60 protein-coding genes (1 of these 60 cut by a window edge) are annotated in these 56813 nt (G+C 45.6%); 38 read left to right on the forward strand and 22 right to left on the reverse strand.

The annotated features are described in order from the left end of the window. Window positions 1-658 (reverse strand): ABC transporter substrate binding protein (locus tag A1OO_RS14825; protein WP_017003469.1); only part of this gene is annotated, 658 nt, incomplete at its 3' end. Between the two features lie 752 nt (window positions 659-1410). On the opposite strand from A1OO_RS14825, the gene nhaD reads away from it, so the two are divergent. From nhaD to A1OO_RS14840, 3 genes are all read left to right on the forward strand, one after another. Next, window positions 1411-2835 carry a sodium:proton antiporter NhaD gene (gene nhaD / locus A1OO_RS14830; protein WP_016958678.1) on the forward strand — a complete coding sequence of 475 codons (1425 nt, stop codon included), beginning with the start codon at window positions 1411-1413 and terminating at the stop codon, window positions 2833-2835. A gap of 114 nt (window positions 2836-2949) precedes the next feature. Further along, complete coding sequence (locus A1OO_RS14835) at window positions 2950-3408, forward strand: dCMP deaminase family protein (RefSeq protein WP_016958679.1); 459 nt, start codon at window positions 2950-2952, stop codon at window positions 3406-3408. Between the two features lie 64 nt (window positions 3409-3472). Beyond that, a complete protein-coding gene (locus A1OO_RS14840) occupies window positions 3473-3751 on the forward strand; it encodes a peptidylprolyl isomerase (RefSeq protein ID WP_016958680.1) in 279 nt (92 codons plus the stop codon). 108 nt (window positions 3752-3859) lie between these two features. On the opposite strand, the gene A1OO_RS14845 is transcribed toward A1OO_RS14840, so the two are convergent. Then, the gene (locus A1OO_RS14845; RefSeq protein ID WP_016958681.1) at window positions 3860-4294 is read right to left on the reverse strand and encodes a DUF3069 domain-containing protein; all 435 of its coding nucleotides are present in this window, start codon (window positions 4292-4294) and stop codon (window positions 3860-3862) included. Between the two features lie 115 nt (window positions 4295-4409). Then, window positions 4410-4826, reverse strand: coding sequence for a bactofilin family protein (locus A1OO_RS14850; RefSeq protein ID WP_017003471.1), 417 nt, complete (start codon window positions 4824-4826; stop codon window positions 4410-4412). A 338-nt stretch (window positions 4827-5164) separates the two neighbouring features. Here A1OO_RS14850 and A1OO_RS14855 point away from each other — a divergent pair, with 338 nt between their 5' ends. Genes A1OO_RS14855 through A1OO_RS14865 form a run of 3 tightly spaced genes read left to right on the forward strand, consistent with a single transcriptional unit; the run spans window position 5165 to window position 6706 of the window. Continuing rightward, window positions 5165-5791 carry a YceH family protein gene (locus A1OO_RS14855; protein ID WP_017003472.1) on the forward strand — a complete coding sequence of 209 codons (627 nt, stop codon included), beginning with the start codon at window positions 5165-5167 and terminating at the stop codon, window positions 5789-5791. Window positions 5792-5820: 29 nt separating this feature from the next. Continuing rightward, window positions 5821-6144 (forward strand): GIY-YIG nuclease family protein, encoded by a 324-nt coding sequence (locus A1OO_RS14860; RefSeq protein ID WP_016958684.1) that lies wholly within the window; start codon window positions 5821-5823, stop codon window positions 6142-6144. A gap of 13 nt (window positions 6145-6157) precedes the next feature. After that, window positions 6158-6706, forward strand: coding sequence for a YaeQ family protein (locus A1OO_RS14865; RefSeq protein ID WP_016958685.1), 549 nt, complete (start codon window positions 6158-6160; stop codon window positions 6704-6706). Window positions 6707-6783: 77 nt separating this feature from the next. Here the strand turns inward: A1OO_RS14865 and A1OO_RS14870 are convergent, their stop codons facing one another. Together A1OO_RS14870 and thiD are read right to left on the reverse strand one after the other, a co-directional pair. After that, window positions 6784-9030: a putative bifunctional diguanylate cyclase/phosphodiesterase gene (locus A1OO_RS14870; protein ID WP_017003473.1), complete on the reverse strand. Its 2247-nt coding sequence runs from the start codon at window positions 9028-9030 to the stop codon at window positions 6784-6786. 157 nt (window positions 9031-9187) lie between these two features. Next, entirely contained in the window at window positions 9188-10039 is an 852-nt protein-coding gene (gene thiD, locus A1OO_RS14875) for a bifunctional hydroxymethylpyrimidine kinase/phosphomethylpyrimidine kinase (RefSeq protein WP_017003474.1), read from the reverse strand. A gap of 209 nt (window positions 10040-10248) precedes the next feature. Between thiD and A1OO_RS14880 the strand changes: the two genes are divergently transcribed. The 13 genes from A1OO_RS14880 to A1OO_RS14940 all read left to right on the forward strand — a co-directional run bounded on the left by A1OO_RS14880 (window position 10249) and on the right by A1OO_RS14940 (window position 22586). Continuing rightward, window positions 10249-11784, forward strand: a complete 1536-nt coding sequence (locus tag A1OO_RS14880) for an EAL domain-containing protein (protein ID WP_017003475.1) — start codon at window positions 10249-10251, stop codon at window positions 11782-11784. A 274-nt stretch (window positions 11785-12058) separates the two neighbouring features. After that, complete coding sequence (sbmA, locus tag A1OO_RS14885) at window positions 12059-13063, forward strand: peptide antibiotic transporter SbmA (protein WP_016958689.1); 1005 nt, start codon at window positions 12059-12061, stop codon at window positions 13061-13063. A 158-nt stretch (window positions 13064-13221) separates the two neighbouring features. After that, window positions 13222-14181, forward strand: coding sequence for a YbgA family protein (locus A1OO_RS14890; protein ID WP_016958690.1), 960 nt, complete (start codon window positions 13222-13224; stop codon window positions 14179-14181). Next, window positions 14171-15016 (forward strand): MerR family transcriptional regulator, encoded by an 846-nt coding sequence (locus A1OO_RS14895; RefSeq protein WP_016958691.1) that lies wholly within the window; start codon window positions 14171-14173, stop codon window positions 15014-15016. Before A1OO_RS14890 ends, A1OO_RS14895 begins: the two co-directional genes overlap by 11 nt. Continuing rightward, window positions 15013-16464 carry a deoxyribodipyrimidine photo-lyase gene (phrB, locus tag A1OO_RS14900; protein ID WP_017003476.1) on the forward strand — a complete coding sequence of 484 codons (1452 nt, stop codon included), beginning with the start codon at window positions 15013-15015 and terminating at the stop codon, window positions 16462-16464. Before A1OO_RS14895 ends, phrB begins: the two co-directional genes overlap by 4 nt. Further along, entirely contained in the window at window positions 16461-16910 is a 450-nt protein-coding gene (locus tag A1OO_RS14905; RefSeq protein ID WP_017003477.1) for a nuclear transport factor 2 family protein, read from the forward strand. The genes phrB and A1OO_RS14905 overlap by 4 nt, the downstream gene beginning before the upstream one ends. After that, complete coding sequence (locus A1OO_RS14910) at window positions 16907-17638, forward strand: SDR family NAD(P)-dependent oxidoreductase (RefSeq protein ID WP_017003478.1); 732 nt, start codon at window positions 16907-16909, stop codon at window positions 17636-17638. The genes A1OO_RS14905 and A1OO_RS14910 overlap by 4 nt, the downstream gene beginning before the upstream one ends. Further along, window positions 17635-18921 carry an NAD(P)/FAD-dependent oxidoreductase gene (locus A1OO_RS14915; RefSeq protein ID WP_017003479.1) on the forward strand — a complete coding sequence of 429 codons (1287 nt, stop codon included), beginning with the start codon at window positions 17635-17637 and terminating at the stop codon, window positions 18919-18921. Before A1OO_RS14910 ends, A1OO_RS14915 begins: the two co-directional genes overlap by 4 nt. Then, entirely contained in the window at window positions 18918-19655 is a 738-nt protein-coding gene (locus A1OO_RS14920) for a DUF1365 domain-containing protein (RefSeq protein WP_017003480.1), read from the forward strand. Before A1OO_RS14915 ends, A1OO_RS14920 begins: the two co-directional genes overlap by 4 nt. Window positions 19656-19657: 2 nt before the next feature. Continuing rightward, window positions 19658-20896, forward strand: a complete 1239-nt coding sequence (locus A1OO_RS14925) for an SAM-dependent methyltransferase (protein WP_017003481.1) — start codon at window positions 19658-19660, stop codon at window positions 20894-20896. A gap of 36 nt (window positions 20897-20932) precedes the next feature. Next, on the forward strand, window positions 20933-21451 hold the full coding sequence (locus A1OO_RS14930) for a DUF2878 domain-containing protein (RefSeq protein ID WP_017003482.1): 519 nt from the start codon (window positions 20933-20935) through the stop codon (window positions 21449-21451). Then, window positions 21415-22059 (forward strand): hypothetical protein, encoded by a 645-nt coding sequence (locus A1OO_RS14935; protein WP_016958699.1) that lies wholly within the window; start codon window positions 21415-21417, stop codon window positions 22057-22059. Before A1OO_RS14930 ends, A1OO_RS14935 begins: the two co-directional genes overlap by 37 nt. A 2-nt stretch (window positions 22060-22061) precedes the next feature. Then, complete coding sequence (locus A1OO_RS14940; RefSeq protein WP_016958700.1) at window positions 22062-22586, forward strand: DUF3833 domain-containing protein; 525 nt, start codon at window positions 22062-22064, stop codon at window positions 22584-22586. Here the strand turns inward: A1OO_RS14940 and A1OO_RS14945 are convergent. Beyond that, the gene (locus A1OO_RS14945; protein WP_016958701.1) at window positions 22583-24217 is read right to left on the reverse strand and encodes a DUF2813 domain-containing protein; all 1635 of its coding nucleotides are present in this window, start codon (window positions 24215-24217) and stop codon (window positions 22583-22585) included. The two genes, A1OO_RS14940 and A1OO_RS14945, sit on opposite strands and share 4 nt — an antisense overlap. Before the next feature lie 268 nt (window positions 24218-24485). Between A1OO_RS14945 and A1OO_RS14950 the strand changes: the two genes are divergently transcribed. Together A1OO_RS14950 and A1OO_RS14955 are read left to right on the forward strand one after the other, a co-directional pair. Beyond that, on the forward strand, window positions 24486-25391 hold the full coding sequence (locus tag A1OO_RS14950; protein ID WP_017003483.1) for a LysR family transcriptional regulator: 906 nt from the start codon (window positions 24486-24488) through the stop codon (window positions 25389-25391). Window positions 25392-25421: 30 nt separating this feature from the next. Next, a complete protein-coding gene (locus A1OO_RS14955; RefSeq protein ID WP_016958703.1) occupies window positions 25422-25736 on the forward strand; it encodes a Dabb family protein in 315 nt (104 codons plus the stop codon). 100 nt (window positions 25737-25836) lie between these two features. On the opposite strand, the gene A1OO_RS14960 is transcribed toward A1OO_RS14955, so the two are convergent. After that, complete coding sequence (locus A1OO_RS14960) at window positions 25837-28518, reverse strand: bifunctional acetate--CoA ligase family protein/GNAT family N-acetyltransferase (protein ID WP_016958704.1); 2682 nt, start codon at window positions 28516-28518, stop codon at window positions 25837-25839. A gap of 258 nt (window positions 28519-28776) precedes the next feature. On the opposite strand from A1OO_RS14960, the gene A1OO_RS14965 reads away from it, so the two are divergent. Then, the gene (locus A1OO_RS14965; protein WP_016958706.1) at window positions 28777-29346 is read left to right on the forward strand and encodes an SPOR domain-containing protein; all 570 of its coding nucleotides are present in this window, start codon (window positions 28777-28779) and stop codon (window positions 29344-29346) included. 266 nt (window positions 29347-29612) lie between these two features. After that, window positions 29613-30614: a D-alanine--D-alanine ligase gene (locus tag A1OO_RS14970; protein WP_017003484.1), complete on the forward strand. Its 1002-nt coding sequence runs from the start codon at window positions 29613-29615 to the stop codon at window positions 30612-30614. Here the strand turns inward: A1OO_RS14970 and A1OO_RS14975 are convergent. Continuing rightward, window positions 30611-31573 carry a tyrosine-type recombinase/integrase gene (locus tag A1OO_RS14975; RefSeq protein WP_017003485.1) on the reverse strand — a complete coding sequence of 321 codons (963 nt, stop codon included), beginning with the start codon at window positions 31571-31573 and terminating at the stop codon, window positions 30611-30613. The genes A1OO_RS14970 and A1OO_RS14975 overlap by 4 nt on opposite strands. Before the next feature lie 224 nt (window positions 31574-31797). Here A1OO_RS14975 and A1OO_RS14980 point away from each other — a divergent pair, with 224 nt between their 5' ends. From A1OO_RS14980 to yciH, 3 genes are all read left to right on the forward strand, one after another. Then, window positions 31798-32151: a DUF3319 domain-containing protein gene (locus tag A1OO_RS14980; protein WP_016958709.1), complete on the forward strand. Its 354-nt coding sequence runs from the start codon at window positions 31798-31800 to the stop codon at window positions 32149-32151. A 139-nt stretch (window positions 32152-32290) separates the two neighbouring features. Continuing rightward, complete coding sequence (locus A1OO_RS14985) at window positions 32291-32629, forward strand: DUF3319 domain-containing protein (protein ID WP_026023882.1); 339 nt, start codon at window positions 32291-32293, stop codon at window positions 32627-32629. 77 nt (window positions 32630-32706) lie between these two features. Then, window positions 32707-33033, forward strand: coding sequence for a stress response translation initiation inhibitor YciH (gene yciH / locus A1OO_RS14990; protein WP_016958711.1), 327 nt, complete (start codon window positions 32707-32709; stop codon window positions 33031-33033). Between the two features lie 123 nt (window positions 33034-33156). On the opposite strand, the gene A1OO_RS14995 is transcribed toward yciH, so the two are convergent. Beyond that, the gene (locus A1OO_RS14995; RefSeq protein ID WP_016958712.1) at window positions 33157-34668 is read right to left on the reverse strand and encodes an alanine/glycine:cation symporter family protein; all 1512 of its coding nucleotides are present in this window, start codon (window positions 34666-34668) and stop codon (window positions 33157-33159) included. A 679-nt stretch (window positions 34669-35347) separates the two neighbouring features. Between A1OO_RS14995 and A1OO_RS15000 the strand changes: the two genes are divergently transcribed. After that, window positions 35348-35875 (forward strand): hypothetical protein, encoded by a 528-nt coding sequence (locus A1OO_RS15000; RefSeq protein ID WP_016958713.1) that lies wholly within the window; start codon window positions 35348-35350, stop codon window positions 35873-35875. Between the two features lie 59 nt (window positions 35876-35934). Here A1OO_RS15000 and A1OO_RS15005 read toward each other — a convergent pair whose 3' ends face one another. Further along, window positions 35935-37746: a PLP-dependent transferase gene (locus A1OO_RS15005; protein ID WP_016958714.1), complete on the reverse strand. Its 1812-nt coding sequence runs from the start codon at window positions 37744-37746 to the stop codon at window positions 35935-35937. A gap of 176 nt (window positions 37747-37922) precedes the next feature. Between A1OO_RS15005 and A1OO_RS15010 the strand changes: the two genes are divergently transcribed. From A1OO_RS15010 to A1OO_RS15020, 3 genes are all read left to right on the forward strand, one after another. Then, window positions 37923-38387, forward strand: coding sequence for an Lrp/AsnC family transcriptional regulator (locus A1OO_RS15010; RefSeq protein WP_016958715.1), 465 nt, complete (start codon window positions 37923-37925; stop codon window positions 38385-38387). 102 nt (window positions 38388-38489) lie between these two features. Further along, window positions 38490-38912, forward strand: coding sequence for a type II RES/Xre toxin-antitoxin system antitoxin (parS, locus tag A1OO_RS15015; RefSeq protein WP_016958716.1), 423 nt, complete (start codon window positions 38490-38492; stop codon window positions 38910-38912). Further along, the gene (locus A1OO_RS15020; RefSeq protein ID WP_017003487.1) at window positions 38912-39373 is read left to right on the forward strand and encodes an RES family NAD+ phosphorylase; all 462 of its coding nucleotides are present in this window, start codon (window positions 38912-38914) and stop codon (window positions 39371-39373) included. The genes parS and A1OO_RS15020 overlap by 1 nt, the downstream gene beginning before the upstream one ends. Window positions 39374-39580: 207 nt before the next feature. Here the strand turns inward: A1OO_RS15020 and A1OO_RS15025 are convergent, their stop codons facing one another. Together A1OO_RS15025 and A1OO_RS15030 are read right to left on the reverse strand one after the other, a co-directional pair. Beyond that, window positions 39581-39925 carry a YajD family HNH nuclease gene (locus tag A1OO_RS15025; protein ID WP_016958718.1) on the reverse strand — a complete coding sequence of 115 codons (345 nt, stop codon included), beginning with the start codon at window positions 39923-39925 and terminating at the stop codon, window positions 39581-39583. 652 nt (window positions 39926-40577) lie between these two features. After that, a complete protein-coding gene (locus A1OO_RS15030) occupies window positions 40578-40793 on the reverse strand; it encodes a DUF6500 family protein (protein ID WP_016958719.1) in 216 nt (71 codons plus the stop codon). A 155-nt stretch (window positions 40794-40948) separates the two neighbouring features. On the opposite strand from A1OO_RS15030, the gene A1OO_RS15035 reads away from it, so the two are divergent. Next, entirely contained in the window at window positions 40949-41347 is a 399-nt protein-coding gene (locus A1OO_RS15035) for an ACT domain-containing protein (protein ID WP_016958720.1), read from the forward strand. A gap of 43 nt (window positions 41348-41390) precedes the next feature. Here A1OO_RS15035 and A1OO_RS15040 read toward each other — a convergent pair whose 3' ends face one another. Then, window positions 41391-41729 (reverse strand): hypothetical protein, encoded by a 339-nt coding sequence (locus A1OO_RS15040; RefSeq protein WP_017003488.1) that lies wholly within the window; start codon window positions 41727-41729, stop codon window positions 41391-41393. A 268-nt stretch (window positions 41730-41997) separates the two neighbouring features. Beyond that, the gene (locus A1OO_RS15045; protein WP_241819138.1) at window positions 41998-42486 is read right to left on the reverse strand and encodes a hypothetical protein; all 489 of its coding nucleotides are present in this window, start codon (window positions 42484-42486) and stop codon (window positions 41998-42000) included. Between the two features lie 299 nt (window positions 42487-42785). On the opposite strand from A1OO_RS15045, the gene A1OO_RS15050 reads away from it, so the two are divergent. Then, a complete protein-coding gene (locus A1OO_RS15050; protein WP_016958723.1) occupies window positions 42786-43067 on the forward strand; it encodes a hypothetical protein in 282 nt (93 codons plus the stop codon). Window positions 43068-43197: 130 nt separating this feature from the next. Here A1OO_RS15050 and A1OO_RS15055 read toward each other — a convergent pair whose 3' ends face one another. Then, window positions 43198-43404, reverse strand: a complete 207-nt coding sequence (locus A1OO_RS15055) for a hypothetical protein (RefSeq protein WP_016958724.1) — start codon at window positions 43402-43404, stop codon at window positions 43198-43200. Between the two features lie 314 nt (window positions 43405-43718). Between A1OO_RS15055 and A1OO_RS15060 the strand changes: the two genes are divergently transcribed. Together A1OO_RS15060 and A1OO_RS15065 are read left to right on the forward strand one after the other, a co-directional pair. Beyond that, entirely contained in the window at window positions 43719-45857 is a 2139-nt protein-coding gene (locus tag A1OO_RS15060; RefSeq protein WP_017003489.1) for an LruC domain-containing protein, read from the forward strand. Between the two features lie 5 nt (window positions 45858-45862). Next, the gene (locus A1OO_RS15065) at window positions 45863-46417 is read left to right on the forward strand and encodes a hypothetical protein (protein WP_017003490.1); all 555 of its coding nucleotides are present in this window, start codon (window positions 45863-45865) and stop codon (window positions 46415-46417) included. Between the two features lie 295 nt (window positions 46418-46712). On the opposite strand, the gene A1OO_RS15070 is transcribed toward A1OO_RS15065, so the two are convergent. The 7 genes from A1OO_RS15070 to hutW all read right to left on the reverse strand — a co-directional run bounded on the left by A1OO_RS15070 (window position 46713) and on the right by hutW (window position 54252). Continuing rightward, window positions 46713-46934 carry a hypothetical protein gene (locus tag A1OO_RS15070; protein WP_016958727.1) on the reverse strand — a complete coding sequence of 74 codons (222 nt, stop codon included), beginning with the start codon at window positions 46932-46934 and terminating at the stop codon, window positions 46713-46715. Between the two features lie 188 nt (window positions 46935-47122). Next, the gene (locus tag A1OO_RS23895) at window positions 47123-47338 is read right to left on the reverse strand and encodes a GDCCVxC domain-containing (seleno)protein (protein WP_016958728.1); all 216 of its coding nucleotides are present in this window, start codon (window positions 47336-47338) and stop codon (window positions 47123-47125) included. A 157-nt stretch (window positions 47339-47495) separates the two neighbouring features. Continuing rightward, on the reverse strand, window positions 47496-49295 hold the full coding sequence (locus A1OO_RS15080) for an ABC transporter ATP-binding protein (protein WP_017003500.1): 1800 nt from the start codon (window positions 49293-49295) through the stop codon (window positions 47496-47498). Between the two features lie 116 nt (window positions 49296-49411). Beyond that, on the reverse strand, window positions 49412-51589 hold the full coding sequence (locus tag A1OO_RS15085; RefSeq protein ID WP_017003505.1) for a TonB-dependent hemoglobin/transferrin/lactoferrin family receptor: 2178 nt from the start codon (window positions 51587-51589) through the stop codon (window positions 49412-49414). 154 nt (window positions 51590-51743) lie between these two features. Next, window positions 51744-52274, reverse strand: a complete 531-nt coding sequence (gene hutZ / locus A1OO_RS15090; protein WP_016958732.1) for a heme utilization protein HutZ — start codon at window positions 52272-52274, stop codon at window positions 51744-51746. Further along, window positions 52271-52795, reverse strand: a complete 525-nt coding sequence (gene hutX, locus A1OO_RS15095) for a heme utilization cystosolic carrier protein HutX (protein WP_016958733.1) — start codon at window positions 52793-52795, stop codon at window positions 52271-52273. The genes hutZ and hutX overlap by 4 nt, the downstream gene beginning before the upstream one ends. A gap of 14 nt (window positions 52796-52809) precedes the next feature. Then, window positions 52810-54252: a heme anaerobic degradation radical SAM methyltransferase ChuW/HutW gene (hutW, locus tag A1OO_RS15100; RefSeq protein ID WP_016958734.1), complete on the reverse strand. Its 1443-nt coding sequence runs from the start codon at window positions 54250-54252 to the stop codon at window positions 52810-52812. A gap of 166 nt (window positions 54253-54418) precedes the next feature. Here hutW and A1OO_RS15105 point away from each other — a divergent pair, with 166 nt between their 5' ends. The 4 genes in view from A1OO_RS15105 to A1OO_RS15120 are tightly spaced (at most 2 nt apart) and all read left to right on the forward strand, a layout consistent with a single transcriptional unit that may run on beyond the window. Then, the gene (locus A1OO_RS15105) at window positions 54419-55210 is read left to right on the forward strand and encodes an energy transducer TonB (protein ID WP_016958735.1); all 792 of its coding nucleotides are present in this window, start codon (window positions 54419-54421) and stop codon (window positions 55208-55210) included. A 2-nt stretch (window positions 55211-55212) separates the two neighbouring features. Further along, window positions 55213-55947, forward strand: coding sequence for a MotA/TolQ/ExbB proton channel family protein (locus A1OO_RS15110; protein WP_017003506.1), 735 nt, complete (start codon window positions 55213-55215; stop codon window positions 55945-55947). Beyond that, window positions 55944-56360 (forward strand): ExbD/TolR family protein, encoded by a 417-nt coding sequence (locus tag A1OO_RS15115; RefSeq protein ID WP_017003507.1) that lies wholly within the window; start codon window positions 55944-55946, stop codon window positions 56358-56360. The genes A1OO_RS15110 and A1OO_RS15115 overlap by 4 nt, the downstream gene beginning before the upstream one ends. Continuing rightward, window positions 56357-56813, forward strand: the 5' portion of a protein-coding gene (locus A1OO_RS15120) for a heme/hemin ABC transporter substrate-binding protein (protein WP_017003508.1). It continues 404 nt past the right edge of the window; 457 of the gene's 861 nt are visible here — the first part of the coding sequence; its start codon is at window positions 56357-56359; its stop codon lies off the right edge, out of view. Before A1OO_RS15115 ends, A1OO_RS15120 begins: the two co-directional genes overlap by 4 nt.

Below are 56813 nucleotides of genomic sequence, written 5' to 3' on the forward strand. Positions count from 1 at the left end.
TTGGTGCATAAATAACGTCAGACTTAGAGGCAACAATTTGTGCCGCAGATTGCACGTCAGCACTTCTTAGCGCGGTACCTTCAACAACTTTCAGGCCTTGTTGGTCTGCGGCTTCGCGGAGTAATTCAACCAGTGCGACGGCATTAGATTCGCCCGGGTTATATACCACACCAATGGTTGTCATGTTTGGAAGCAGTTCTTTAGCCAAAGCCACGTGTTGAGCAACGGGAGAAAGATCAGATAAACCAGTGACATTGGCACTTGGTTTCGCCATATCTTTAATCAGTCTTGCGCCAACAGGGTCGGTAACGGCAGTGAATACGACAGGAATAGATTTTGTGGCTGCAACCAATGCTTGAGCTGAAGGTGTGGCAATACCGACGAGAACATCAGGGCTTTCACCTACATATTGGCGAGCGATTTGTACCGCAATAGCAGGGTTGCCTTGAGCGGTTTGGTAAGAAAACTCGAGGTTTTCACCGTCAACATAGCCTTTCGCTTTTAGACCATCTAACAGTCCTTGGCGCGTTGCATCAAGAGCAGGGTGTTCCACGATTTGTGAAACGGCGACTTTCGCTGTTTCTGCCGAGACCACAAAAGGTGCAGTAAACAGTGTAGTGGCACAGCAAGCCGATAAAAGTAGTTTGGAAATGTTCATCTCGTTCTCCCTGATAAGTGACAATTGGCAGCACACCAATCTAGCTGTCACGTGTTAATCCATTGTTATATCCAAAATCCCGCGTTAAATCAGTCACTAAAGTTGCAGTCTAAGAGTGATGGTCAATAAAACGTAGTGCTTATATGCGCATATTTACTGTTAAACCTATGAATAAAATAGAGAAATATACAAAAGCTAAACTATACCCAATAATTTAAAATGTCGAACAATTAACCTTAATTAAACTGATAATGTAGATATATAACTGGTTTTTGGTTGCAGGGTGGTGAATAGCTTGTCACATTGGAGTTTATGTGGAGGAGTGGGCTTTTTATGAAAAAGTTTGATCTTTGCAGGTTAACAGCGCAATTTTTACACTGTAAACCGAGTCAACGTATTCGCCCATTTCACAAATTAATTTTAGGCTGATATCACCTTTTGACTTTGAAATGAAAGATCCTGCTCTCATTTACCAACACGCTTTGCAGCATTGGTGGAAATATAAGCATGTTTGTGGGGCAAGCCTAAAAGCAACACATTTACTCTGCAATTATCTCTTTCTGCATATACTATTTCTCGCGATAGCCAGTCTCTGCGCCTAACTCAACACTTGTTAGGTGACATTACTACAAATCAATAATATTGAGATTTGGCCAATTGGGGTAATGCGTTTACGAAAATGAGATACGAGATCGTGCGTGTGTCATTGCCCCCTGCATTGGAATAATTCTAGTTTGCTCGGAGGCACAAGGATGAAGCTTTTACTCGCGTTAGCATTGCTATTTTCTAGCAATGTGTTCGCATCTGGCAGTGATGCCAACTATCTCGATTTAACAGACTCATACGTGGGTTATATCTCCCTTCTTATATTTGCAGCTGCTTACACTTTAGTGATGTTGGAAGAACAGCTGCACTTGAGAAAATCAAAACCTGTTTTGCTAGCCGCCGGTTTGATCTGGCTCCTGATCGGCTTTACTTATAGCCATTCTGGGGATATCGAGGTTGCTAAAGCCGCGATCGAACACAACCTATTGGAATACGCAGAGCTGATGCTTTTTCTGCTGGTTGCGATGACCTACATATCGGCCATGGAAGAGAGGCGCTTATTTGATGGCTTAAAAGCTTGGATCCTTGGAAAAGGATATGACCTGCGGCAGTTATTCTGGATTACCGGCATTCTCTCATTCTTTATTTCTCCTATTGCCGATAACCTCACCACTGCGCTTCTCATGTGTACTGTGGTGATGAAAATAGGGGCAGACAACCCGCGCTTTATAAATATTGCGTGTATCAACATTGTTGTTGCTGCCAATGCAGGTGGGGCATTTAGTCCATTTGGCGACATTACAACGCTAATGGTCTGGCAGGCGGGCATTGTGAACTTTACTGAGTTCGGTAGCTTGTTTATTCCATCAGTGGTCAACTATGTGATCCCTGCATTTATCATGTCGTTGTTCATTCCTAAAGAACAACCCAATGTGGTTCAAGAGTTTGTCGACGTTAAGCGAGGTGCTAAGCGTATTGTCGTTTTGTTCTTACTCACGATTGTCACTGCTGTTGGTTTCCATGGCCTTGTTCATTTCCCACCTGTCATCGGCATGATGATGGGTTTAGCTTACTTACAATTCTTTGGATTCTACCTCCGCAAAACCTTGCCTCGTTCTTTGGCAAGAAAGCGAGCAGAAGCGCAAGCTAAACATGATGAAGCAGCACTTAAACGCTTGGGCTCCGTGGTGCCGTTTGATGTGTTTCGAAGAGTGTCCCATGCGGAGTGGGATACGTTATTGTTTTTCTACGGCGTTGTGATGTGTGTAGGCGGCTTGAGTCTGATTGGCTATTTGAGCCTTGTTTCCAATGTTATGTATTTGGAATGGGACCCCATTTGGGCCAATACCATTGTGGGCTTACTTTCCGCTGTTGTAGACAACATTCCCGTGATGTTTGCGGTGCTAACGATGCAACCTGATATGTCACTTGGCAATTGGTTGTTGGTGACGTTGACGGCGGGTGTTGGTGGTAGCTTGCTATCACTAGGTTCAGCTGCCGGTGTGGCTTTGATGGGGCAGGCGAGAGGCATGTATACCTTCTTCGGTCACCTTAAGTGGGCGCCCGTTATTCTGTTAGGTTACGTCGCTTCTATCCTGACGCACCTAGTGATAAACAGCGCTGCTTTTTAGAAAATAGTGAAATAATCAAAGAGCGACCGAATAAGGTCGCTTTTTTGTGTTGAGCTATTGGCAGCAGTTTTGCAAAATAGACCCATTACGAATGGGTAACATATTGGAAATACAATGATCTCGAAATGGGCAGTACGTTTTTATCAAATGGCGGAACTTGTCGGTTCATGGAGTAAAGACCCATCAACACAAGTCGGCGCTGTCATTACCAAAGGTAATCGCATCGTATCAGTGGGCTTTAATGGCTATCCACATGGTATATCGGACAGTGCTGACACCGATGACCGCGAAATGAAACTGCTGAAAACGCTGCATGCAGAAGAGAATGCCATCTTGTTTGCTAAACGTGATTTGTTTGAGTGCGAAATTTGGGTCACGCACTTTCCTTGTCCAAATTGTGCGGCGAAAATTATTCAAACGGGCATGACCAAGGTATTTTGCCCAGAGCAGAGTGAAGATTTTCTGTCTCGATGGGGTGAGAAAATCAAAGTTAGCGCCGAGATGTTCGAACAAGCGGGGGTTGAGGTGAATTGGTTGCCGCTTGCAGAGCTTCCACCTAAACGTGACGTGTGACAGCGAGCGTGATATGGGTATAATCAGCGCCCATATCGAAATAGCAGTAGAATAGGGGTGCGTTATGGCCAGCACTGCACATGCACTTCACATTTTGGTGAAGCATAAAGAACAAGCTGATGACATCATGGCTCAGCTCAAGAAAGGCGCAAAATTTCAAACACTTGCGAAGAAATACTCTACGTGTCCGTCGGGTAAGAAAGGTGGTGATTTGGGTGAGTTTCGACGTGGGCAGATGGTGCCACAGTTTGATAAAATCTGCTTTACCGGAGAAGTATTGACCCCACACCTCGTGAAAACCAAGTTTGGTTGGCACGTTGTGAAGGTACTTTTTCGTACATAGTTTTCAGTGTCAGAATGGTCAATGCGACCAGGACTGACATTTGGGCAAAAAAAGAGGTGACAATGTCACCTCTTTTTTATATCTACAGTTTTAACGCTATATAACGAATTACTTGGTGAAAATCTCACGGAATTCACGCTTCATTACTGGCTTCAAACGTGCTTGTTTTAGCTGTTTTGCCAAATCTTTCACACAGTTATGAAGCAGTTTGTCGAGCAAGCCTGCTTTGTAATCTTGTGTTTGCTCGTCAGTCATGTCGTCAAATTTCATGTCCTGAGCTTCAGTCATGAAATCGATACCTGCATAGCTTTGGCTTAGGCTAACCAGCGCATGGAATTGCTCGAAGTTATCAAGAATGTTCTGCGCACTTGCTGGCATTGTATTCCAAGTTTCGCGAACAACGTCTTCTGATGCTTCATGAACAGACGCTAGCATGTTGAATAGCTCAACTGGAACTTTTTCGTATTTGATAACTTGTTGAAGCTCTGCAGATAGATCTTCCAGGTTCACAGTTTCTAGAGTTGGGGTAGCTTGTTCAGACATCTCTTTAATTCCTGATAATGCACAAAGCTGCGCATCCTATCTCGCTTGAAGGTGAAGTCAACAGAAGATAGCCAAATCGACTATCGAGTGTCGACGATTAAAGCAATATAACGTGTTAGGCAGAAGCTTGCGTCTTTTTAGACTCAGACTTCGTCGTGTTATCTTCATTCACCACTGTCAGTGATGGCTCATCTTTTAGCTTGTTTTCGCCCATCAAACAGCCACCTTTTTCGATGGTGAGCTGCTCACTTTCGATTTGGCCTTTCATTTTGCCGTTGCCGAGAATATTAACTTCACGCGCAACGCATGAGCCTTCGACGAAACCATTAATAGTGACGTGTTCGGCGTAAATGTCACCTTTAAAATGACCTGTTGAAGAGATGACAACATTGCGGGCACGGATGATAGTACCTTCACCCTGACCATCGAACTGAATGTCACCGTCCAAATCAAACTCGCCAAAAACTCGGCATTGTTTCGCAACCAGTGACATCGACGGCATAGACGCAGCGCTTTTACCAAACAGCCCCATTTTCATCTCCTTAAATCGCTTCCACACCAATGTGAGAGAAGTGACTACTACAAAATTAGAATATTGGTCGGATCTTATATGAATTTCTATTAATGACGTGACAAAAATTTTCGTGATTGAGGCGAAATCACATCGTTGCGACAAACTTGCAGGAGAGTGTTCGGTAATAATGATGATTTTTCCAACGATTACTCGGGTATCCATGCTCAAAAAGGTAAATTGGTGAAATATCTACCAGTCGTCAGTGCCTTTTGCGCGTTTATCGACATAAGTGATTGATGACCTGTCGGTTGATTGCTATAACCTCGAGTTATAAGGATTTATTCAGAGGCATTACCATGGCGATTGAACTTACTCCCTACGAAGCGCGTGTTATCGGCTGCTTGCTTGAAAAAGAAGTGACGACACCTGAACTTTACCCACTCACACTGAACAGCTTGACCACTGCGGCAAATCAGAAAAGTAATCGTGACCCAGTCTACTCACTGACTGATGCAGAAGTGATGGATACGGTTGAGCAACTGAAAGCGAAACGCATGGTCAGTGACGTGGAAGGTTTTGGTAGCCGAGTGACCAAATATCAACACCGATTCTGCAACACAGAGTTTGGTACCTTGCAGTTTACGGTACAGCAGAAGGGCATTATTTGTGTACTTTTGCTCCGTGGACCACAAACGCCAGGTGAACTTCGTACTCGTACTAACCGCCTGTGTGAATTCTCTGAGATGAAAGACGTGGAATCAGCGCTGGTAACCTTGATTGAAAAAGGGTACGTTGCGCAGCTTCCGCGTGAACCGGGTAAACGAGAAAGCCGATATACTCACCTTTTTAGTTCTGATACACCAGAAACGACAGCGTTTGTTGCTTCCACGGAAGTGGCAGATACTTCACTGACTACACGTGTTGAAGCGTTGGAGCGAGAAGTGGCGGAATTGAAAGCACTGGTCAATGAACTGCTTCAATAAGACGCCGAATAGCGAATTCGTTTAACCCGATGGAATCAATACCTGCCGAGCAAACGCCCGACGATTTTCCTTCTTGGTCTGTTTACCTCATCCGAACACGAGACAACGCGCTCTACTGTGGTGTGACAACCGATGTAGAGCGGCGATTTGGCGAGCACCAAAAAAACGGCACGAAAACTGCTAAATATTTGAGAGGAAAACAACCTCTCACGCTTGCTTGGTCTTATGAAGTAGGGAATAAGCAAAAGGCTATGTCGCTTGAGTGGAAAATAAAGCGGCTGACCAAGCGAGACAAAGAGCGCCTTTGCACAGAAAGTGACCTTATCACGGTCTTATTTAACGACAGCATTTAATCTAGGAAATACCATGGCACTTAAAGCAACGGTGTATAAAGCGTCAATTAACGTAGCAGATATGTCGAGAGGCGTGTACCTCGACCACGCTGTTACGTTGGCGCAGCACCCATCCGAAACGAATAAGCGCATGATGCTTCGTCTTCTTGCGTGGACGTTATATGCGGATGAACGTTTGCAATTTACAAAAGGCCTGAGTGACGAATCAGAACCTGAGCTATGGATCAAAAATTATAGCGACGAGATTGAGCTTTGGGTTGAACTCGGTTTGCCGGATGAAAAGCGCCTGAAGAAAGCCTGTTCGCTGGCGAAAGACGTCGTGTTGTTCACCTACGATGATCACGCAGCGAGAGTGTGGAAAACGCAACTGTTAAACAAGTTACATCCCTTCAAGAATTTGACCGTGATTAATATCATGGATGAAGTGTTGGATGCGGCGGGGGCAAGTTTGTCTCGCAGCATGTCGATTCAGGCAACGATTGAAGATGATCAGGTATGGTTTTCAATTGGCGATACGGTGGTATCAATCCAACCTGAAATTTGGAAAACTGCAACCAACTAGCCAAAATGCTTTGCATTTTGCAGCTAAAAAAATAGTCATCAAGTCGTTCTGGCTGAAATGCGATGAAGCTGAAAAGATTAAGAAGCCGGGTAGAGACGCCCGGCTCTTTGTTTCTTGAGCACCACCATTAAATCGTCTGCACTCATTGGTTCATAGTAAAAGTGACCTTGGGCGAAATTACAGCCGATATTTCTGAGCAATTCCTGTTGATCGATCGTTTCAACACCTTCCGCAACCACTTTCAATTGTAATAAGTTCGCCATGCTAACCACGGCCTGACATATGACTAAATCATCTTTTGACTGGGGCAGGTCTTTAATGAAACCGCGGTCAATCTTGACGGTGTTGACAGGGAAGTGTTTGAGGTATGCCAACGAAGAGTACCCCGTGCCAAAATCATCAATGGCGAGACTAATGCCAGAGGCGGTCAGTCGATTAAGAATATGCTGGTTACGTTCAAGGTTTTCGATAAACACTTGTTCAGTGAGTTCGATTTGTACTCGAGATGCGGGTATGTCATAGCGGTTCACAGAACGTATCACATAGTCAGCTAAATACCCGTCTTGAAATTCATGACCAGACACATTGATGGCAATACATTTGGGCGCACAGCGCTCATCAAGCATTCTGGAAAACTCTTTCAACGCTGTATCAACAACCCAATGACCCAGGCGTTGCATCAAGCCTGTTTCTTCAGCGGTTTGAATAATGACATCCGTACTGATGGCGACGCCATTTTGAGACTCCCAACGAACTAAAGCTTCTACGCCGACAATCTGACGTGTCCGCAAATCAACTTGAGGTTGAAAATGCAGTTTTAGTTCATCATTATTGATCGCTTGTCGTATAGCTCGCTCAAGCTCTTTTTTACGATTCAGTTGCTCTTGCATGGTCTGGTTGTAAGCCACTACCTTACGGCTTCCTAAAGCTTTCGCTTTGTTCGCGGCAGTGTCGGCGTGGCGAAGCATGTCATCGGCGAGAAGTTCATTGTTGTAACGATAAGCGATACCTATTGCACAAGTTGTCAGAATGTCGTTGTCTTCGATGTAGAATTCTTCTTCCAAGCACATTCGCAGCTGATTGGCTTGCATTTCCGCTTCCAATTGCGACATACCCGCGCAGGCAACCATAAACTGGTCGTTCCTAATTCTGGCCAAAATTGCGTGGGGCGGCAGCACGGATTTGAACCGTTTCGCCGCTTCAAACAACAACTGGTCAGCCACCAGGTGTCCATACATATCATTGATTTCTTGAAATTTATCGAGTGACACACACATCAATACCATGTCGTGATCTGAACGAAGGTTTCTATTTAAATATTGTTCCATGGCGAATCGATTAGGCAGATGCGTTTGTGGGTCGTGATTAGCGGTAAACTTGAGTTGCGCTTCAGCCTCTCGACGCTGTGTTATTTCTTCTTTAAGCATCGAGACCATGCTGGACTCAGCGCGTCTTCCGATAATATTGACTTCGAGTAGGTATAGAGACATGGCAACCAATGCTGTGACCACAATTCCCGCAATGAAAATCAATATAGGCAGCGAAAAATAGGTGTGCTCTGCCTCTTTGCTTTGCCAAACAGTCAATTGCCATTGACCATTAAGCGCATTGAGTGCAACCGTATTCACCATCGCTCCAGCAGCAGTGGGAAGCTCTCCGATAAATGGTCTGGCTCCATCACTCAACACTAAGTTTTGTCCAGGGCGCAGAAATTCCGCCGCAATGGCTTCAACCATCATCTTGATGTTGTAACTGGCACCGAGATGACCGGCTATTTCACCATCAAACACAACGGGATGAAGCATTTCAATTGCCAATCTACCATTTGGGGCAGGATGAACCGTGGAGGTTGATAGTCTTGACAGCACAGGCATTGCGTTGAGTTTTACTGAACTCGAGGCTTCCCAATTAGCGTTTGTCGGGTAGGGGGTAAAATTGGTTGGCGTTGTCCATTGGACGGTACTTTCTGCGTCAAGCCAGTACACGCCAGCGAAAAAAGGAAATGTTGAGCGAATCCCTGCCGTGGTTCGTTTCCAAACTCGGTCATCAATTTTGCCTTTATTCTGCAAGGTATTTGCAAGCCAAACCAAAAAATAGGCTTCTTTTTGTAGGTTGACTTCGATGGCACGTTGAACTCGATTTATCTCAACGTTAAGCATGTGATTTTTAAGCTCGTGCTGACGTGATTGCGCGCTGTGGTAAAGCGTAAAGGTGAAAATGAGTATCAACGAACAAACAAGCGCAATAGCCGCTAAGGATGACAAGCGAGGAGAGTAGGGTGACTGCTCAGATGTTTGCTCGGTGTGGTACATGGCTGGCTGCAAAAGTCATAACCTTAATTAAGAGTCTATGGTCTCAAAAATAAGTCTATGTCATAACAGTCAAATCGCAACGTAGAGAGCTGAAAAGTCCCTGATTTTAAAGATGCTTAGTGCTATCTGTGATGAAAAAGCGATTGCAAGGCTAAGCGTGATAATTGAATCAATTTGCATATTGTTCAGGAGAGGTCGCAATCGGGAAATGTTGCAATGCTCCATGACCTTGGCCAAGTTCGAGATGACTTGCATTGATAATGGCGAGGGTCAAATAGCGTTTACTGTGTTCTACAGCCTCAGCCATTGACATGCCCTTAGCAAGGCTAGTCGCAATAGCCGAAGACAGGGTACAGCCCGTGCCATGGGTATTGCGTGATTGAATACGTGGTGCTGAAAAGCATTGAATGTAGTGTTGCCCGACCAATTGGTCGGTCGACAATGCTGGGTCGACGCCGTGTCCCCCCTTGATAAGGAGCCATTGGCAGCCTAACTGTTGTCTAGCGAGTTCGTATACATTTTCATTGTGCGATGTCTGTGTGAAATCGTTGAGTTCGATATTGCCTGTTAACGCCATAAACTCTGGGATATTAGGCGTGAGCAGTGTCGCAAGTGGGTATAAATGGGCTTTGCAGTAAGCTATTGCCTCTTCGCAAAGTAATTCTCGTCCACTGGTTGATAGCATGACTGGATCGACAACAACGTTCTTGGCGGCATAAATGGTGAGCTTGTCGACAACAACTTTTGCGATATCGACGTTTGCTAGCATTCCAATTTTAACGGCTGCAACATTAAAATCCGCAAAAATTGCGTCAATCTGAGCGGCAACGCTCGCGGGAGAAAGGGGACAAACATCGTAAACACCTTGTGTGTTTTGTGCAGTCACTGCCGTAATAACTGTGCATGCATAGCCGCCATTTGCCGAAATGGTTTTTAGGTCAGCTTGAATACCTGCACCTGCGGAACTGTCTGAACCTGCGATAGAAAGAACAACAGGCGGTGTAAAGTGTTTATGAGCCATAGTCGCTATACATCTTATTTATTATGCATCTTGATAGAAAAGGCAGAAATATCTGCGTTCGACTTTATCACATGTTGCTAGGTGATATATCCGGGCAAAAATTGCAGACATGAAGAAAAATCACTCATTAGTCTCGATTATTTACATATTTATACGTTCCAATTGTCCTATTCTTAGTGTCAACGTGCAGGGATTAAACGGTAGCCTCAGTGGAATGGCTTGAAAAACACAGTAAAGCGCTAATTATAATATTTGTATCGATACTTTTTGCCTACTTTTCTCAGGTTGCCGTTTCAAACTGGCTTGTGCAGAAAAAAATACAGGAAGATGTTTCGGTTCTTTCGCAGCTATACACTGAGCTTTATCGACAAAGCTTCGAACAAATGCGCGTGTTATCTGAGCAATTGCTTTTTCATTGTGACGATGATGATATCGAGCTGATGAGCCAGGCAGGAACAGGTAATATTTTTATTGAATATGTTGATCTGCACCTCAGTGACGGCAGTTCATGTTCAATTTATAACAAAGAAAAAGCGGGGCGCGCGTTAATGGGGTACGCCCCAGAAAATGAAATCGTTTTTTCGGAAGTTTCCCTGATTTTAAGCGAAAGCCAATTTGAAGAAATGCGCCTTCACAGTCAAAAAGGCGTGCTGAGATTCGTTTTTGAGCAGCCGAGAAACTTTCTGTCAAACTGCGACAAATGCCTTTACATGGTCACCAATGTTAATGGCCGAGACATCACACTATACCAACGCAATGAGCTACCTTACCGTGAAATATTTGATGGGGATCTCGGTAATAATATTGGCGTTAAACTGTTTATTAATGAAGACGGCGTTGAGTATCTCGTTGGTGATTTAGTTAATTTATTCTCCATACTGGTCATATTGTTTGGTGCCTTGATCGCAGTGGGAGTGGAACTGAATCAATCTGATAGAAAAGGGTTAACTGGATTGCTCAATGAAGCGATTGAATCCAATGCCCTGATACCGTTTTATCAGCCGATTGTGCGTCCTGTTGATGGCGGCTATCGTATCGTTGGCGCCGAAGTATTGGTTCGTTGGTTATCGAACACCGGCGAATATATCCCTCCTGATACGTTTATCCCTCTCGCCGAGCAGAATGGCTCAATTGATAAAATCACCGATCAGCTGGTGGACAATGTTTTGCATCATATTAAAACATTGGTATTACCAAAGTATTTTTTCGTCAGCGTTAATGTGTCACCTAGCTATCTCGAAAAAAATGATACGGCGACGAAGTTACTCGACAAAATGGAAGAGCATGGGCTCGATCCTCATTTATTGTCGCTTGAAATCACGGAACGAACTAAATTTGGTGATCTCAATAAAGCTGCGATTTGCATCGAAACGCTTACAGAAAAAGGCATTTCGATAAAGTTGGATGATTGTGGTACGGGGTATGGCGCGTTCTCTTACTTACATATCTTAAACATCGACACCATTAAAATTGACCGAATGTTTGTTGATGGTATTGGTTTGGAGGATTTCAAAAATACCATTTTGGATTCGATATTAGCTTTTTCACGCGAGTCGGGATTGCATGTGGTTGCAGAAGGAATTGAGACCAAAGTGCAAGCCGACTATTTGATACATGCGGGTGTCGAAATGCTTCAAGGTTCTTATTTTGGTGATCCTGTTCCCTTTGACGTATTTAAGAAGAGCCTGGGAGAAGATTCATTAGATGATGATTTCCCTCTCACCATTGAACCTACGCAACCCTAGTCGCTATCCCAGATAGTTGTCCAATCTGTCTAATACCTGTCGCAAATCACGCTCAAATTCATTTGCTTTTGATGAATTGGTCAATAAGATCAATTTGTTATCTTTGAGTGAAAGGCTATTTATCTGACTAGACTTGAAATAACCTAGTGCAAAACGGGTCTATCTCACTAATGGACTATGCACGCGGAAAAGCGGCGGGTATACATACAAATAAACTCTTTTTGGATAAAGCACTCAAAGAGCTGTACGCACAAAATGTAGAGGATGTGTTTTCATGTTTAAATCTTTTTTTCTTGATAGACGTTGGTTTCGGTGGTCTATCTTGGGTACTGCTTTGATCCTATACGTGACTTGGTACAAAGTTCAGATAGATGTGCAAGTCAATGAATGGTTTGGTTCATTTTATAACCTTGTGCAGGAGGCGCTGACCACCCCAAACGCTGTTGAGTTTGAGGAATTTCTAGCGGGCTGTATCGAATTTTTCAATATTGTGTCGATCTATATTGTTATTGCCGTTGCGCTTGAATTCTTTGTTCGTCACTACGTGTTCCGCTGGCGTACAGCGATGAACGACTATTACATGCGTCATTGGAGCAAAATCCACCACATTGAAGGTGCTTCTCAGCGTGTTCAGGAAGACACCATGCGTTTTGCTCGTATCGTAGAAGGGTTGGGCGTGAGCTTCATGCGCTCAATCATGACATTGATAGCATTTTTGCCCATCCTTTGGACCTTAAGTGAGAGCGTCACTGAGTTACCTTGGATAGGAAAGGTGGATCATTCACTGGTCTATTTGGCTATCCTGTCTGCAATTTTTGGCACTGTTTTGTTGGCTGTGGTTGGAATCAAGCTTCCGGGTTTGGAATTCAAAAACCAAAAAGTAGAAGCAGCGTATCGAAAAGAATTGGTGCTTGGTGAAGATCATGAATCTCGCGCTGAACCTGAAACAGTAAAAGAACTCTTTGTTAACGTCCGTCGAAATTACTTCAATCTCTATCGTCACTACCTTTATTTTGATGTCGCCAAGTGGTCGTACATTCAGTATACCGTGATCATGCCGTATATCTTTATGGGGCCAACGATTGTCTCTGGCGCAATCACCTTAGGGGTGTTGCAACAGATCCTGCGCGCATTTGGTAAGGTGGAAGAATCGTTTCAATTCTTGGTGCACTCGTGGAGTACCATTGTCGAACTGATGTCCATTTACAAGCGACTTAAAGCGTTTGAAGTACAGATAGAATCGGCCATTACCGCAGAAAAAGCAGCGGTGACCGATTAGTAAATTACTGAATTATCAATAAGTACGAGGCGCACCATCATTTTTTGTGATGGTGCGCCTTTTTGTTACCTATACACCAAAATAAATTCGTACAACTGTGATCCATTATTACAGTTAACTTGTACAAATAATAAAACATGTACAACAGGGAGAAAGATATGAGCATAAAATTGGGTGTCAGTGCGTGTGTCATTGGAGACAATGTCCGTTTCGATAGCGGTCACAAACGTAATCAATTCATTTGTGAACAATTATCGCCGTTCATTGAGTTTGTCCCTGTTTGTCCAGAAGTCGGTATTGGCCTACCTGTCCCTCGTCCCACTATCCGACTTTTGGATCGTGGTGACGAGATTGGTATACGTTTGGTTGAGACGAAAAATGCGGACGTTGACCACACCGAGAAAATGGAAGCGTTCAGTCGCAAGAAGGCTGACCATCTCGCGACGATGGATCTGTGTGGGTATGTGGTATGCGCAAAGTCACCAACCTGTGGCATGGAACGCGTAAAGGTTTATCGCGAGAACGGCTACGTGTCGGCAGAAAAAATTGGTGTCGGCCTGTACACCAAACAACTGATGAAGCGCATGCCATGGTTGCCTATTGAAGAAGATGGTCGACTTCATGACCCAGTATTGCGTGAAAATTTCGTCTTCCGAATTTTCGCATTGAGAGATTTATACGATTCGATGGCAGAGGGGATTACTCGCCGTGCCATTGTTGAGTTTCATTCCCGTTACAAACTTGTACTGATGGCGCATAGCCCGCTAGATTACAAATCCTTGGGTAAATTTGTCGCCACTATTGCTGATCATGATATCGATGAATTCTATATCGAATATCGCACGTTGTTTATGCAAGCCATTGCCAATCGCGCTAGCCGAAAAAATAACACCAATGTACTAATGCATTTGCAAGGTTATTTCAAACGTGATTTGGACAAAAAGGAAAAAGAAGAACTGTCAGGGCTTATCCATTCTTATCGCCAAGGCATCATGCCTTTATTGGCACCATTAACGCTGATAAATCACCATCTACAGCAGCACCCAGATGACTATCTCCAACATCAGAGTTACCTAAACCCTTACCCAGAAAGTTTGAGATTGCGTTATGGGCTCTGACAAAACGCCATTAGCGATTGGTGAGGTGTCTGAGCGCACTGGCGTCAATACCGTCACGCTACGAGCATGGCAACGCCGATATGGGCTTTTAAAGCCACAACGAACGCCGAAAGGGCACCGATTATACAGTGAGCACGATGTTGAACGTATAAAAGAGATACTTTCATGGCTGCATAAAGGTGTTGCGGTTAGCCAAGTGAAACAGTTGTTAGGCAAACATGATGTGGTGAGTGCAGAGAGTGCACAAAACTTGCCGGAAGTCGCGATGCTGAAAGATGCTGTCATGCGGTTTGACGCAAGATTCGTCAATAATTGCCTGTCAGAACTGACTAAGAACTACCCCATATCGACGTTGAAAACGACAGTGCTTGATCCGTTAAGTGATTGGTTTAGCGAACAGAATACAGACGTAATGAAAATGTGCGATAGCTTCTGGTGTACTTCGCTGGCGTATGTGTTGGTTCATTGTTTGCATAACAATCAAAAAGCATCAACGAAGAAACCCTGCTGGATGGTTGCCGTACAAGGAAATAAAGCGCACCGAGTTTATCTTCATGCACTGTTGCTTCAATCCAAAGGTTACAGCGTCACTGTTGTGGAGGGGGCGGGTATAGGTTTAGCTGCTCTTCATAAAACGTTAATAGAACAACACACAGAGAAAATGGTTATCTATTCCGATTGTTCGTTTACGGCATCGTTAAAGCGCGAAGTTGAAAGTGTATTAGCGAGCACAGTGCTGATTACTGAATTGCTGGGAGAGTGTCGACTTATCCACCCCGAGCTGGTGAATTCAGCAACCCTGTCAGCGAAAGAAAATCTGGAGCATCAAAAATGAAGCTAGTTTGGTTCAGAAGAGATTTGCGAGTAAAAGACAACATTGCACTGACCGAAGCGTGCAAAAGTGGTGAGCCTGTTATGGCCATTTACTACGAAACGCCGATTCAGTGGAAATCTCATGGTATGGCTCCCATTCAGGCCGACCTAATCAGACGTCGTTTGATGGTGCTACAGCAAGATCTAGAAGCGCTCAATATCCCATTGCTGTTCCGGACTGTGAATACATTTAGTGACATTAATCCGTCATTGGCACAGCTTTGCCAACAGTATCAAATTGCTGATATTTATTGTATTCGTGACCATGAACTTGATGAAGTCAATCGCGATAATTCGATAGCAGGTCTTCTCAGTTTAACCAGCACTAAGCTCAATGTGTTTGATTACAAATGCATCTTCCCTCCAGGATCTGTCATTAATGGCGCGGGGAATATCTATCGTGTTTTTACACCATTCAAAAAGGCGTGGATAGCAAGGTTACAACGCGAAAATGTGGCACCCATAGGAACACCTGAACCGGTTCAAATTAATGCTACTGTGCAGGCTTTATTGAAGCAGCCAAGCAGCATCGAGTTTCATTATCACCAAGATGATTCAGTGGGTTGGCCAATTGACGACAACACTATCATTCAGCGAATGCGTGATTTCTGCAGGTATCGCGTAGAGCAGTACGAAGCTTCAAGAGACTTTCCCGCTATTCCAGCGACTAGCCAACTTTCACCGTACTTGGCGATTGGTGCGATATCACCGCGACAGTGCCTAGCAAGATTATTTTCCGAAAACCAGAACTGCCTTGATAAGAGTGGTGGCGGTGCACACTTATGGTTATCAGAGCTGATTTGGCGTGAGTTCTATCAGCATATTACTGCGTCTTACCCAGATATTAGTAAAGGAAAAGGCTTCCAGAGCTGGACTGATTCTATTACGTGGAATGGTGATGAGCTGCAATTCGCGCGATGGAAGCAAGGGCGAACGGGCTTTCCTATCGTCGATGCGGCGATGCGTCAGTTGAACGAAACCGGTTGGATGCATAACAGACTAAGAATGATTGTGGCGAGCTTCCTCGTAAAGGATTTGCACATTGATTGGCGCTGGGGAGAAAAGTACTTCATGTCCAAGCTGATTGATGGCGATTTTGCTGCCAACAACGGTGGTTGGCAATGGTCTGCATCCGTCGGCACTGATGCCCAACCTTATTTTCGTGTCTTTAATCCCACCGCACAGAGTAAGAAGTTTGATCCAAACGTGCGATTTATCCGTAGATGGTTGAAAGAATTAGAATCAGTTCCTGATGAAGCATTGCATGAGCCTTACCGCTGGGCAGAAAAACAAGGAATTGATTTAGCTTATCCGCGTCCGATTGTTGATCATAAGGCCGCACGAGAGACTGCCATCTCCATGTTTGAAATGGCGAAGTCGCAACAGAATACCCAAAGGGCTGAATCATGATGCAAGCAGCAGCGACTCCACAACAAGACACACTCAATCGATTCATCTCGATATATACGTCGCTAAGCAAAGACAATTTGAACTCTCTCGACGCGATTTATAGCGAAGACGTGGTGTTTGAAGACCCAGCACACCGCATTGAAGGTTATGACAATTTAGCGCGCTACTTCGAATCTATGTACACCAACGTGACTGACTGCCGCTTTGATATTCATGATCACGCTGTAAACGGCGACATTGCTTTTATCAGTTGGACGATGACCCTGTCCCATCCCAAGTTGTCTGGTGGCGCGGAGAGGTCTGTTGAAGGCTGTTCAAAGCTAGTACTGAAAGAGGGGCGAGTTATTCGGCATCGTGATTATTTTGATCTTGGCGAAATGCTTTATGAAGCACTCCCTGTGCTGGGCGCTGCGGTCAAAATGATCAAGAAGAGATTGGGACAATGAAGCGGGTTCTGATCACGGGTGCGTCGTCAGGTATTGGCCTACAGCTTGCAAAAGACTACGCAAATGACGGCTGGCATGTGGTGGCGTGTGGTCGCAACGTTGAGCAACTTAATCTCTGGTCAAAAGGTAGTGACGCTGTCACAATTCTAAGCTTCGATGTAACAAATGAAATTGAAACTAAAGAAGTTTTAGGTAATATCGAATCTCCCTGTGATTTGATTATTCTCAATGCAGGAACGTGTGAATACATCGATAACGGTCATATTGATGTTGCGTTGTTCAAGCGTGTCTTTGACATCAATGTTTTTGGGCTTCTCAATTGTATTCAAGCATTGCAGGACACGTTTTCTGCTCAAACACATTTAGCGTTGATGGGATCGACGGCGGCGTATTTGGGCTTACCCCGCGCTGAAGCATATGGCGCTTCGAAAGCCGCCGTTGCTTACTTGGCGAAAACACTCACTATTGACTTGGAACCTAAAGGCGTGACGGTGTCACTTGTTTCGCCAGGGTTCGTTAAAACACCACTGACGGATAAAAATGATTTTCCGATGCCAATGCTTGTCACGCCTAAAGAGGCGTCATTGGCTATTCGTCAGGGGTTAGAAAAGAAGAAAACTGAAGTCCATTTCCCCAAGAAGTTCACCTTTTTCCTCAAGCTGATCGCTTCATTACCCATGACATTACAACTTGCGGTGATAAGAAAAATAACAAGGAAAGCACAATGAAAATTGCAATTATCGGTTCTGGCATTTCAGGGCTAACTTGTGCGCATTATTTGCACAAAGAGCATGACATTACGCTGTTTGAAGCGAACAACTATATTGGCGGACATACAGCGACGGTTGATGTCGAAGTGGCTAGTGGCAAATATGCTATTGATACAGGCTTTATTGTCTTTAATGATCGCACTTATCCTAACTTCCAAAATCTAATGACAGACATTGGAATGGGCGCTCAGGAATCAGAAATGAGCTTTAGTGTGCGCAATGATGACAATGGCCTTGAGTACAACGGTCACAGCATGGGCTCCTTGTTTGCTCAAAAGCGAAATTTGCTTAACCCTAAGTTCTACAAATTTATCTCTGAAATTCTGCGATTCAACAAAGAAGCGCGTGAGGCGTATACCATCGCAACGCATGGCGATCCGCTGATTGAACAAACGTTGGGTGATTTCCTCTCGCGTCGCGATTTTAGCGAGTATTTCTGTCAGAACTACATTTTGCCAATGGGTGCGGCGATTTGGTCATCGACCTTGTCAGATATGCGCGCATTCCCGCTCAAATTCTTTCTTCGCTTCTTCCAAAACCACGGCCTGTTAGACGTTACTAATCGGCCGCAATGGTATGTGATTCCGGGTGGCTCTCGAGAATACGTGCGTAAGATGGTTCCTGCTTTTGAAGACCGCATCAAACTCAATGCTGGCATTAAACATGTTGAGCGTTTCTCTGATCATGTTGTGGTTGTTACAGAGAACGGCGAATACGACTTTGACCAAGTGATTTTCGCCTGTCACAGCGACCAGGCTTTGGCGCTATTGCAAAAGCCAACGAAAGATGAGCAGCGCGTTTTGGGTAGCATTGATTATCAAGACAACGACGTTGTTCTGCATACCGATATCAGTGTGTTACCACGTCGGAAAGCCGCCTGGGCTAGCTGGAACTACTCCCTTGGTGGACGTTCAGGTCGAGAAGAGCGCCCGGCAGCCCTAAGTTACAACATGAATATCCTGCAAGGTATCGACGCACCAGAAACTTTCTGTGTGACCTTGAATCAATCTGACAACATTGATCCTTCCAAGATCTTGCGCAAATTTGTTTATGCCCATCCCGTGTTTGACCAAAAATGCATTGAAGCACAGAAGCATCGTGAGCTTATCTCTGGCGAAAACTTGAGTTGGTTCTGTGGTGCGTACTGGTACAACGGCTTTCATGAAGACGGTGTACGCAGTGCATTGGATGTTGTTAACGGTGTCCACGCATTGCCAGTTCCGCTGCGGAGCGCGTCATGAGTGCCGAATCATTAAGTGGTTTGTATGTGGGGAGTGTCCGCCATCGTCGGTTCACGCCAGTAAAACATGGTTTTACTTATCCTATGTTCATGCCCTTGATTGATTTGGATGAAATAGAAGAGCTATCACAGAAAGTGAGAGGGTTCTCTCTTAAGAAATGGGGTGTCGCAAGTTTTTACCGTCCTGATTATATGGAAGGACGCACAGATACCCAACAAGCAGTACAAGACAAAGTGTTTGCTTTGACAGGCAAGCGTTACACCGGAAAAGTGCTCGCGTTGTGTCACTTGCGTTATTTCGGGCTGTACTTTAGCCCAGTCAATTTCTACTACTTGTACGACAGAGATGGCAACTGGTGTTACATGTTGGCTGAGGTCAGTAATACGCCATGGAATCAACGCCATTATTATGCGATTCCGGCTGGTAAGCACTGGGAGAATGACAAGGCGTTCCACGTATCTCCCTTTAATCCGATTGAACAGAAGTACGTTTGGAAATTGCGTCCGATTAACAAAGTCGCGTTCATTCATCTCGAAACGCATCGAGAGGGGCGCGAGTTCGACGCCACGCTTGCGATGTCGAAGAAGCCTTTTTCTTCATCTGAACTTTCCAAACTTATCGTAAGAACGCCCGTGATGACGGTTAAAGTTGTCGCCTCAATCTATTGGCAAGCGTTAAAGCTTTGGATAAAAGGCGCACCACTTTATACCCATACCGCACAGGCAAAGGAGTGAATATGTATTCTAGCGAAATTGAATCGACAACGTGGCCTGTAACGAAGAAAGACACGTTTGCCCGCAGCATGCTCCTATCTACCTTTGGGCATATAGAAGGCGTCGCTTTGACATTGGTTGACTATGACGGTCAAACCCAACAGCTAGGCGACATGAATGCAGAATTGCATGCCGAAATCATTGTGCGCCATCCGGGTTTTTATCGCCGAGTATTGAGCGGTGGAAGTATCGGCGCCTCAGAGGCTTACGTCGACGGCTGGTGGGATTCGCCAGATTTGACCAATGTGATTCGCGCGGTGTGTCGCAACTTGCCCGCGTTAGATCGCCTTGAAAGCAAAGTGGGTTGGATTGCAAATATTGCTCAAAAGTTTGCGCATTGGAAAAACAGAAACACCAAAGAAAACTCTCGTACCAACATTTCGGCACATTACGACCTTGGAAACGATCTTTATGAACGTTTCCTCGACAAAGAAATGCTCTATTCAAGCGCTATCTATGAAAACGACACGGATACGTTGGAAAGCGCCCAGTTTGAGAAAATGGACCGATTGTGCCGCGAATTGAGATTGCAACCCAGTGATCATCTTGTCGAAATAGGCACAGGTTGGGGTGGCATGGCCATTCACGCTGCCAAGCATTACGGATGCAAAGTGACCACGACAACCATCTCCAATGAGCAATACGAATGGGCGAAGAGTCGCGTTGAGCAAGAAGGGCTGTCAGGTCAAATAACCTTGCTGAAAGAAGATTATCGCGATCTCGAAGGGCAATTTGACAAGCTTGTGTCGATTGAAATGATTGAAGCGGTGGGCAAAACGTATCTGACGACCTACATCAAGAAGTGTCAGTCTTTGCTGAAACCGAATGGTTTGATGGCGATTCAATCAATTACCATCGCCGATCAACGCTATGACTACTACAGCAGTAACGTCGACTTCATTCAAAAACACATTTTCCCAGGTGGCTTCCTTCCGTCAGTGAATGTACTGCTTGAACACTTTACACGTGAGAGCGATCTGGTTGCGCGCGATTTGAAAGATATTGGTTTGGATTACGCGCGCACGCTAAAAGATTGGCACGCAAGGTTCAACGATAAGCATGCGGAGCTTAGTGAACTTGGGTATGACGATCGTTTTGCTCGCCTATGGCGTTACTATTTCTGCTACTGCGAAGGGGGTTTCCGCGAACGCACCATCAGCACAGTACAGCTTGTACTGAGCCGTCCCGACTGGCGCGAGTAACTGCACCAAAAAACTCAATTAATCAGGGGGCAGAACATGCGTATTATCCTAGTTTCATTAGCATTTAACCTATATTGGTTCGCTGCAGTGGTTGGGCAAAACAGCTTTCTTCCTCTTCTTGTATTGGTTTTGATTGCGTCGATGTTTATTGACCGCGGCGTGATCATCGCCATTCCTCTGTTCGCATTGATCGGCATTGCTGGTGATAGCGTACTGATGTCTAGCCAATTCTTGGTATTCGATACGCCGTTTCTTCCTTTATGGCTTTGCTTACTTTGGGCGGGTTTTGGTGCTTATCTGTGGCTAATCAAAGATTGGATTTTAGATAAGAATATTGGCGTGTTGATTGGGGCCGGCTCTATTGGTGGCGCAGTGAGTTATCTCGGCGGTGAGCGGTTGGGCGCAGTATCGTTTGGACAGCCGTATTGGACAACAGTTGCCGTGCTGGCCATTGGATGGGCGGTATACAGCGTGTTGTTTCTATTGTTGTTGAAATACTTCCAGTCGAAGGGGGAAGTATGGTTTCTTTCACGTTCGGTTTCAGTAAAAAAATGACATTTCTTGGCTTGGCAGGTCCATTGGCGCTGCTGACGTCTTTGTCGTCCTATGCCTTTATTGGCTCTAGCACAGGGCAGCCTGCGAGCGTTGCCGTGCCGTTGACCAGTGCAGTCACGAAGGGGCTATCGGAAAACACCTCAGATAAAAAAGAGCAGTGGATGTGGTGGAAGCCTGTTGGTTCCGCTTCATTGTCATGGGGTTTCTGGAAAATATACGACAGTGAGCTTCGCACTCCAGCGGGAGTATATAATCCCGAATCCCCTCTGCCCTTGGCGCTGGTGATCACCTATGACCGGGATATCGATGCCGACGATTTGCTCGATGCGACCGTCGAACAATGGGAGCACCTTGGATTCTCTGCCGACACCATTGCGAGTTGGGATCCGCAAATGAAAAATGCGTGGCCAAACGTCAAAGAAGGCGATCGCCTTATCTACGTTCTGGAAAGCAGTGGCGGTGCATTTTTTTACCAGCCCAAACAAGGCCAGCCCAAACCGTATGCAACATTGAAAGACATACCTTTAGCCCAAGCGTTTGCTGATATCTGGCTGTCTCCGAAAACCGCTTACCCATCACTTCGTTTAGCTCTCATTGGAGGAAAATAAACGTGAGAAAACTCGCCATTATAGGGGTATTTTTCCTTACGCTCATCGGCTGCTCAAGCTCGATTGAAGATTACAAAAACACCACGCCAGCGTTTAACCTCTTTGAATATTTTGACGGAGAGGTCAAAGCTTGGGGGATGGTGCAAGACTATACAGGCAAACAAACTCGTCGCTTTGATGTTGATATCAAAGGTACGGTTGTAGGTAGCGTGATAACACTGGATGAAGACTTTTTGTTTGATGATGGTGAAACACAAAAGCGTATTTGGACGATCACTCGTCTAGAGGATGGCAGTTATCAAGGTACAGCGGGTGATGTGGTTGGTATCGCGTCTGGGCGTGAAGAAGGCAATGCACTCAATTGGGTGTATGACCTCAACGTTGACGTGGGTGACAGTACCTATGTGCTTACGCTCGATGATTGGCTATTCCGCCAAGATGAAAAGCGTGCATTTAACCTGACTTCGATGAGAAAATTCGGTGTAGAAGTAGGGCGAATTTCGATCTTCTTTGAAAAGCAGGACTAACCCGCACCTCTCGCCATGCCGATCACTCTTTGTAAAATCCGCCGTAGTAATAGCGGGATACCGTCTTCATGATGCTGCTCCGTATACGCAATAATCGCGAGAGCAGCATCAGGCTTAGCATACTTTTTTAGCGCTTTGCTGATGATTTTCTTCGGCGCAATATGATGCATGTTGTCATCAATGTTTGCCATTTCTCTAAACAACGGCTCGTAACCATGACGGAAAAGGTAGTGCTCGATATCTCGGTCGGGCAAGAGAGTCAGTCGATGGCTTTCTTGATCGCCATTCAGCATTTTCCGCGCGGCGTACGCGTATTTTTGTCCCGCCATATCGCCATCGGCAATCAGGTGCCATTCAATCCCCAATATAATCGCGAGCTTGATCAGGGGTTTAAGCCCACTTTGGGCAAATTCAATCAGTTGAACCCCTTCTGCTGACAGGTCATAACCTTGGAGCCTTGCTAATTCACTGAAAAGCCATATCTCGGTTTCGCCTTCGACCAAAAGCCAACATCGAGCAAACAATGCGCTTGGACGATGAAAGCGAACATGAAAAGACACGCGACGTTCCTCGTCTTTACTCAAACATCCTTTAGGCACTTGAAATGATTCTGTTTGCGTTGAACCTCTTTCTAAGCGCCGAATACTCGTGAGAGGAACGGCTGATAGTAAATCGCCGCTGTTTGTAGTGATGATTTTCTGCATTGGCATTAACGCAATTAAGCGCCAAGCCTGATTGAGTAACGTGGGGTGCAATCGGCTTTCAGGGTCTTCAAAAATCACAATTGGGCGAGCATTTGGCCTAAGTTGTTTTGGGCCGCGCGCGCGAACAAAAGTGCTAAGTAGTCCCATGAGTAACAAACGGCTTTGGTTGGATGTGTTACGCGCCACCAGTTCTAGCGGGTGAATGTTGCTGGCCCGCATGTTGAGGTGTCGTGACGGCTCAATATCTGAAGGTGACCGGTTGTGGCTATCAAACGCAAAATAGTGGTCGAGTAGCGTCCGCATGGCTTTAATGCCACTGCGCACTTCGCCTTTGTTCACATGCCCAGGCATGTGCTGTAATCGCTTAACCGTATTTTCTAACCGCTTTTCTAGCCGAGTTTTGTTGCCATTTAGGTCGAGTTCTATATCACGTAAACGACGCGCATCCTGCATACGAATAATGGGATGAAGCAGCGCAAGTTGTTTGGCGAGGTGTTGTTGGTTTTCCAGCGAAATGATGTTTCCGGTTTCATCAAGAAAATCGCGAGTGACGTTGATCTTCCCGTCGTCGTGCAATGCATTGATGTGAAAATCGAGTTGGCGAAGGCCTTCTTCATTGGTCTTGTTCCATACCTGATTGAACTGTCGGTAGCGACGGGCGCGGTGTTCACCCGAATAGCTTTCAACCCAGCGAAGAATGATTTGGATTTGATTCGTTTGCGCATTTCCCAATGTGTGGTCGATGTGAAAATCTTTGCGCTCGAATGTATAAGGGTCACCTGTAGAGGGTAACGAAAGAGACAGTGCATCCAGCAAAGAGCTTTTGCCCCACGCGTTCTCACCGATAAGGACCGTCACCTCGTCAAGACTGAGCGAAAGCCGTCGAATACCGCGAAAACCTGATATTTCAATACGATCTAACTTCATAGCCACCTCATTCCTAAGGGTAAGACAGATGAAGACACAGTGGCGATGTATTCATCACGAATTTGCGGATCAGGAAAAAATTTCTGTTCTCATTCAGTGGATTGTGCCAGATTGAGGCGAAATGAATATTCGCTCGTTATCTTCAGACGAATACTTATAGAGCTAAGTCAGGTCATGTACGTTGATGACAGTGTTGTTGCTGTCCTGGTGGCAAAACTAATCACCTGTCTTTAATAACCCTGACTCTATACAAGGAACGAGTATCACCATGTTATCTTTCGAAGCACTGCAGGTTCTAGACGCCATTGACCGTAAAGGGAGCTTTGCTGCGGCTGCAGATTCGTTGAATCGTGCGCCCTCGTCTTTGAGTTATCAGGTCCAAAAACTAGAACAAGAGTTGGACTTAGTGATTTTTGATCGTTCTGGACATAAAGCCGCGTTTACTGATGCTGGAAGATTGCTGTTAGAGCGAGGCCGGATACTGATCAATGCCGCCGATGAAATGGTTGCCGACGCCAAATCCCTTGCGCACGGCTGGGAGTTAGATATCACTATCGCGTTCGATGGCTTGTTAACCGCAAGACAGTTTTTCCCGCTGGTGGAGCAACTTGGTCACGAATCGAATACCCGTGTCCGGCTGCAAGAGGAAATATTGGCAGGGTCGTGGGAGGCGTTACATGATGATCGCGCCGACATTCTTATTAGCCCCAAGCCCCCAACGATTCCTTTAGGTGTCAAGGTTCAAGAGCTGGGCTATTCCGATGGTTACTGGATAGCAGCACCCGATCATCCTATTCACAAGCACAGCAACCCGTTTGATCCTGAAACGCGGCGTTTGTATCGCAGTATTTCTGTGGCTGACACCGCCCGCAGTGCGAAAACATACACCTTCAATATATTGGACGAACAGCCGAGGCTCACGGTCAGCTCCATGACAGAGAAGTATCACGCTATTCTTGATGGATATGGTATTGGCACAATGCCTTTATGGTGGATTGAAAAAGACATTGAGGAAGGGCGTTTAAAAGTGATTGAAGGGAGTGAAATTTACCAGCTCCATTGGGTGATGGCATGGAAGAGAAATCGAATGGGTAACGCGAAAGGCTGGTTGGTAAGACAAATACCGAAAGTACTAAAAATGATTCAACCTGTTCGTGAAGAAAACGTAGATTAGATTCTTGGTAATAATTGACGGAGCAACACCATGATCAGACATATCCTGCTGGTGAAATTTAAGCCCGAATCCAACGAAGCCGATTTTGGTGAGATCCGTGAAGAGTTTGCTTCCATGACAGAGCGAGTGGAAGGCGTGGAGTCTGTTGAATGGGGCGAGAATGATAGCCCTGAGGGAAAGAATCAAGGATTTACGCATGTCATTTTGATGACTCTGAAAGACGAAGCCGCCCGTCAGCGCTATTTGGTCGACCCTGAGCATGACGCATTAAAAGAAGTGTTTGGCCCGCATATCGAAGATATTATCGTGGTGGACTACAGCCTAGTTGCTGAATTGCACGACTAGCCAAGCGTCATTTCATACTCAAACGAACCAAAGAATAAAAGGCTGCATTAGTATGCAGCCTTTTTCGTTTAACGTTATTCTTGATAAGAAAATGAATTGGTTACAGCATCATATCCATATCAACGATGCCATCTTGTATTTGGACATCAATGCTGAATCCCACTTTTTGTGCCAAGGCGATCATTCCTGAGTTAGACGGCATGGTCATGCCGTTGATACGTTTTAAGCCGCTTTGGCGTCCGTACTCGATGACCTTGTCCATTAAGATCCTGCCCAATCCCATGCCTTTGAGATCAGAACGCACCAATACGGCGAACTCAGCATCCGTATGTGATGGGTTTGCCAGCGCACGTACTACGCCGAGAATTTCATCTTCGCCATTGGGCGCACGAAAGACCGCCACGAAGGCCATTTCACGGTCGTAATCAATCTGTGTGAGATTGGCTAAGGCTTCATGGTTCAACTCTCCGACATCAGAGAAGAAGCGCTTATACAGGTCTTCCACAGACACACGTTCCACAAAGGATTTATGGTTAGGTTCATCTTCAGGAAGAATAGGGCGCAGCAATATTTTGCGTCCGTCTTTGAGGGCCGCACTCTGCTCCAACTCTTTTGGATAAGGCCGAATCGCGAGACGAGTATTGGCGTCTCCTTCAAACGGTGACAATTTGATAGAAGCATCCAGAACGGTAAAGCTGTCGCCTGTGACAAGCAAGGGGTGGATATCCAACTCCGTGATTTCAGGGTAATCGATTACGACCTGTGACAGTGTCACTAAAAAGTGGCAAAGTGAGTTCACATCAATGTTATAAGGATGACCACGTTGACGTAATTTGCCCGCTTTGAGTGCACCAATCACTAGGTAACGCGCCAACGCCATATTAAGCGGTGGAATAGCAACGGCTGCGTCACGGTTTACATTCCACTCGCTGCCGCCTTCGCCCAGCAAAATGACAGGGCCAAAAACGGGGTCGTGACGAACACAAACCCTAAGTTCTTGCGAACCGGCACGGTTGGCCATCGCTTGAATTTGTAACCCTTCAATGCGTGCGGTTGGATAAGACAGCGACATACGATTGAGCATCAATTGGGCGGCATTGGCGACTTCGGTGGCATTGTTCAGATCGAGCATGACGCCGTTAACGTCAGACTTGTGAGCAATGTCTGGCGAACGTAGCTTAACGGCAACGGGATACCCCACTTGCTCTGTGATTTGAGCGGCTTCCGCAGCGTCAGCAGCCAACCATGTTGCCATTACATTGATGCCATATTTTGAAAGAAACGGCCTTGCTTCGTGGGTAGTCAATGAGGTTAATTGGCTGTCTAGCGCTTGCTGGATAAAGGCACGACCGCCTTCTACATCGTATTCGATCTGTCCAATGGAAGTTGGCGTTTCCATTAATTGTTTTTGGTTTCGACGGTATTCGACCAAGTGCATGAATGCGGTAACGGCACTTTCTGGTGTGCGATACGCAGGAAATCCTGCATGGGCAAAGGCCAAACGCGCCACTGTCGCGTCATCACTCTCACCTTGCCAATTGGTCAATATATTAAATCGTTTGGCGCGGGGGTTGTTCTTTAGCATTTCTGCCAGCGCTTTAGCGGTTTTCAATCCGGGAGCGGTGACCGACGGAGAATGAAGGATCAGCAAGGCATCTGCTTCATCACTTTCAAGTAAAATCTCCGTAGCTTTCTTGTAGCGCTCTATGTCGGCATCGCCAACGATATCAAGTGGATTGCCTTGCGACCAACTCACCGGTAACACTTTGCCGAGTTTTTCGATGGTTTCTTCGCTCAGGACTGCCAATTTGCCGCCCATTTCCATCAATGTATCCACCGCCATGACGGCTGGGCCGCCGCCATTCGAAATGATGGCTAATCGTTCCCCGCGAAGCGGCACTGAATGGGAAAGTGTTTCTACTGCGGCAAATAACTCATGCGTCGTATTTACGCGAAGCATGCCCGAACGTCGAATCGCGGCATCGTATGCACCATCTAGACCCGGCAAGCTTTCTGATAAGTGGGGGAGAGCCGCCGCACCTTCTGGCGTACGGCCGCTTTTTAACACCAACACACGACGGTTTCGAGATGCAGCACGAGCCGCAGATATAAATGCCCTTGCGTCCTGAATGTTGTCGATATAAAGCAGAATTGCATCGGTTTTGCTTTCTCGGCTCAGGTAGTCAAGCAGTTCGGGAAAATCGATATCACTCGCTTCCCCTAACGAAATAAAAGTTGAAAACCCAATGCGTCGGTTTCTTGCCCAGTCCAAAATCGTGGTACATACCGCTGCCGACTGAGAAACAAACGCAATGTTGCCACGGTTGGCGGGGATGGGCGAAAACGACGCGTTCAGATTTAGCCAAGGAAGGATTAAACCAAGACTATTGGGGCCGATAACACGCATGTCGTATTGCGATGCGATCTCGCGCATGATGTCGAATTCAGTACGTCCATCTTGGTTGATGCATTTTTTCATGCCCGCTGCCAAAATGATGGCAACCTTCACGCCTTTTTCCCCCAACTGACGAATAAGCTCACTGTTTTTATCTGCTTGTGTACAGAGTACAGCCATGTCGGGAATCAAGGGTAAGGCATTGATCGTTGGATATGCGAGAATCCCCGCGACAGCTTGATATTTTGGTGTGACAGGCATTATGGGGCCTTGAAACCCACCTGATTGGAGATTACGGATAATCACATTACCCGCACGGCCTGGTGTATCAGAAGCGCCAATGACAGCGATTGATTTTGGTTTAAAAAGCATATCTAGGCCGAGCATGTGCATCTCCTGAGGCATCTGAGGTTACTCGTTTATATCCTACAATGTTTCTGTTGGCGCATCCTGACCCATTAAGTCTGGCTGTGATCCGCAACGAAAAGACGCGTATTAAAAAAGAAATCCTTGTCATCTCAATCATTTTCGCAAAATGATGTGTGACATGTAGCAGATACTTATCAGAGTGCGCATCGTTTAAGTTGAATGAATGGATAGGTGCGTTCAGAATAGAAGACAGTGGCTCCTAAAAGTAGAATATTCATGAAGAAAATCCTTTCTATCGCATTTACCTTTGCGCTCGCTGGCTGTTCCGGTGGAGCCAGTACGACTCAGATTTTGACTCAATCTATAGAAGAAGAAGTGTTCCCGACTCCCCAATCTTCTTCTATTCCTGCTCCTGCAAAAAAAGCAGAAATGAATTCAGCTAAACCCATGCCAAAACCTGCATCTAAAGCAACAATGGCAGAAAATCCGATGAAATCTAAGCCTGCGGTAATCGCTAAACCTGCAGTTAAAAAGCAACCGGCAACGAAAAAAATGGCGGCGATGAGCGGACAAAATTACACAATACAGGTCATCGCACTTAGCCATAATAAAGGCTTCAATGAATACATGAATAAGTTGCCTTCGGACAAACCCGTTTGGTCGAACAAAAAAATGGTCGATGGTTTGCCGTGGTATACCTTGTTGTATGGTGATTTTGACTCGAAAACTGACGCGAAGCATGCGCTAAGCGCTTTACCAAAAGACATTAAGCAGTATGGGCCCTTTATTCGCTCTTTTGCCTCGATTAAATCGTCAGCAAACCCTGAGATGAAGCCGCTCAATTAACATTTCCCAAACAATCAAAAAGAGAGCAAATGCTCTCTTTTTTCATATTGATATACGTGTGGTAGCCACAAGCGTCCTGTAACCGTCGGGAATGCGACGAGTTTTTGCGCGATCACACAAAAATAGACAGATATTTGCTTTTCATTGGATGAAAGGGAGAAGGCGATTGTCTACTATAGGCGTCTCACCTTCCATGCGATGCACCGGATTGTGCAATTGAATTATGTTATCCCTGATCGAAGAATCAGGGCGAAGTAGGAATGGTCATGAACCCAACTCAAGTATTGCTGCTATGTGGCGGCGGTAGCGCTGAACATGAAGTGTCTCTCGTATCGGCGAACTATCTGGAATCAGAACTGACGTCATTACCCTCAGTGTCTGTTGTTCGCGTTGAAATCACAAAAGACGAAGGCTGGAAAGATAGCGAAGGCCAAGCTTGTCGGCTGAACTTAGATAAAACACTGACCGTTGGCGATAAAATTATTGCCATTGATTATGTGGTGCCTTGTATTCACGGTTACCCGGGCGAAACTGGTGATATCCAATCATTGCTTGAACTTGCTGGCTTGCCTTATATGGGGTGCGACCCTTCAGCCAGTATCGTTTGCTTCAATAAAATCACATCAAAATTGTGGTTTGATGCCATTGGTATCCCTAATACACCGTACGTGTTCTTGACTGAAAACAGTGCCGACAGTGTATTGAAAGCCGAAGAGGCGTTTGAACGCTGGGGGGCAATATTCGTTAAAGCGGCTTGCCAGGGCTCTTCTGTTGGCTGCTTTAAGGTGTCAGAAAAAGAATCGATCAAGGATGCTATCGAGCAGGCATTTACCTTTTCCAATCAAGTTTTGGTCGAGAAGGCTGTTCGCCCACGTGAGCTAGAAATTGCGGCGTATCATTTTAACGGAGAAGTCGTGGTGACTAATCCGGGTGAGATTCGTTGCCCTGAAGATACCTTCTATACCTATGACGAAAAATACAGCACGGCAAGTCACAGCTTAACAACGTTAGAGCCGGATAACCTGACTGACGAGCAAATCGCGAAGATGCGTGAATACGCGAAGAGAGCCTTTGTTCATTTGAAGTTAAAAGACTTGTCCCGGATTGATTTCTTTCTAACCACTGATGGTGAAGTGCTATTAAACGAAATCAATACCTTCCCAGGAATGACACCGATTTCTATGTTCCCGAAATTGGTCGAGCATAATGGACACACGTTCTCAGATTATCTGGCGAGCTGCATCCAAAGTGGTATCAACAGCGGTTAATCTTTCTCTATCTTGCGCTTGAACTGCTCCATAGCCTCGTTCTTTGCCTGCTTATTCCCCACATATTGAGCTGGCATAGCGGGGCTTTTCCATCTTCCTTGCTGTTGAATTTCCTTAATTGATTTACCTGAATCTGATAAATCCACACTGGCACCTACACGTGGAGATTGCCCTGAGAACGTCAGCGTGCTTTCTAAACCCAGCTCAGTGGCAGCACGTCGGAACACGCGGTAAATAGAGGAGTGATCCATCGGCAAGTCACCCAGCTGTTCATGCTTGTTGATGCGACGCAGCAACGGGCCATCGGCAATGCCGGATACTAAAAACCAATGATCAATCAGCTCACCTGCTTCCGGGCTGAGCTCGATACGCTGATCATCAACCACCAACATATAACCCTCTGCGTCTTTTTGTATCGAATGACAAGTCAATGCCGCGAGTTCGCTTCTTTTCAGCATACCCTCAAAGCACAGCGTCCAAATAAGTAGGTCGCGAATATCTTTCAATCGGTCGCTGCTTCCCAATTTCTGCTGTAATGCGTTCAAATGGGAAAGGTGAAACGCATTGGCCTGCGCGGCATCATCAGCTTTTTCTGAATACAGTCGATTAAGGGTAAATCGGACTTCTCTGTGGCGAGTAGGGTCAGGTAAACCATGAACACGGTGTAGTAGCGAAATAGTAATGACGTAGCGTTTGATACTGGATATTTTACGTGTTTTTGATCTGTGTTCAATGAAGCGTCTAACCGCCGTGACCGCCGCGGGGAGCGCAGAGACATTGACCTCTTTGCAATAATCGACAAAGGTTTGCCAGTCATTTTGAAAGCTAAGTACGGAGTTATGACTGTACAGATTCATCGTCAGAGATTTCCAGTGTGCCAAATCAACATGGCCAGCTTTAAATTGCATGATGCTTTGTTTGTTTTCTTCTGGATTTGCGATGGGTTCAATCTTTTTCATTCTATAGCGCACTATAACTTATCATTTGAATAGATCTATTATTCCACCTAATTGAGGTTTAAAGAAGAGGGATGATCACATAACCCTTTAATGAAATGTCAGTTTTTCTGGCGGGTCAAAGACGGAAACTTGGCACTTGCTGTTAATCTGGTCTAATTTACATAGTGAAACGCAATTTTGTTGCAGTTGTTTCTTTTATATGTAAATAGACAGAGGTGTCGCTGGTGAAAAAGCGCCTATACCATCGTGGTTATAACGTCGAATTGAACGACGAAAACAAAGAAGAATACAGTGCTCGAGTCGGGGGAAAGCGCATACTTGGTTCACTGCTGGGTGTTAAGCAATCCATCGATTGGTGGAGCGACACTAACATTTTGCGCTTGCCTGAAGAGTTTGATAAGCAAGACTTCGTTGATGCCAAAGAGAAAAAAATTGAAGAATATAAAGGCATTCAAATCATGAACGACTCTGAAGATGATGATAAGGCCTGGTATATGATCATCAAAGGGAATCTGCTAAAAGGTTCACTTCCAGCACTTAAGCAATTCGTAGATAAAAAAGTCGTTACTAAGACTTAACCACATCGCTATCAAGGCGTTATCGCCTTGTAATAAAATCATTTTTTTTGGGTCAAAATCACAATTATTGTCGTCAAATCCTGCTGTATTCATTAATATCCTCGCTATAAGAAAAAGCAATAATAGATACGGGAAACCAATGAAAAAGCGGTATTCACATCGTGGACATTCCATCGAGTGCAGAGATGATATCTATACATCACTCGTCGGTGGTAGAACAGTATCAGGAAGTATGCTGGGCATTAGACAGTGTATAGATTGGTGGTGTGACACGCGTATATTCCGCCGTCCGGCTGAATTTGAGCGTCAAACGTTCGGCACGCCACAAGCCCACTCAGCAGAAACGTATCGAGGTATTCAGATCATGAGTGATGAGAAGCAACCAGGCCTTTGGTACATTCTTGTTCGTGGTCAGCTTCTCAAAGGTCCATTGCCTAAAATTAAGCAGTATATCGACACTCACTCACTATCTCGTTGATTGCGAAATCACTATACGTGTTCAATCCCAAGACTTTTGATACCATACGCGCATTGTGACGCGTCAAAGAGTGGATTATGAAAAACGATAACAGCCGTTTGGTGTATTCGACAGAAACCGGGCGAATAAAGGAAGAAGTGCAAGCGCCTCAGCGTGATAAAGGCGATGGTATTGTCCGTATTCAACGCCAGACTAAAGGCCGAAAAGGAAAAGGTGTGTGTCTGGTGACTGGGCTAGATATGGATGACACTCAACTAAAGCTCGTTGCTGCGGATTTAAAGAAAGTGTGTGGCTGTGGTGGTGCAGTAAAAGATGGGATCATCGAGATTCAAGGCGACAAACGCGATCAAATCAAAGCGTACCTTGAGAAGAAAGGTCACACGGTAAAATTGGCTGGCGGTTAAATCATTGGCTGGCCGACTTTAAGAGCCAAGTTATACATGACGAACATAAAAAAGAGATGCCATTTGGCATCTCTTTTTTCGTTGTACCGCTTTAGTTAGAAATACTAAGTTTAGATAAACGAATTATGCTTTGTGACGCACGATAGCACCGCTTTGCAGGCGTGCTAGGTAGTCATTCATATCTGTTTTGATTTCAGGAACCAAACGGTACAGACCAATGATGTTAATCAGTGCCATGGCAAAGATCATCGCATCAGAGAAGTCGATAACCGGACCGAGGTTCATGGAAGCACCAATCACAACGAACACGCAGAATATAACCTTGAAGATCATTTCAGCGCGCAGGCTTTCACCAAACAGGTAAGTCCAAGCTTTCAGGCCGTAGTAAGACCAAGAAATCATGGTAGAGAAAGCGAACAAGATAACTGCAATCGCAAGAACATATGGGAACCAAGAGATAGCGCTACCAAATGCAGCAGAAGTCAGCGCAACACCTGTCAGTTCTTGTCCTGCATGAAGCTGACCCGTGATGATGATCACAAGGGCAGTCATGGTACAGATAACAACGGTATCGATGAACGGTTCAAGTAGAGATACAAAACCTTCTGACATGTGTTCATTGGTTTTTACCGCTGAGTGAGCAATTGCTGCAGAGCCTACACCGGCTTCGTTCGAGAACGCCGCACGTTTGAAGCCCTGAATCATTGCGCCGATAACACCGCCAGCAACACCCTCACCAGTAAACGCACCGTTGAAGATTGCAGCAAACGCGTCACCTACGTGGTTCAGGTTAAACAGAATAATAACCAGTGCAGCACCAACATAAACAACGGCCATCAATGGAACGACTTTCTCAGTCACTTTCGCAATTGACTTGATACCACCGATGATAACCACACCAACAATGATCGCCATGATCAGACCAAACAACCAGCCTTTATCCGCGAAGAAAGACATGTCGCCGCCAGTTACACCAACCACTTGTTTAAATGCTTGGTTTGCTTGGAACATGTTACCGCCACCCAAAGCACCGCCGACCGCACAAACTGAGAATAAAACGGCGAGGGTTCGACCAAGTGCTGGGTTACCACGTTTAGCAAGACCCTTGCTCAGGTAGTACATTGGACCACCAGAAACAGAGCCATCCGGGTTTGTCTTACGGTATTTAACACCGAGAGCACACTCTACAAACTTGGTTGACATGCCGAGCAGACCAGCAAGAATCATCCAGAATGTTGCGCCTGCACCACCGATGGAAATAGCCACTGCGACACCTGCAATGTTACCTAGACCAACGGTTCCCGAGAGGGCGGTGGTAAGCGCCTGAAAGTGTGAGACTTCACCAGGTTCATTTGGATTGGTGTAGTCACCTTTTACGAGGCGAATAGCGTGGGCGAAACCGCGAAAGTTGATGAAGCCGAGATAGAGTGTGAATACGATTGCAGCAACTACAAGCCAGAGAACAATCCATGGCGCTTGTGCATCTACAAATGGTAGGGGGATGGTGGAGAAAATCATACCCACGAATGGGTTTACAATTGGCGCAACTATTTCATTGATTGCTTCGTCGATCCCTGCCGCAGAGGCTGAGCTCGCAAACAACGAAAGTCCAGCAGTCGTCATTATACGTTTCATTACCGAGTCCTTTTTCTTATTTTATATTGCTTTCAGTGTTACCCGACAGCAAGTGTGTTGCATACTTGTTAACAAGTATTGCGCTGCGGATTATTTCACGTATAAACATATTTGCAATATATTTCGACCCCAGCTTTTTTGCTTTTCTAATAGCTTATATAAGGCTCACACTTTTCTGATTTTATAATTATCAAATATTTCTTTACGCGAATTTTGTTGCTGTGCACGTTATTGGGCAATATATGCACCACAATGTATGCACGGATATATTCTCCGCTTGGCTGATGCCTCTAAGGTCTTGTTGTCATTGGCCTAGGTGTATTTTGGGTGAAATGTGTAAAATTTGAAGAGAGCATCGTAATTTTATTCTGAAAATACAAAGGCTAATTTCTCGCACTATTATTGTGCGGTGTGTATTGATTTTAAGACTAGATATAAATAATAGAAAATTAGCACTGTAATTAGAAAAGTACTACCCAGCAATTAATTAATAAATTCTCAAAAATGAGTCAAACGAAGCATAGGGTTTTAGTTCATCGCAAGTAAACTAATATTCAGTACAGCACGTTTGATATGGACACATTTCACTGCTTTATAGATATACATCACAATAAGAATATAAACCCAATATCAAGCCTATTCTAAGCATAATTAGTCAGTTGGTGGCATTCCTTTAATCATGATATTAATTGGAAAATTGAACTCGACATCAGGGCTATCGATAGCGGCATTTGCATTGGCGTGTGTTGTTGCTGCACTTGCGATTCGAGGTTACGCTGTATCTAACGAAAGCGCGCTGCACAGATACCTCCAAGTGCTGCCTTCAATTGCGTTAGAGATGATAAAAGCACAGAGCTCCCTAGAAGCGTCTGATGGGAAAGTGCTTGTCGAAAGTCAAATCATCATGCTTGAAGCATCATTCTCCAAGTTGTTGACACGTCAGTCGTCAAGCTTTGACCAGCGTCGATTGGCGATGAAGATTGAGATCCAAAGAAGCGAGCCTTCTACAACGGAAAAGATTGATAGAGAATTGCATCGTTTTGGTTTTATTGAATGTGAACCCGAAGCCCACTTGGGATCGCAGATGACGACACTGATGGAACCCAGCCAGTTAACCTCAAAGCAACAACCGCAGTATCAAGTCACACTTTGCTATCTCAATCGTGATGGCTCAATACTCAAATCCAGTGCGTCATCGACAAAGTAGCGATAACGCACGGGTTTGAATTGATGGTAGATACCGGTGCTGATTGCGATAACGTTACGTCATTGCATCAAAGTAAGATACGAAGGTAAATCCTCAACAAACCGCTGTTGCACATCCAAATACGTTTTACGATAGATATCGTCAATCATTTCGGGTGCTGGGAATTTTGTTGAGAAATCCGTGTGCTTGATGTCTATGGTTATCTCCGCCGCACGTTGCATGTGTGCAATGAACATGCGCGGATCTTCTAAACCCACAGCAATGCGTAACGTAGTCAGTTTTATTCCTGCATCCTCTCGCGCTTTACCAGACAACTCTGAATGGGTAGTCATCGCAGGGCAAAGTGCAACCGTATTGGTTTGACCCAAGCTAACCTGCATGCCGATCGCGGGTTCTAGCATATCGAAGAATTGCTTAAATGCATGCGGATCAATAGCGGGACGACCTGCTGAGCCTTCCATATCAATGGTAAACAGTGCTGCAGGCAAACCTAAGCGCATGTTGGACTGCATGAGCGGATAGTTCGGGCTCTCTGGCAGTGCAGGGCATGACACATTGATATCCGGATGAAGGTCGAAAACTCTGGCCAGTGTCAGCGTATTGATGGTTTTTTGAAGTACACGCAGCTCGTAGGTTTTCATACCATTCAATACTTCAAACGCTTTATCCGCATCCAAAAATGCACCTTTGATGTAGTAAACATTCCAGAACAAGGTGTTATCCCATTTAACCGTGCGAGGCGTACCATTTGGCGAACTAGTAGTGACGCTGTCACCTTTAGGGATAAACATATCTTCGTTACGACCAATAACCACGCCAGCAGTTGTTGTTCCTGATCCAGCCAGTTCTTTGGTGTAAGAATGAATCACAAAATCAGGGCGTTCCATTGGGTCTTTACGTTTCAATACTGGATGCAGAAATGGCGTCCCGACCGTCGTATCTGCAACAATTACCCAGTCCCGCTCATGGGCGGCGCGACTAATGCCAGCAACATCCAACACAAAGCCATGAGGGTTGCATGGGCTTTCGAGGTAAACGTATATTTTACGACCTTCGCTGATGCGGTCTGCATATTTTTCAGCGGCAGCATCTAAGGCGTGTGCAAACGCAGCGGCGTCATAACCATCAACCCATTCAACCGCAACATCAAGGTTGGAGGACTTTCGATACCAGTCTTGAAGCAGTTGGTATGAACCACCGTAGATATTGCGGGATGCCAATACGATGTCTTCACGTCCGAGAAGATGGCTGAGTAGGCCGTCAATGGCGGCCATGCCTGAGTTAAAATTCCAAGCCAGATATTGATCCGCCATATCGCCAGCCTCAATGTCGACAATATGATTGGCAAGGCTAATGGACGTTGGGTTCAGCAGGCGTGAGTAGATCTCGTGTAATGGCTCTCTACCGTTAAACGCATCTTCTACCCATTCAGTACAAGCAAATAGATAGGTCGCTGTTCTTGTTATTACAGGGCTGGCGGAGAATATCGCTGCCACGTTATCAAAGATAGGGTAAGCGCCTTTCGCAGCAAAGTGCCCGTTCTTAGTGGCGATAGATTGGTAAGTCGCTCGCATGGGGTTTTGCAGATTATCGAGGATCTTCGCTAACTGAAATGACAAGAATCGTTTGGCATTAAACCAAGCAATGCGATCGTTGCGGTCGAGATCCGCCAAGCCATCCATCGTGATAGCCCAAAGGTCATGAGTATGGTGATTCGCGCGATACAATGTCGTAGCCAGCTCAACCAGCGCCTCACCAAACTCGGAGCGAGTATCAATACCGAAGTGCTGTGCCTGTTCGATTGCCAGCGCTTCCGCCTGTTCGTGTTTGGTCGTGTTGCGCAGTGGACTGAGTTGCGTCGCCTTCTTCATGCTCTCTCCGTTTAACAATCTATGTCCAATGTCATGCTCTTAACTTAGCAAAGGTGGAGAGCTGAAAAATTGCCATTTCTGCTTGTTAAATGTTAAATATTGGCAATATCTGCCAACTATAGATATTTGTGCGCTATACCTTGATTGAATCATGGATAAATAAAAACAGGACTGCTATGGACATCAATCTCGATAACATCGATAAGAAGATTCTTAATGAACTGCAAATGGAAGGGCGCTTAACCAATCAAGAACTGTCAGACAGAGTGTCACTCTCTCCATCGCCTTGCTTACGTCGTGTTCGTGCTTTGGAAAAAAAAGGCATTATTACTGGTTATCATGCGGTGGTTGACCAGGAAAAATGTGGCTTACCGATTAACGTGTTTGTTTTAGTTAAACTCGAAAAACCGACCGAAGAAAACATGCTCAAATTTGAAGCATTGATTGATCATATGGATGAAGTGTTGGAGTGCTTCCTCATGACTGGCACCCATGACTATTTGCTGCATGTAGTGAGTGAATCACTGAAAACCTATGAGCGTTTCATCCGACGAGAACTCACACGCTTGCCCAACATTGCTGCCATTGAGTCCAGTTTTGCTTTTGGTCAGGTGAAGAAGCGTAGACGCTTACCTCTGTGACAACGTGTTAGCGTTTTAGCAGAGGAACACCAGTGCGACATATGGCGCTTTACAATACGACAAATGGCGCTCATAATTTAACCATTGTCGAGAGAGGTGTTTATGTACGCACAGCAGTTGATGTCACTTGGTCTTGTTAAAAAAGGGCAGGTGGTTAACCAAGACACGGAGCTAGAGATAATCCGACATGGCTTAACGGTGAAGCAAGCTCGTAAAGTCATGACAGAAATGGCCATGACCAGCGGGGAGTGGGTGTCATTGATTGGCCTGAGTCCACGAAGCCTTCAACGTAAAAGTGATACGGATTTACTCACGCCATCACAATCTGAAAAGACTCTCGCTATTCGTCGGGTTGTCGATCTGGCTATCGAATATTACGGCGACAAGCAAACCGCACTCGACTGGCTTAAAATGCCTCAAGTCGCGTTTGGCGGTAATGCCGCGGTTGATTATTTGGATACCAATACAGGCATTCAATACGTGGAGACCATTCTCAATCGACTCATGCATGGTATGACGGCGTAATGGAAGTTTTTCGATTATCGGTAAAGAAATTTGCCGATTTGAGTGGAATGGGGGGCATGTTTGGTTCTGGTCGGTGGCATCATAAAGGCCAGCCAATTCTTTATACTGCGGGATCTCGTTCATTGTCAGCACTTGAGCGTTTTGTGCATGAAAGCCCAGTGCAAATGCCAAACCTCGTGATGATGACTATCTATATTCCCGATGACCTGGCGATTCAACGCGCTAGCGAGCAAGAATTACCAACGGGCTGGGACGCAGTTCCTGATGCGGATGTTTCTCGAAATTATGGGACAGATTGGCTGCGAGACGGTAATACTGGCGTCATGCAACTTCCGTCAGCCATCATTGCCAGTGAATACAACTTCCTCATCAATCCCGTTCACCCAGACAGCACTAAAATAAAAGTCATCGATCAGCGTGATTTCTATTACGACAGTAGACTTAAGCGAATGATGCGATAGCAAATCCATGCTCATAAGGCTTATACAGTCAAAGACGCTTAGGGTGATGAAAGGCGTTAGTCTGTCAGCGTCGATAGAGCTTACAGTTGTGAATCATTTATATAGCAGCTAATTAAAAAGGCAGAATAGCGAGCCGTAAACTCAACCAATTCTGCCTGTAAATGGTGCCATTTATGAGTTGGAAAAATCAGTAAGCATGATGAATGCTTATTTTTTCAACAAATCCTTCAAATTGGCAAAAGGATTGTGAGTTGCAGACTGATGATCATCTTGTCCTGCTTTGATTTCTGTGCCGAATTGATGGTGATCGATGTATTTTGAATGCTCATGATCATGACAAAACAGACACAGTAACTCCCAGTTGCTGCCATCTGGCGGGTTATTAGTATGGTCATGGTCGACGTGGTGAACGGTGAGTTCACGCAAATTTGAGTAAACAAACTCTCGCGCACAGTGTCCGCATACCCATGGATACAGTTTCAGTGCTTTTTCTCGATAACCACTTTCTTGACGAGCATAGCTGGCACTGGTTCCGTAATAATCTGATGACATGTTGATTTCTTCTTATCTGTCTTTTAGCCTGCGAACAATATACCAAACAGCCACCCAGTTACCAATTTCCAAATCAAGGTTTTGCAAGAAGCACATCACATGTCTAGCGCCTTGACGAAGTCGAGCACTCCGCGCATCGCGCTAATAATTCCCAGAGTAAGAAGAAGCACCAGGAAATCCATTTCGTGGGAGGCTTCTTAATACGCTAGTAATTATATACTTTATGGTAAATAGACAGTTACGTTCAATAGGCTAGATCCAATGAGAAAAGAGAGGACTTGATGGCATGAGGGAGGCACATTTCACGCTACCGCATATCTTATTTAACATAAGATACATAATGCGCACTGAGAGTGTAAGAGCAAAGTAGTAATGTCCGGTTTGAGCAATTTAAAAATGTCCTCTAGTTCTTGATGAACAATTCGCTTCTGTGGACATAAACTGATGCTGATACCTATAAGTGACCGAGACATTAATCGATTCAAAGTACTTCAAGATGTTCGAGAACGACGACTTCGACAAATCGATGCCGCAGCGATCCTAAACATTACGGCTCATCAGGTTCGCCTTTTACTCTTTCCATTCATGAATATGCAGGAACGAGCTTGTCCATGATAGATGAACAATGAATGGCAAATTCATCCTCGTTTCACTAAAGCGTTTTTACCATCCCAATAATCTTCGTCGCCTTTTCGAAGTGGTCGAGTTTGTGTTTCTGTATCCACCAGGTGGCGGCTTCCATGAGTAACTCTGGGTTGTCATTCTTGTTGGCAAAGAAGGCGTAGAAAGAGACGCTCACGTTCTCTCCTTTGGTTTGGATTTTTTTGTTGCAGACGTTGATAACTTTTTCACGCAGTGATTCTCTCATGAAATTTCTCCAAAGTTTGTGGTTAACGCGAAATACTGTACATAAACACAGTTGCAACTAAAAGTGTCACTTCTTGTTTATTTGATCGCGCGATCCTTCTTTGTTTTTGGGTGGCACGCTATAGTGAGCAAATCAAACCGCATAGGAGAATGTGAATGGCTGGAATTATGGCTTTAGACGTTTTGTTGTCTTCCATGAAGCCTGCGCTGATGGATGGCGAATATGTTTTTTGTGTTGTACCTGGCAAGCTCGAAGATTATATCGGCCTAACTCCTCTAGCGACCTTTCAGGAAAGCGAAGGGTTAACGTTATTACTTGATAAGTCGGTCGCTGAGTCAAAGGGGCTCACTTTTGACTGCGCGTTTAAACAGATCACATTGACAGTGCATTCCAGCTTGGAAGCGGTTGGTTTAACGGCTGCGGTGTCGACAAAGCTGGCAGAGAAAGGTATCAGTGCCAATGTGATTGCCGCTTATTATCACGACCATATCTTTGTTCAAGCGGAGGTCGCGCAACGTGCCCTCGCCGCTCTGCAAGAATTCAACGAACACTGATCGCGTAAGCTTCTCGCCTTTGCCTAACTGTGTACTTCCATGTTCATCGTTTGTGTCTTGATGCAGTGATGGGCTTACCGTTGTTCAGAACAACAAAGTATTTACCTTTAATGAACGCACCTAGCAAGGTTTGACTGCTGACATCACGCCATGACTCTGAGAATGCATTCCCTTCGTCGGTCGCCGCTGAGAAGCCGTGAATATCGGTTAATTGGACGGTTTGCTCATATTTAAGGGCATCACGGCTAACAAAGCCGCCAAATGGAGAGTAAACAAGGCTACCGTCTTTGAGGTAAGCGGGGATCAGCGATGACCCGCCATGAAGTTTTGCGTCATGTAGTACGACAGATTTGTCGTTATGTTGGTATCGAATCGCTGGCATAATTAATAGTACTGTATATACATACAGTTAATTCTAGTCGAAATGAAAACTACGGCAAGTGCCGTGACGAAGCCTCCTTACTCTATTGATATATCAACGGCACAAAGGCAGAGAAAGTAAATCGGCTTCAATAGGACTTCACTCTTTGACGCAGGGTCACTCAATACATTGAATATGTGAGGTTCGTAGGGATTAGGTGCTATGTCTGATGTCTGCGCCCTTTGCGTTATTGCTATGGACACTGGCTTTGACCGTTAGGTAGAACGGATCAGTGTTGATCGAGAAGCATGATGATGTCATCCAGCATGTCTTTTTCCCCTTGCTTGTTTCTTGGGTAATCAAGGTCGACACCAATATCTTTGGAGAACTTACGGTAGTACTTAGGGAGGTGCGAGAGGATGTAGTCAGAGCACTCGGGCTGCTTGTTATGTATGAAGTTACTGATGATACGCTCGTAGCCGGCAACAACATCTTGAACCCCGTTATTTTGAACGAAGAACTCGTTTTTGTTGTCTTCTAAAAACCGAATATATCGGTTTTCAGTGAGATATTTATCGAGCAGTGCTTGTCGAATACACGACAACACGATCTTCGATGCCCGCTTGGGCTTGATGTCACCGCTGTCACGCAATGAGTCGAGAATTCTTTGCTCGAGGTAGTCGTGATACTTCTCATTATTAAAGAAATCACTCCCTACACGCTCGAAGAACGTCTCGTATTTTTTTTTCTGAATCCAGCTCGTCAGAATCCATTTCATAGTCATATCAACGCAGTTATCACCCGTCGCTAACCTATCATTATTCAGATCAACAACATCGCTTCGATGGAAAAATTTGCGTTTTGTGCAGCATTTTTAGATGCAGCCAGGTAAGAGTGTACACATCATCGCCAAAATATGTGTGACTCTTCTCTCTTTTGATTTCCTATTAGTCAACCTAGAGTGCGTCTGGTTGAGTATATTTGCGATCGTCATCATGTGAATAGGTTGCGTTTTGCTATCTAATAGTTGTGACATATTTCTGAAACATAAATGAAATTTGGATGCTAGGAGTCATCATGACGACATTCACCCTCGGCCGAAAAACGATCATCAATGAGTGCTCGTTGGAATATGATTGGGTTCGGCAGCAAGTGGCAGAAGGGACAGAAAGTGGGCTCATCATATCCGCGATACAGCGCTGCTTTGGTGGTGATGAAGAAACCGCGGGATTATTTTTTGATATTGCGATTGGAGAAAGTTCGCCAGGTATATTACTTGCTCATCTCAGCATGATAGGTTGGACAGCACATAGGGAATATGATGCCTACTCTGAGCCGCGTGATGCTTATTCGGCGTAATATAATATGAGTGATTCTGCTTTGTCAGCGTTAGCTTTTGATGATTGACAGAAAGATAAATAATAGCGTGGACAGCGCATTGTGCCCTGTCCACAGGTGTTCAATGTCAATGATGACCGTATGGTCTCAATTACTGTTTGAACAGTGCCATCACCATCGGCACAACTTCAATCCACACAAACACACCAATACCCACCCAAACAGCCAGCCAGAACAAACGGCCTAACCACGTATTGCGTGAGTGATAGCGGGCAGGATCTGGCTCTCCACATCCTGTACAAGCAAGTGCGCGCTTGGAGACTTGTTTTTCACAAACAGGGCAAGCAATTAATGGCATGGTAACTCTCTTCCTTCAGTAGTTATTTTATTTTCTGCAATGGTATTACGTCGCGACCATTCGCTCTAGCGCTTTTCGGCAAAATTATTTGGAAATCCCCTGCTGATGACCAGTAAACAACGAACAAGCATGAGATAAGCAGATTTCTCATTTTGAGAAACTAATCTCATCTGTTCCTCATTACGGCTTTCATTTTAGGAAACCTGATATCGTCTAGACTCAACTGAAACAGAAAAACACATAACTATCAATATATTGAAATATGGCATGGTTGTTGTAGTAAGAGAGAACCTCTGCATTGTTGGGTAGCACTTATGCGCAAATATCTATCGCTATTGTCTCTTGCTGTGTTCTTCTCGCTTGAAGCGCATGCTGATGTGCCTTTTGATACTTGCCCTAGTCAGGCATTTTTGTTCCAGAGTTCCCCGAGTAAATTGTACGGCGTGAATCTCGCGACTGGCGGGTACTCAGAACTCGCTGCAACGACTGGCTTAAATACACATATTAATGCGGTAGGCTTTAACGATACTGACAGATACATATATGGTTTTGACTACGATAACGTGAATGTCATCCGTATCGGTAAGAATTATGCGGGTGAACAACTCTCAGTGTCAGGGCTCCCGGAAGGCCAGCGCTTTATCAGTGGTGACGTGCATGACAACGTGTACTACTTGCATCAAAGAGCACTGGGCCTTTTCAAAATTGACCTTTCACCTCTGCTAACAGACTCCTCCTCCACACTGATAGCAGAAGCGATCGAGTCTAACTTGGGGACGTTAAGGGCATCAGACGTTGCAATCAACCCCATTGATGGGAAGCTCTATGCGGTTGATAACCCCAGCTATGACCTTTATCAAGTCGATTTATCTACCGGAAACGCAGAGGTCGTCACTAATATGTCCACTGATATTGGTGTGCCATCGGGCGGATTTGGCGCCATATATTTTGATGTGAATGGCAACCTTTACCTGTCACGAAATACGGATGGAAAAATTTTCCGGGTCGATTTGTCTGATGAAGATGAAATCGCCTCTGGAGATGTTGCTGTCGAGCACTTTGCTGACGGCCCTGCTTCCGCCCAAAACGATGGCGCACGTTGTGCCAACGCCCCTATTGTCGACGAAGATTCCACGATAGATTTCGGCGACGCGCCTGATAGCTATCTAACGTTGCTTGCCTCGAATGGCCCTCGTCATGAAATCAATACAGGCTATTACCTAGGTGCTATCGCACCAGACAGCGAAGGTGACGGCTTTATCTCACCACTTGATGACAATAAAGCAGGTTTTGCCGACGAAGACGGTGTTGGTTTTGTGACGACACTAGAAGCTGGCAATACCGCTATCGTTAGTGTTCAAGCGTCTACAACAGGTTATTTGTCAGCATGGATTGATTGGAACCAAGACGGTGACTTTGAAGACCTTAACGAAAAAATTATTTCAGATAATTTGTTAAGCGCAGGCACCAATGCTCTAAGCATTGCTGTGCCTGTAGATGCAGTTATCGGTTCAACCTGGTCGCGTTTTCGTTTCGCTGAAACCAGCGGGTTAAATTTCTATGGTGGCGCAACAACAGGTGAAGTGGAAGACCACCCAATTACGGTTATGGAAGACGGTTCATCACTACGTTATTACCCAAGTTCAAGTGGTTACGCCACAGTAGCGTATGAAGATAATTGGCCCAAAGAAGGCGATTATGACATGAACGATGTGGTTATTCGTTTTCGCGTAACTGAAACCCTTGACGAAAATGACAACATAACCCGAGTGCTCATTCAAGGCTATCTTGCTGCTTACGGTGCGGGCTATCACAATGGGTTTGCCTTTCGGCTTGGCGGTTTGAGTCGCACAGACATTAATGCCGCAACCACCTTAACGCACAATGCGGTAGTACAAGAACATAATGGCCTTGAACTCGATGCCAATGAAGCCATTTTCATTGTGTCTGATGATTTGAAGCAAAAACTCCCTTCAGGCTGCATGTATTACCGAACAGCACAACACTGTCATGAAGCCATCTCTTTTGAATTTGAAATTGATGTGTACTTTGACGAAAGCGTTGATACCCGTTCACTCATGTCTATGCCATATGACCCCTTTGTGTTCGCAACCCCCGGTGCGTATGTTCGTGATGGGCTTTGGTATAACCCTGGGCGCGGCCTTGAGATTCATTTAGCCGATCAGGAGCCTACCGAAAAGTTTGACACATATTGGTACGGTTGGTGGTCTGATTCGAGTGACCCAGGCAGTGACCGTTACTTTAAAACATCATCTAACCACCCTTGGGCGTTGCTCATTACGGACCAATGGAGTTGGCCACGAGAGCATGTTGACTTAGTTGACGCCTACGCTGAGTTTGCTGGCTATGCGGAGTCCGCAGGTAACAACAACGTTAATTGGTATCTCTTAGAGAAAGCCACCACTGATAAAACCTTTGCGCCTGAGGATTAATCCCCATGAATAGACTTCTTTCAATAACATCATTAATTACCCTGCTGACAGCGTGTGGCGGAGGTGGTGACGGCGGTGATGCAGTATCGGTCACTACAACAGATGACAGCGGTGCTTTTGAAAATCCTATTGCCGCGGGTACGCTAGAAGACGCTAACGAACCCGAGACACTGGGCATGCAGGTCGACAACTCGGGCGGGCTCGCAAACATTCCCACTACCGTCTCGAGTTCTGCAACGTCAATGAGTGCCACTGTCGTCCCCGATGGCTTCTCCTACAACCCAGTGCTTGAACAACTTTTTGTGGTCGATATTCGTGGTTATTCTGTATCTCCCGCTTACATCACGGTATATGGAGAGTTCACAGAAAATGATGATGGTACATTTACCGCCCATTACAACAGTCAGATTGTTGCTGCATCATTAGAAAACGGGCAAACCACATTGAACTACGTGTCTTCTGATTCGCAATTCTATGTACTTGCTGAGGTTTGGTTCTACGATGGCACCAATCCGGTTCAAAAACGCATTCCTAATACAGAATCGAGTTGGGTGTGGTAACTCAGCATCATTATATAGACCTCAAATGGGATGAGTGACTGGCTGTACATGGTGATTAAAAGTATCTAGGTATCAGAGATTTGGCGCTTTTCCCAGCGAGATATCGCGTTATGAGCCCTATTTTTATTATTGTCACACTGACACAAACGGCTAATTTTTGGGATATTCACATCAACACAGGTATAAAGTTAATCTCGGTTCGGATGATAGATTAACACTATCAAAAATAAGTTATAGTGCGTTAAATGGTATAAAAAAGAGCAGTACACTGCTCTCTTGATGTAGGCATGTGATATTAATCTCCGAAATCATGGACGCCTAATTTGAGGACATCTGAAGCGTCAACCCACGCAACTTGTCCGCAAACAGTGCAGGTGCACTCCGATGCCTCAGCAAAGCGCTCATCCATCGGTGGGGCTGTTAAGGCACGAATAGCAGGATCATGGTGTGCTTGCTCTCGCACTTCATGCCCTGTTTCCGCTTCACAATTTTCGCAATACCACATATGTACACTCATCGCTTTCTCCTTGGGTGTTATCTCCTTTATCGCGGTGAGTGTAATTTCATATTGGCTCTGATTTTTGATGCATTTTTGAGACAAATGCAAATTCGTTTTTTGACGTGGCAATGACAACGCACTCTCCCCCTTAAAGTGAGCGAAGACATTAATACTTGCATAGGAGAGGAACAGTAAACTAACTGACGTTAGTGGCGAAGAGTATTAGGGCCTTTCACTTGAGATGACGGGCAAGTTACCGAACCAAACGCACAGAACACGCAGCAGCAAGCATCTTGAGCGACCAATGCTTCATGGCAGCTCTCACACTCATAGTGCTTCTTAGGCGCGTCAATTGGCATCATTTCGGTTTTCGTGTGCCCACAAAATGGGCATGTGATATCTGACTTTAGAATGACTTTCATCTTATGTGTCTATCCTTTACCTCAATGCACACGTCATCATTTAAGCGTGGAACATGCATCCAATGATTGCCAGCCAGTATGGCAATATTCCCGCTATTAATTGGCAGATTATCGCCTGAATAAGAAAAAGCCCCGCGAGTGCGAGGCTTAAGAGGCTTCATCCAACCTGTAAATTTCCGTAGAGGGTTTGATAAACCCCCTCTTCTTTGACCAGCTCTTGGTGATTGCCGCTTTGTGCGACTTTGCCATCTTCCAACACGTAAATCAGATCGGCCTGTTTCACAGCAGATAAGCGGTGAGCCACAATCAAGGTCGTGCGACCTTGCAGGAAGTTGTTCAATGCATCATGCAATGCTGCTTCTGTTGCAGTATCCAATGCTGATGTGGCTTCATCCAGAATCACGAGCTTTGGATTGGTGAGTATCATGCGGGCGATAGCCAAACGCTGACGTTGACCGCCAGACAATTTCAGCCCTTGTCGTCCGAGTTGGGACGATAGCCCATCATCTAATCGTTCAACCACATCGCTTAGTTGCGCAATTTCTAGTGACTTCCACAGCTGCTCATCGGAGAAATCGGTACGCCCTAACGTCAGGTTCTCTCGTAACGTATCATTGAATATCACAGGCTGCTGCAGTACAACGGCCGTATGTTGGCGCAAGGTTTCATAACCCACGTCTTCGACACGCTGATCATTGATCATGATGTCACCGTCTGTCTTGCGGTAAAGCCCAAGCAAGAGCTGTATTAACGTAGATTTACCGCCGCCTGACGCGCCAACTAATGCAACACGTTTACCAGCAGGAATCGCCAATGACAATCCATTCAGAACGGTTTTTTCACTGTTGTAACCGAATGTCAAATCACGGCATTCCACACCAAAGGTGTCGAGACCCGCTAGAGGGTCTTTCTCAGACGCGCTCTTAGGTTCTTCTTCGAGCGCTAGCAGACCATTGAGTCGTTTCATTGCGGCTGATGCACTAAACCAAGCGTACTGAATGCCTAACAGTTCTTGAATCGGACCCAGCATAAACCACAGATAACCGAATACTGCGAAAATTTGACCAATAGACAGATCACTAAACAGCACCATGAGCATGGCTGCTGCTCGGAACAACTCAAAACCGATCAAGAACATCAGGAATGACACACGGCTTGCCGCTTCTGATTGCCACGCATACTTATCGGCGTCGTGACGAATAGACTCAGCATCGCTTTTCAGTACATCCAGATACGCTCGCTCACGGTTAGCGGCGCGAAGCTGATAGATGCCATCCAAGGTTTCAACTAAACGTGTCTGAAAACGTTCAAAAGATTGGTTTTCGGCCTTTTTAAGATGCTTAACGCGCTGACCCATTTTGCGTGACAAGAAAATCACCAACGGATTCACAAGAAGAATGAAAAGCCCCAGCGCCCAATCGAGCCACAGCAAAATCACGGCCGTACCGAATACGGTCAGTACGCCAACTACAAATCGGCTCAGGCTGTTTCCGATGAAGGAATCGATGGTTTCGATATCCGTGACCAGATGCGAGCTTACCCCGCCGCTGCCACGTTCTTCGAACTCCTTCATGCTGACACGACCGAGCTTATCGAGTAGCTGCTGTCGAATGAAACAAGTGATGGATTTGGACACCAAAGTAAACTGACGACTTTGCCAGATGTTCAACGCTTGGCTGACCACACGCATGACAATGACCAATAGCAACACCATGACGATATAGCTAGCGGGCTGCTGCAAAGACTCAGGCAATAAGTTGTTGAAAAATGCGATACCTTGAGCGGGCTTGTTAAGCAGAACCTCATCAACCATCAGTGGCATAAACAGCGGAATAGGCACACTGATCAATGTGGCGCATACCGCGATCAAATTGGCTGCAACAAGTTGCTTCTTATGCTGTTTCGCTTGGTCAATTAACCATTGCGTCGACAGCGTTGTTAAAACTCCATTACTCACTGTGTCTCCAAACTTTTCATTTTTGTTATTCTTTTGTGGTTTCTGTTTGAGTGTAACCGAAAACACCCCAGCATTGCCGGGGTGTTTTTCTGGACGTTACTAAAGCTTACGCATTATTAGAAAACGTATTCGGCTTCTAACCCCCAATTACGTCCTGGTTGGCTACGGCGATCAATTCCTGACTCATCTTTATCGAAGCCTGCAAGATCTTCATAGTCCCAATACTCTTTATCAAAGACGTTAAAGATACCAGCACGCACCGTTAAATCAGACATAGGACGATAAAACGCCGTGACATCCGTGACACCGTAACCTGCAGCATTGACGTTATCTACGTTGTTGGCATTGCTCCAATCTGAGCCAGATTTGCCCGCAACCGTTTTAAGTGAAACCTTACCGCCATAAGTGTCTTCAGGGTTCGAATAACCCAACGCAATGTACGCGGTTAAAGGTGCGACCGTGTCTATTGCTTCGCCATTGGTTTTGTTTTCACCTTTAGCATAAGCAATGCTCATGTCTGAATACATCCCCATTGGCGCGCCCACTAAGTAGTCCAGCGCAAGTTGCGCTTTGAACTCGGCGCCGTAGATTTCAGCACGACCAATGTTTTCGGTCGTCCACACTTCTTTTCCGTCTGGGCCGTTTGCGTCAACTAATCGGTTCTCAATGAAGTTTTTGTAGTCATTGAAAAACACTGCGGCATCGAAGCGTCCATAAGGCTGCTTCAGGCGCAGACCAGTTTCGTATGAGATGCTTTCTTCTGCTTCAAGATCCTGGTTAGGAATGAAGGTCGCACCTGTGTCGTAAAAGTAGTAGAGATCTTGTAGCGTTGGCGCTTTGAATCCCTGACTGATTTGCACAAAAGTACTGAACGACTCCGTCCAATGGTAAACCGTGCCTAGACGCCCCGTAAATGCGTGGTTATCCGCGTCAGCATAGGTGCTGTTACCTTTCGGACTCGCGCTGAAACTGTCATAACGAAGGCCAGCATTAAGAACCAGAGCCTCATTCATCAGGAACATCTGATCTTGCACAAACACCCCCCATTTACGGGATTCAGCATTCGGCACTTCTGGTGTGGCATCCGTGACCAAACCGGTATCAAGATCGATGTTGTTGTAGTTCAGGTTAAATTCATTGGCGACGTAGTTCGCGCCGTAGACCACTTCGTGATAGCTGTTTTCAAGCTCAAACGCTTTATTGAACTGAATATCCGCCTGCCATGCCTCGTCTTCACCGATACGTTGACGATTTCGGTTTGACACCGTGGTGCCAAATGGTGTGGTTTTGGTCAAGGTATCGGTATTGTCGTGCTGAGATTCTGATTTTAGATACGCAACTCGCCATTCCAATGAATCAAAGCCTTGGTTATTCGCTTGCCACTGGTGCTCAACGCTATAACGCTGGCGTGAATCTTCATCAGAGGCGCGGGTATTCGAGTAAGCGTAAATATAGGGCCCAAACGCGATCACATCACCTTCATCTGAAAGTCGGTCAACGTCTTGCTCTCGGTTAAAATGCTCAACCGTCACACCAATACGGTGCGCGTCATTAAGTTGGTAATACGCTTTAGCTAACACGTTATCTGAGTTGAAATCCACCGGATCTGCCGCCCCACGATCAGGACCATTAATATCTGGGCCGCCGTAAGTTTGGGTTTCATGACCATCTCGATGGGTGAATATCAACAAGGTTTCCAGATCGCCAGTACGGTTCGCCAATGTCGCTGTGGCTTTGTAGCTTTCATCAGCACTGAAATAGCCGCCTTTGACGGAAGCATAAGAGTCATCACCCTCACCTTCCAGTAAGTCGTCTGGATTTTTGGTACGAATGATCACGGCACCAGCCAATGCATCACTGCCATATAGGCTGGAAACTGGGCCTTTGTTGATTTCAACGCGCTGGAGGGTATCGGTTTCTAACGTGTTGTTGTATTTGCGCATGACATCTGCGCCTGGGTTATAGGTGCCAGGTAATTCAACGCCATCCACAATGGTTTTGACGTAGTTTTCGTCACGACCGCGAATATTGAAGCCTGTTAAACCGAATCGACCATTGCCGGCCATTGACACACCCGGCTCAGCATCAACCGCTTGTTTCATATTTTGTGACAAGCTTTCTTCGAGATCTTCGCTGGTTACCACATCGACTGAAGCAGCGATATCACCGATTTTTTGCTCACTTCGGGTTGCAGATACAACCACTTCATCAAAGGTATACACATCCTGTGCTGATGCACTTCCGGCGCAGAATATCCCCACCAAAAGCGCCAGCTTGTTTTTCTTGATTGTCATGATAGTTACTCTAAAAAAGGCAATAGGAAGCCGCTCACACTGGCCTCAGCGCAAAATTATTATTTTTATGTGAAATTTGGCTCTATGCCCGAATAACTCAGCGCGTTAAGGTTATTCGGGTATTTACGGTCACAGAGCCTATATCGGGAAGGCGTTACACGTTCTCTTTCATTGATTTAACGTGTCCTTCATCGAGATGGACGACAGAGAGGAGATCTTCGCCTGTCACGTCGAATGCTTGGCCGAAGCCTTTTACATAACGCCCAATAACAGGGTTCAAGCGGTAAAGGCGGAAATCACCCAATTGGCTGAGGTTATCGATCATCTCACCAAGACGCGTTTGCATGACATCAACGCCTTGCTTCCAGTGATCAGATTCACGCTCGATCAGTTCTGCGTTAGTATCGAAAGACAAACGACGACGGGCGAAAATAGAGCGCGCTTCACCTTCGTCTTCAATCATCATGATCGACACCGCTTTGCTGTTTTTCAGGTTCTGACCGTGAGTCGCCAAATCACTAACAAGGATGTAATAGCCTTTTTCTGAAAAGGCAAAAGGGGCATAGCTAGTGTGTGGTTTGCCATCTTTGTCTACCGTGCCCAGTTGCAACGTTTTGCGGGCGTCTCGGAACGCTTGAATTTCTGGTCCCAAACGGTTTTGTAGACGTTCTGCTTTATCAATCATTTTGCCAACTCCTGTTTCATGGCGTTAAACAGTTCAATTTGCTCAGGGAATAACTGACGCTTCTTGTCGCGACCCAAGTAAATTTTAAATACACAGTGGCCAGTGCTATCAAAGAAACCAATGTAATGGCTTTCAGACCCACGGAATGGTTTGCTGACGAAGACGATGTCAGACACGAGATCCAATCGAAGGTGACCGTGTAACTGACCTTCTTTGCCCATCAAGTTGTAATAGCCGTGAGCAAATTTACCTTTAGGAAACGGCGCCTTAAATTCAAAAACCGAACCGCCAGAGTGAACAATGGTGGTCACTTTTCCCCATTTAGGCATGACTTCTAAAATGCCCTGACTCAACTCACCCTCTGCGCGCGCAATCATTTCTTGTGGCAGCGCCAAGGTGATTTCGCCTTCCGTCAGTTTCAGGCTTTCCACCATATTTGAAACAGGGGTATGCACATCTTCGGCAAGATAGTCTGCGACGCGTTGTTTGGCTTCTGACGTGACGATAATCGCTTGTTGCATGGTAAATACTGCTCCTATGCCGCGACGTGTGTCGCTTCGTTCTTAATAACGTTTGAATTGCCCGTAGGCGTATTGCTTTGTAATACTTCAATCAGGTTTTGAGCCAAGGTGACTGCCCAGAACTGCCCAGCTAATGTCAGGCTGACATACCCGCCACCAGCGACTGACACAACCTCAATTCCCGTATCCGACGCTGCTTCATCACCTCTTTCAAGGTAGACCAAGCCGTTTCGCTCCCATGCATTAAACAAAGGAATTAACGCCTCAAAGGTACCGATGCCGGCAACACGATCAAGTTTGCTTTGTGCGAGTACACCCGCATCAAATCCCGATTTCACTTCTGCGGCGACTGCGCGATTTGAAGGTGCCATCGTCAACATGGTGACAGGGTAACGCCTTTCTGATATCGCCGACTTGTAAGTGTCCATATCGCGAGTTTGCATCATTTGGCAGCCATTGACGTTGCCGCCAGCGCCAGCGCCAAGCGGCATAATTTCCGCCGTGGTTTTGGCCAATGAGTTATAAATGCTTCGTTCTCGGTTATCCGACGCCCAATGGTTTACGCTAAGACGTTTTTGATGATGACGGGCCATAAATTTCACGCCCATGTCGAACATGGTCGCTTTCATTTGCGTGTCAGCGGGATGAGGTAATTTGCCTTGCTCAACCATTTTGGCCATGGGTAGACCTTGCATCTCAATCAACTGATACAAATCAACACCGTGAGCACCGGACTCCATATAGTCCTGCAAATCTTGTTGCCAAACGTCGAGCGTTTGATACGGGAGGCCGTAAAGCAGGTCCAGAACAATGGGAGCGGCGTTATAGGACACCAAGGTTTGAATGGTTTTCAGCACGTCTTCACGATCATCAAGACGTTTTGCGCTTCTGCGAACATGAGAATTAAAACTCTGAACGCCAAAAGAGAAGCGATTCACCCCAGCGTCCAGCGCCGCTTCAAATTTGTCGAGACCAAACCGGTTAACACGCCCTTCAAGAGTGATTTCACAATCAGGTGTCAATGGGAATTGGCTGCGAATATCAGAAACGATCGTGTGAATCTGTTTAGCGGATAAATCGGTTGGTGTTCCACCACCAATATATACCGCCTGAAACGGTGCTGCTTGTGTCCATGTTTGTGATGCTTTCCATCGAATTTCTTCACGTAGCGCCGCAACGTAACCTTCAATCAATGAGGAACTGGAAGCGTATTGAAAGAAATTGCAGTAAGTGCAACGCACGCGACAAAATGGAATGTGGATATACAGGCAACGCGGTGCAAGGGTATTGGCTGGCGCTAAGGCGTGCGCCTCTTCAAGGGAAATTTGAATGTCTTCCCCTTTCACTGAGTGCATCATGCCGCCAGCATGAGGACTTTTTTTGCGTGAGAATGCAAAACGGAGCGGATCTGGGGTTTGCTGACCCACCAGTTCTACATTGTGTAAATCAAAATTCATCGCCAGAAACGACCTTCTAAAGGCAACAGTGCCACACAACGGCCTGCTTTCAATTCGAATACATCATATTCATATCAAATGATAATGCAACTGATAATTGATCTCATTGCCATTTCATGCATAATGCACACAGAATTAATCGTTTTCACGAAGTAGGAGAGAAAGTGTGAACGTTCGACGGTACGTTGTGTGTGGTGTCGTTTCAGTTGCGCTGCATAGTTTGGCCCTTTCGGCTCAGCAACCTCCACCACCCCAGTTTGCAATTAGCGATGCCCATGCAGGTAGTCGTGTAGCTATCCAACTTGTTGCTGCTCACCTGCCACCGCCAGAGCCTATCGCGGAAAAAAGCACTGATGAGAAAGTAGAAAAGGAAAGCGAGCCTAAAGACAGGAATAGCAAACCTGTTGAAAAACGTTCGGTCGTGGAAAACCCGAAGATTGAAAAGCCAAAGATTGAAAAGCCAGTTGTCGATAAGCCTAACTTGGATAAGCCAATCGCTAAAAAGCCCAAGACGATAGAACCTAAACCCGTTCAAAAAAAGATATCTAAGCCTGCAGACAACGCTAAGCCTATCGAAAAAATCAAGCCCATCGAGAAGCCTAAGAAACAAGCTACAGACAACAAGCAAATAGACACCCGCGCTAATGCACAGATGAATCAAGCCAAAGACAGTGCGCCAGTGATGGTTGAACGGCCGCAGTTTAAAGTTCGCCCATCTCAGCCTGCCTATCCACGTATGGCTATGCGAAAAGGCATGCAAGGTAATGTATTAATTGAAGTATGGCTCGATGAAGGTGGCAAACAAATCAAACAAGCATTGGTGAAAAGCTCGGGCTTTGACCTGCTTGATAGTGCCGCCATGAGCGCGGTGAAAAAGTGGCGATTTCAAAGCCACACAGTTAACGGTGTTGCATTAGCACACCGAGTCAGAATTCCTGTTCGTTTTAATTTGGATTAACCATGTTGGATTTACACTTTTTCTCATCCATTCACGCTCAGCTGGGCATCATGACTTGGCCGTTGACTATTCTCTCCGCGCTGATGCTGATGCTGATTGTCGAGCGCCTAATTTTCGTGGCTCTCAACACAAAAACCCACAGTCGAAGTCTTCAAAAAGAGATCTACACCCTTTCACTGACAAACGACGACGAGCTCAATCGCTACGTCGAAAACCATCAACAAGAAAAAAGCACCTTATCACAAGGGCTTTGTATGTTGATTAGCCATCGTCAATTTACTAAATCGCTTCGCGAAGAAGCCGTTAGTATTTGGCTTCAAAAAAAGCGCCGACAATTTACCTCGGGCCTCAAATTACTGAACGTGATTGGCGTACTTAGCCCTTTGATTGGCCTTTTAGGTACCGTTATCGGTTTGATTGAGATGTTCAAAGGCCTTTCCGCTACTCAAGGCGGCATCTCTCCCGCAGAGCTTGCAGATGGTCTAGGTTTGGCCATGTCCACCACCGCGGCTGGTCTCCTGATCGCCCTTCCCGCCATCGCTGCATCTCAGTTATTTAGCCTTTGGGCAGACCGTACATTGGCGAAAATAGAATACGTGCTTAACCATTTCAATTTACATCTTGCTGGTGTGTCTTTTGATGAAAGTGAGATGTGTTGCGCCAAAGTGACCCATTGCCCGTCGACTTGCTCAAGCCAAGTTTCTGCACGAAATACCGTTTCGGATGACGCCGCATGATTCAATCACGTCCTGACAACGAAATAAGCACGTTTACGCCCGACCTGACGCCGCTGCTCGACATCATTTTTATTGTGATGGTGTTTCTATTGCTTACCGCCAACGTGGAATTCAAAAGCATGGAAATCGCTATTCCACAAACCAAAGACAGCGCCGTGTTGGATTCCCCTAATCAAAATGTCATTGCCATCAATATATTAGCGGGCTCTCCCGCGTGGGCAATTCAAGGCATACCCATGGATAACTGGGAAACGTTCACGAGCGCCTTATTAAACGCAATAAAGGCAAATCCAGATAAAACCGTGGTCATAGCCGCAGATAAAACGGCAGATGTACAAAGCATGCTCAAAGTGCTGGCCTTTATGCAAAACAACAAAATCACTGCCACTAACATTGTGATGGAAGAAGAATGAAAACGAATACATCAATTAAAGCGCTCTCATTAACTCTTTGTATGTTGATCATCCCACTCTCTATGGCTGCAGACAAAGAGACGCGCATTATTAGCGCAGGTTCAACCGTGACAGAATTGCTCTTCGCACTCGGTGCTGACAATAAAGTGGTCGCTGTCGATTTAACCAGTCGCCACTATCTCGATCAACGAGACATTCCAGTGTTGGGCTATCACAGACAACTCGCCGCGGAAGGCCTTCTTGCACTCAGTCCTACTCACTTACTCGGTTCACCAGACATGGGACCTGATTCAACATTGCAACTGCTTAAGCAAGCAGGTGTCACCGTTGAAGCCTTGCCAACAGGCAATTCCATTGACGCATTTCATGACCGTGTCGATACCATTGCGCAAATCACCGATACACAGCAACAAGGTGAGCTTATTAAAAAGCAGGTTGAAGAAAGAATCGGCG

This window comes from Enterovibrio norvegicus FF-33 (genome assembly GCF_000286835.2).
Lineage (GTDB): Bacteria > Pseudomonadota > Gammaproteobacteria > Enterobacterales > Vibrionaceae > Enterovibrio > Enterovibrio norvegicus_A.

Coding starts and splice junctions, on each gene's coding strand:
- nhaD (WP_016958678.1), top strand. CDS start 1,411: ATGAAGCTTTTACTCGCGTTAGCATTGCTATTTTCTAGCAATGTGTTC.
- A1OO_RS14835 (WP_016958679.1), top strand. CDS start 2,950: ATGATCTCGAAATGGGCAGTACGTTTTTATCAAATGGCGGAACTTGTC.
- A1OO_RS14840 (WP_016958680.1), top strand. CDS start 3,473: ATGGCCAGCACTGCACATGCACTTCACATTTTGGTGAAGCATAAAGAA.
- A1OO_RS14845 (WP_016958681.1), bottom strand. CDS start 4,294: ATGTCTGAACAAGCTACCCCAACTCTAGAAACTGTGAACCTGGAAGAT.
- A1OO_RS14850 (WP_017003471.1), bottom strand. CDS start 4,826: ATGGGGCTGTTTGGTAAAAGCGCTGCGTCTATGCCGTCGATGTCACTG.
- A1OO_RS14855 (WP_017003472.1), top strand. CDS start 5,165: ATGGCGATTGAACTTACTCCCTACGAAGCGCGTGTTATCGGCTGCTTG.
- A1OO_RS14860 (WP_016958684.1), top strand. CDS start 5,821: ATGGAATCAATACCTGCCGAGCAAACGCCCGACGATTTTCCTTCTTGG.
- A1OO_RS14865 (WP_016958685.1), top strand. CDS start 6,158: ATGGCACTTAAAGCAACGGTGTATAAAGCGTCAATTAACGTAGCAGAT.
- thiD (WP_017003474.1), bottom strand. CDS start 10,039: ATGGCTCATAAACACTTTACACCGCCTGTTGTTCTTTCTATCGCAGGT.
- sbmA (WP_016958689.1), top strand. CDS start 12,059: ATGTTTAAATCTTTTTTTCTTGATAGACGTTGGTTTCGGTGGTCTATC.
- A1OO_RS14890 (WP_016958690.1), top strand. CDS start 13,222: ATGAGCATAAAATTGGGTGTCAGTGCGTGTGTCATTGGAGACAATGTC.
- A1OO_RS14895 (WP_016958691.1), top strand. CDS start 14,171: ATGGGCTCTGACAAAACGCCATTAGCGATTGGTGAGGTGTCTGAGCGC.
- phrB (WP_017003476.1), top strand. CDS start 15,013: ATGAAGCTAGTTTGGTTCAGAAGAGATTTGCGAGTAAAAGACAACATT.
- A1OO_RS14905 (WP_017003477.1), top strand. CDS start 16,461: ATGATGCAAGCAGCAGCGACTCCACAACAAGACACACTCAATCGATTC.
- A1OO_RS14910 (WP_017003478.1), top strand. CDS start 16,907: ATGAAGCGGGTTCTGATCACGGGTGCGTCGTCAGGTATTGGCCTACAG.
- A1OO_RS14915 (WP_017003479.1), top strand. CDS start 17,635: ATGAAAATTGCAATTATCGGTTCTGGCATTTCAGGGCTAACTTGTGCG.
- A1OO_RS14920 (WP_017003480.1), top strand. CDS start 18,918: ATGAGTGCCGAATCATTAAGTGGTTTGTATGTGGGGAGTGTCCGCCAT.
- A1OO_RS14925 (WP_017003481.1), top strand. CDS start 19,658: ATGTATTCTAGCGAAATTGAATCGACAACGTGGCCTGTAACGAAGAAA.
- A1OO_RS14930 (WP_017003482.1), top strand. CDS start 20,933: ATGCGTATTATCCTAGTTTCATTAGCATTTAACCTATATTGGTTCGCT.
- A1OO_RS14935 (WP_016958699.1), top strand. CDS start 21,415: ATGGTTTCTTTCACGTTCGGTTTCAGTAAAAAAATGACATTTCTTGGC.
- A1OO_RS14945 (WP_016958701.1), bottom strand. CDS start 24,217: ATGAAGTTAGATCGTATTGAAATATCAGGTTTTCGCGGTATTCGACGG.
- A1OO_RS14950 (WP_017003483.1), top strand. CDS start 24,486: ATGTTATCTTTCGAAGCACTGCAGGTTCTAGACGCCATTGACCGTAAA.
- A1OO_RS14955 (WP_016958703.1), top strand. CDS start 25,422: ATGATCAGACATATCCTGCTGGTGAAATTTAAGCCCGAATCCAACGAA.
- A1OO_RS14960 (WP_016958704.1), bottom strand. CDS start 28,518: ATGCTCGGCCTAGATATGCTTTTTAAACCAAAATCAATCGCTGTCATT.
- A1OO_RS14965 (WP_016958706.1), top strand. CDS start 28,777: ATGAAGAAAATCCTTTCTATCGCATTTACCTTTGCGCTCGCTGGCTGT.
- A1OO_RS14970 (WP_017003484.1), top strand. CDS start 29,613: ATGAACCCAACTCAAGTATTGCTGCTATGTGGCGGCGGTAGCGCTGAA.
- A1OO_RS14975 (WP_017003485.1), bottom strand. CDS start 31,573: ATGAAAAAGATTGAACCCATCGCAAATCCAGAAGAAAACAAACAAAGC.
- A1OO_RS14985 (WP_026023882.1), top strand. CDS start 32,291: ATGAAAAAGCGGTATTCACATCGTGGACATTCCATCGAGTGCAGAGAT.
- yciH (WP_016958711.1), top strand. CDS start 32,707: ATGAAAAACGATAACAGCCGTTTGGTGTATTCGACAGAAACCGGGCGA.
- A1OO_RS14995 (WP_016958712.1), bottom strand. CDS start 34,668: ATGAAACGTATAATGACGACTGCTGGACTTTCGTTGTTTGCGAGCTCA.
- A1OO_RS15000 (WP_016958713.1), top strand. CDS start 35,348: ATGATATTAATTGGAAAATTGAACTCGACATCAGGGCTATCGATAGCG.
- A1OO_RS15005 (WP_016958714.1), bottom strand. CDS start 37,746: ATGAAGAAGGCGACGCAACTCAGTCCACTGCGCAACACGACCAAACAC.
- A1OO_RS15010 (WP_016958715.1), top strand. CDS start 37,923: ATGGACATCAATCTCGATAACATCGATAAGAAGATTCTTAATGAACTG.
- parS (WP_016958716.1), top strand. CDS start 38,490: ATGTACGCACAGCAGTTGATGTCACTTGGTCTTGTTAAAAAAGGGCAG.
- A1OO_RS15020 (WP_017003487.1), top strand. CDS start 38,912: ATGGAAGTTTTTCGATTATCGGTAAAGAAATTTGCCGATTTGAGTGGA.
- A1OO_RS15025 (WP_016958718.1), bottom strand. CDS start 39,925: ATGTCATCAGATTATTACGGAACCAGTGCCAGCTATGCTCGTCAAGAA.
- A1OO_RS15030 (WP_016958719.1), bottom strand. CDS start 40,793: ATGAGAGAATCACTGCGTGAAAAAGTTATCAACGTCTGCAACAAAAAA.
- A1OO_RS15035 (WP_016958720.1), top strand. CDS start 40,949: ATGGCTGGAATTATGGCTTTAGACGTTTTGTTGTCTTCCATGAAGCCT.
- A1OO_RS15040 (WP_017003488.1), bottom strand. CDS start 41,729: ATGCCAGCGATTCGATACCAACATAACGACAAATCTGTCGTACTACAT.
- A1OO_RS15045 (WP_241819138.1), bottom strand. CDS start 42,486: ATGAAATGGATTCTGACGAGCTGGATTCAGAAAAAAAAATACGAGACG.
- A1OO_RS15050 (WP_016958723.1), top strand. CDS start 42,786: ATGACGACATTCACCCTCGGCCGAAAAACGATCATCAATGAGTGCTCG.
- A1OO_RS15055 (WP_016958724.1), bottom strand. CDS start 43,404: ATGCCATTAATTGCTTGCCCTGTTTGTGAAAAACAAGTCTCCAAGCGC.
- A1OO_RS15060 (WP_017003489.1), top strand. CDS start 43,719: ATGCGCAAATATCTATCGCTATTGTCTCTTGCTGTGTTCTTCTCGCTT.
- A1OO_RS15065 (WP_017003490.1), top strand. CDS start 45,863: ATGAATAGACTTCTTTCAATAACATCATTAATTACCCTGCTGACAGCG.
- A1OO_RS15070 (WP_016958727.1), bottom strand. CDS start 46,934: ATGAGTGTACATATGTGGTATTGCGAAAATTGTGAAGCGGAAACAGGG.
- A1OO_RS23895 (WP_016958728.1), bottom strand. CDS start 47,338: ATGAAAGTCATTCTAAAGTCAGATATCACATGCCCATTTTGTGGGCAC.
- A1OO_RS15085 (WP_017003505.1), bottom strand. CDS start 51,589: ATGACAATCAAGAAAAACAAGCTGGCGCTTTTGGTGGGGATATTCTGC.
- hutZ (WP_016958732.1), bottom strand. CDS start 52,274: ATGATTGATAAAGCAGAACGTCTACAAAACCGTTTGGGACCAGAAATT.
- hutX (WP_016958733.1), bottom strand. CDS start 52,795: ATGCAACAAGCGATTATCGTCACGTCAGAAGCCAAACAACGCGTCGCA.
- hutW (WP_016958734.1), bottom strand. CDS start 54,252: ATGAATTTTGATTTACACAATGTAGAACTGGTGGGTCAGCAAACCCCA.
- A1OO_RS15110 (WP_017003506.1), top strand. CDS start 55,213: ATGTTGGATTTACACTTTTTCTCATCCATTCACGCTCAGCTGGGCATC.
- A1OO_RS15115 (WP_017003507.1), top strand. CDS start 55,944: ATGATTCAATCACGTCCTGACAACGAAATAAGCACGTTTACGCCCGAC.